At 60.2% G+C, this 44,160-nt stretch carries 44 protein-coding genes; 1 reads left to right on the top strand and 43 read right to left on the bottom strand.

Annotation, left to right across the window (positions count from 1 at the left end; translation table 11 throughout):
• Positions 1-207: 207 nt before the first annotated feature.
• Positions 208-876, bottom strand: coding sequence for a hypothetical protein (locus D8U61_RS27715; RefSeq protein ID WP_130928057.1), 669 nt, complete (start codon positions 874-876; stop codon positions 208-210).
• Between the two features lie 262 nt (positions 877-1,138).
• Between D8U61_RS27715 and D8U61_RS27880 the strand changes: the two genes are divergently transcribed.
• Complete coding sequence (locus D8U61_RS27880) at positions 1,139-2,245, top strand: hypothetical protein (protein ID WP_177433380.1); 1,107 nt, start codon at positions 1,139-1,141, stop codon at positions 2,243-2,245.
• Positions 2,246-2,283: 38 nt separating this feature from the next.
• Here D8U61_RS27880 and flhB read toward each other — a convergent pair whose 3' ends face one another.
• The 42 genes from flhB to rfbF all read right to left on the bottom strand — a co-directional run bounded on the left by flhB (position 2,284) and on the right by rfbF (position 43,720).
• Positions 2,284-3,423 carry a flagellar biosynthesis protein FlhB gene (gene flhB / locus D8U61_RS27705; RefSeq protein ID WP_024012110.1) on the bottom strand — a complete coding sequence of 380 codons (1,140 nt, stop codon included), beginning with the start codon at positions 3,421-3,423 and terminating at the stop codon, positions 2,284-2,286.
• A 3-nt stretch (positions 3,424-3,426) separates the two neighbouring features.
• Entirely contained in the window at positions 3,427-4,212 is a 786-nt protein-coding gene (gene fliR / locus D8U61_RS27700) for a flagellar biosynthetic protein FliR (RefSeq protein ID WP_016771066.1), read from the bottom strand.
• Between the two features lie 3 nt (positions 4,213-4,215).
• A complete protein-coding gene (gene fliQ, locus D8U61_RS27695) occupies positions 4,216-4,485 on the bottom strand; it encodes a flagellar biosynthesis protein FliQ (RefSeq protein ID WP_016771067.1) in 270 nt (89 codons plus the stop codon).
• The gene (gene fliP, locus D8U61_RS27690; RefSeq protein ID WP_016771068.1) at positions 4,482-5,240 is read right to left on the bottom strand and encodes a flagellar type III secretion system pore protein FliP; all 759 of its coding nucleotides are present in this window, start codon (positions 5,238-5,240) and stop codon (positions 4,482-4,484) included. The genes fliQ and fliP overlap by 4 nt, the downstream gene beginning before the upstream one ends.
• A complete protein-coding gene (fliO, locus tag D8U61_RS27685) occupies positions 5,240-5,692 on the bottom strand; it encodes a flagellar biosynthetic protein FliO (RefSeq protein WP_130928056.1) in 453 nt (150 codons plus the stop codon). The genes fliP and fliO overlap by 1 nt, the downstream gene beginning before the upstream one ends.
• On the bottom strand, positions 5,693-6,154 hold the full coding sequence (gene fliN / locus D8U61_RS27680) for a flagellar motor switch protein FliN (RefSeq protein WP_162999812.1): 462 nt from the start codon (positions 6,152-6,154) through the stop codon (positions 5,693-5,695).
• Positions 6,155-6,206: 52 nt separating this feature from the next.
• Positions 6,207-7,175, bottom strand: a complete 969-nt coding sequence (gene fliM / locus D8U61_RS27675; protein ID WP_003222890.1) for a flagellar motor switch protein FliM — start codon at positions 7,173-7,175, stop codon at positions 6,207-6,209.
• Positions 7,176-7,184: 9 nt separating this feature from the next.
• On the bottom strand, positions 7,185-7,688 hold the full coding sequence (gene fliL / locus D8U61_RS27670) for a flagellar basal body-associated protein FliL (RefSeq protein ID WP_016771071.1): 504 nt from the start codon (positions 7,686-7,688) through the stop codon (positions 7,185-7,187).
• Between the two features lie 336 nt (positions 7,689-8,024).
• Positions 8,025-9,392: a flagellar hook-length control protein FliK gene (locus tag D8U61_RS27665; RefSeq protein ID WP_130928055.1), complete on the bottom strand. Its 1,368-nt coding sequence runs from the start codon at positions 9,390-9,392 to the stop codon at positions 8,025-8,027.
• 105 nt (positions 9,393-9,497) lie between these two features.
• On the bottom strand, positions 9,498-9,845 hold the full coding sequence (locus tag D8U61_RS27660; RefSeq protein ID WP_130901802.1) for an Hpt domain-containing protein: 348 nt from the start codon (positions 9,843-9,845) through the stop codon (positions 9,498-9,500).
• A gap of 30 nt (positions 9,846-9,875) precedes the next feature.
• On the bottom strand, positions 9,876-11,579 hold the full coding sequence (locus D8U61_RS27655; RefSeq protein WP_130928054.1) for a fused response regulator/phosphatase: 1,704 nt from the start codon (positions 11,577-11,579) through the stop codon (positions 9,876-9,878).
• 5 nt (positions 11,580-11,584) lie between these two features.
• Positions 11,585-11,890 carry an STAS domain-containing protein gene (locus D8U61_RS27650; protein WP_016771075.1) on the bottom strand — a complete coding sequence of 102 codons (306 nt, stop codon included), beginning with the start codon at positions 11,888-11,890 and terminating at the stop codon, positions 11,585-11,587.
• A gap of 190 nt (positions 11,891-12,080) precedes the next feature.
• On the bottom strand, positions 12,081-12,530 hold the full coding sequence (gene fliJ, locus D8U61_RS27640) for a flagellar export protein FliJ (RefSeq protein WP_016771076.1): 450 nt from the start codon (positions 12,528-12,530) through the stop codon (positions 12,081-12,083).
• 6 nt (positions 12,531-12,536) lie between these two features.
• Positions 12,537-13,895: a flagellar protein export ATPase FliI gene (gene fliI, locus D8U61_RS27635; RefSeq protein ID WP_130928052.1), complete on the bottom strand. Its 1,359-nt coding sequence runs from the start codon at positions 13,893-13,895 to the stop codon at positions 12,537-12,539.
• Positions 13,885-14,691, bottom strand: coding sequence for a flagellar assembly protein FliH (fliH, locus tag D8U61_RS27630; protein WP_130928051.1), 807 nt, complete (start codon positions 14,689-14,691; stop codon positions 13,885-13,887). The genes fliI and fliH overlap by 11 nt, the downstream gene beginning before the upstream one ends.
• A gap of 4 nt (positions 14,692-14,695) precedes the next feature.
• Positions 14,696-15,715 carry a flagellar motor switch protein FliG gene (gene fliG / locus D8U61_RS27625; protein WP_016771079.1) on the bottom strand — a complete coding sequence of 340 codons (1,020 nt, stop codon included), beginning with the start codon at positions 15,713-15,715 and terminating at the stop codon, positions 14,696-14,698.
• Positions 15,708-17,495, bottom strand: a complete 1,788-nt coding sequence (gene fliF, locus D8U61_RS27620) for a flagellar basal-body MS-ring/collar protein FliF (RefSeq protein WP_016771080.1) — start codon at positions 17,493-17,495, stop codon at positions 15,708-15,710. The genes fliG and fliF overlap by 8 nt, the downstream gene beginning before the upstream one ends.
• A gap of 14 nt (positions 17,496-17,509) precedes the next feature.
• Positions 17,510-17,839 (bottom strand): flagellar hook-basal body complex protein FliE, encoded by a 330-nt coding sequence (fliE, locus tag D8U61_RS27615; protein ID WP_016771081.1) that lies wholly within the window; start codon positions 17,837-17,839, stop codon positions 17,510-17,512.
• 128 nt (positions 17,840-17,967) lie between these two features.
• Positions 17,968-19,350, bottom strand: a complete 1,383-nt coding sequence (locus tag D8U61_RS27610; RefSeq protein WP_130928050.1) for a sigma-54 dependent transcriptional regulator — start codon at positions 19,348-19,350, stop codon at positions 17,968-17,970.
• A 5-nt stretch (positions 19,351-19,355) separates the two neighbouring features.
• A complete protein-coding gene (locus D8U61_RS27605; RefSeq protein ID WP_130928049.1) occupies positions 19,356-20,567 on the bottom strand; it encodes an ATP-binding protein in 1,212 nt (403 codons plus the stop codon).
• Positions 20,568-20,677: 110 nt separating this feature from the next.
• On the bottom strand, positions 20,678-22,153 hold the full coding sequence (locus D8U61_RS27600) for a sigma-54 dependent transcriptional regulator (protein ID WP_016771084.1): 1,476 nt from the start codon (positions 22,151-22,153) through the stop codon (positions 20,678-20,680).
• A gap of 172 nt (positions 22,154-22,325) precedes the next feature.
• Positions 22,326-22,622, bottom strand: coding sequence for a hypothetical protein (locus D8U61_RS27595; protein WP_016771085.1), 297 nt, complete (start codon positions 22,620-22,622; stop codon positions 22,326-22,328).
• A gap of 11 nt (positions 22,623-22,633) precedes the next feature.
• Complete coding sequence (fliS, locus tag D8U61_RS27590) at positions 22,634-23,032, bottom strand: flagellar export chaperone FliS (RefSeq protein WP_041479013.1); 399 nt, start codon at positions 23,030-23,032, stop codon at positions 22,634-22,636.
• Between the two features lie 129 nt (positions 23,033-23,161).
• The gene (gene fliD, locus D8U61_RS27585) at positions 23,162-24,616 is read right to left on the bottom strand and encodes a flagellar filament capping protein FliD (protein WP_024012100.1); all 1,455 of its coding nucleotides are present in this window, start codon (positions 24,614-24,616) and stop codon (positions 23,162-23,164) included.
• 82 nt (positions 24,617-24,698) lie between these two features.
• A complete protein-coding gene (locus D8U61_RS27580) occupies positions 24,699-25,055 on the bottom strand; it encodes a flagellar protein FlaG (RefSeq protein WP_024012099.1) in 357 nt (118 codons plus the stop codon).
• 73 nt (positions 25,056-25,128) lie between these two features.
• Positions 25,129-25,989: a flagellin domain-containing protein gene (locus D8U61_RS27575; protein ID WP_016771090.1), complete on the bottom strand. Its 861-nt coding sequence runs from the start codon at positions 25,987-25,989 to the stop codon at positions 25,129-25,131.
• A gap of 242 nt (positions 25,990-26,231) precedes the next feature.
• A complete protein-coding gene (locus D8U61_RS27570) occupies positions 26,232-26,498 on the bottom strand; it encodes a hypothetical protein (protein ID WP_076566579.1) in 267 nt (88 codons plus the stop codon).
• A complete protein-coding gene (locus tag D8U61_RS27565) occupies positions 26,495-27,784 on the bottom strand; it encodes a 6-hydroxymethylpterin diphosphokinase MptE-like protein (RefSeq protein WP_130928048.1) in 1,290 nt (429 codons plus the stop codon). Before D8U61_RS27565 ends, D8U61_RS27570 begins: the two co-directional genes overlap by 4 nt.
• An 87-nt stretch (positions 27,785-27,871) precedes the next feature.
• Positions 27,872-28,798: a ketoacyl-ACP synthase III gene (locus tag D8U61_RS27560; protein ID WP_016771093.1), complete on the bottom strand. Its 927-nt coding sequence runs from the start codon at positions 28,796-28,798 to the stop codon at positions 27,872-27,874.
• A 227-nt stretch (positions 28,799-29,025) separates the two neighbouring features.
• Entirely contained in the window at positions 29,026-30,078 is a 1,053-nt protein-coding gene (gene pseI, locus D8U61_RS27555; RefSeq protein WP_130889178.1) for a pseudaminic acid synthase, read from the bottom strand.
• The gene (gene pseG / locus D8U61_RS27550) at positions 30,071-31,576 is read right to left on the bottom strand and encodes a UDP-2,4-diacetamido-2,4,6-trideoxy-beta-L-altropyranose hydrolase (RefSeq protein ID WP_130928047.1); all 1,506 of its coding nucleotides are present in this window, start codon (positions 31,574-31,576) and stop codon (positions 30,071-30,073) included. Before pseG ends, pseI begins: the two co-directional genes overlap by 8 nt.
• A complete protein-coding gene (gene pseF, locus D8U61_RS27545) occupies positions 31,573-32,268 on the bottom strand; it encodes a pseudaminic acid cytidylyltransferase (RefSeq protein WP_130928046.1) in 696 nt (231 codons plus the stop codon). The genes pseG and pseF overlap by 4 nt, the downstream gene beginning before the upstream one ends.
• Positions 32,269-32,274: 6 nt before the next feature.
• Positions 32,275-33,438, bottom strand: a complete 1,164-nt coding sequence (gene pseC / locus D8U61_RS27540; protein ID WP_130928045.1) for a UDP-4-amino-4,6-dideoxy-N-acetyl-beta-L-altrosamine transaminase — start codon at positions 33,436-33,438, stop codon at positions 32,275-32,277.
• Positions 33,435-34,436: a UDP-N-acetylglucosamine 4,6-dehydratase (inverting) gene (gene pseB, locus D8U61_RS27535; protein ID WP_130901811.1), complete on the bottom strand. Its 1,002-nt coding sequence runs from the start codon at positions 34,434-34,436 to the stop codon at positions 33,435-33,437. The genes pseC and pseB overlap by 4 nt, the downstream gene beginning before the upstream one ends.
• Before the next feature lie 28 nt (positions 34,437-34,464).
• Positions 34,465-37,377: a TIGR00180 family glycosyltransferase gene (locus D8U61_RS27530; RefSeq protein ID WP_130928044.1), complete on the bottom strand. Its 2,913-nt coding sequence runs from the start codon at positions 37,375-37,377 to the stop codon at positions 34,465-34,467.
• Between the two features lie 55 nt (positions 37,378-37,432).
• Positions 37,433-38,170 (bottom strand): cephalosporin hydroxylase family protein, encoded by a 738-nt coding sequence (locus D8U61_RS27525; protein ID WP_038860482.1) that lies wholly within the window; start codon positions 38,168-38,170, stop codon positions 37,433-37,435.
• Positions 38,171-38,187: 17 nt separating this feature from the next.
• On the bottom strand, positions 38,188-39,258 hold the full coding sequence (locus tag D8U61_RS27520) for a class I SAM-dependent methyltransferase (protein WP_130901813.1): 1,071 nt from the start codon (positions 39,256-39,258) through the stop codon (positions 38,188-38,190).
• A complete protein-coding gene (locus D8U61_RS27515) occupies positions 39,255-40,106 on the bottom strand; it encodes an NAD(P)-dependent oxidoreductase (RefSeq protein ID WP_130928043.1) in 852 nt (283 codons plus the stop codon). The genes D8U61_RS27520 and D8U61_RS27515 overlap by 4 nt, the downstream gene beginning before the upstream one ends.
• On the bottom strand, positions 40,103-41,329 hold the full coding sequence (locus tag D8U61_RS27510; protein WP_130928042.1) for a class I SAM-dependent methyltransferase: 1,227 nt from the start codon (positions 41,327-41,329) through the stop codon (positions 40,103-40,105). Before D8U61_RS27510 ends, D8U61_RS27515 begins: the two co-directional genes overlap by 4 nt.
• Positions 41,326-41,886, bottom strand: a complete 561-nt coding sequence (gene rfbC, locus D8U61_RS27505; RefSeq protein WP_016771103.1) for a dTDP-4-dehydrorhamnose 3,5-epimerase — start codon at positions 41,884-41,886, stop codon at positions 41,326-41,328. Before rfbC ends, D8U61_RS27510 begins: the two co-directional genes overlap by 4 nt.
• Positions 41,883-42,965 (bottom strand): CDP-glucose 4,6-dehydratase, encoded by a 1,083-nt coding sequence (gene rfbG / locus D8U61_RS27500; RefSeq protein WP_130901816.1) that lies wholly within the window; start codon positions 42,963-42,965, stop codon positions 41,883-41,885. Before rfbG ends, rfbC begins: the two co-directional genes overlap by 4 nt.
• On the bottom strand, positions 42,947-43,720 hold the full coding sequence (gene rfbF / locus D8U61_RS27495) for a glucose-1-phosphate cytidylyltransferase (protein WP_041478997.1): 774 nt from the start codon (positions 43,718-43,720) through the stop codon (positions 42,947-42,949). The genes rfbG and rfbF overlap by 19 nt, the downstream gene beginning before the upstream one ends.
• Positions 43,721-44,160 lie beyond the last annotated feature (440 nt).

Here is a 44,160-nt window from a genome sequence, read left to right as displayed (position 1 = left end):
GATCATGCTCGGGGAATTGGCGGTGAATCGGGTGCTGGATAATCTGGAGTTGCCGCAGTAGCAGAGATTTGTGACAAGCCTTGAATGAGGCGATCTGGATGTTGACGTCTTCGCTGGCAAGTCCGCGAAGGCGACCTCACAGCCAAAACAAGTCTTCAGGCTAAAAAACGCCGCACCGCGCAATCGGGACGGCGTTTTTAATGCCGGTTACTGCGCAGTTAATATCTGCTTGGGCGCAATATTGCCGAAGCCCAGTTGCTTGCCATTGACGTAGCGCGTACCCCGCAAAATCTGCTCACCTTCGACCTCAACGAAGTCCTCATCCATGTACATCAACACGACCTTGGTCACTGGCGCAATGATTCCCGGGACCGTCAGATCACTTTGCAGCAGATTGAGCGCCCAATGAAACTGGATGACCGGCAAATCTCCGATTTCGATCTGACCCGTGTCATCCAGGGATCTGAAGTCTCTGCGTGCAGTCACTCGGAGCTTTCGCCCGACCTGCTCAAACTCCGGTTTGCTATAACGCACCTGCCGATGAGGGCCGGTCGCCCATTGATCGTTGTAATAACTGGGCGAGGTAAAGAGTTCGAACAGCGCCTGATTATCGCGGATGTTTCCCGCTGCACTGAACAGGTAGTTGTAGGAATAGTGGTTAGCCAGGCCGTCCAATTCAGGCCTGATCGCGTTGATCGGGTTGTCGAGATAATCCGGAATATAAGCATTGGCCATCTGTTTGAAATGGGTGAAATCCAAGTCCATGTCGAAAGTGACGGTGTAACGGATGGCCCGCTCTTTCGGGTTATGTTCCAGTCGCCCTGACACATATTCCAGGCCCATGCCCTCGAGTTTTCGGTAAATGCGCTCTGCCATGATAGTACTCTCCTGGTTCGGTAAACTTGCGCCCCTATCTCGAGGTCATGGACAGGGGTCCGTCTACTGTAAGAGTTGACAGGTGGACGGCATTTCCAGACCAACGGTCTCTGGACGACGTAGCCAACCAAAAGATATCTGCAAAGCCACCGCTCATCGGAAATACTCGATCACCTGTCAGATCTGACAGTGGCAAGAATTCCTGCTTCCTGCATCAAATGGAGCCTCCCGAGGCAATCACTCGAACGCAGGAGACATCCCCATGAACTCAGTTTCAGCAGTCACCGATCCAGCGGCGCCAAAAGTACTCGAAGCACATGGCTCTGCGGGGGATCAACTTGACTTCGATCATGTCTATTTCGCCCAATACGTCACTGCTCAAGTTCCGCACTTCACCGGCATGGCCCGCGGCCATACGGTTCGCATCACTTGGGAAAACCCTCGGCACACCTACCACTCGCAGGTGATCACCGTGGGAACCCCTGGCACTATCGACATCCGCATTCCACGCATGGAGGTGATCGATAGCATTGGCCACACGGTGAAGGTCTTTTACACGGTGCGTACGGCCCCGGGCACGACCTTGATTCCTTCGCTCTATTTGCTGCTGCACATTCTCCCTCAGCCATTCGATCTCTTGGCACCGACCCTGTCGAGTGATCAGAAAACTGTTAGCGTCAACTACTCAGGCATGACGACTGGCTATACGGTACGTGTGCGCGCTACCGCCAACACGCTATGGGAAAGTGATACGCGACCTGTTCAGGCAGGTGTCACACCAGTCTTTACACTTCCTTCTGACTGGCGAACAAACAATCGCGGCGCCGATGCCCTGATCAATTACACCGTGTACAAATCGGGAAGTGGTGAGCGGTTGATGTTTTCGAAGGTGTTGAGAACGCGAATAGGCGAAGTCACACCTGCTATCAGTGAGAACTTCGATGACATACCCACTCAACTTATAACGGTTGGCCAGCGCATCGCACTTTCGAGCATGACCATTACGTTTCTTTCAGGTAACGGACAAATGGGAATTTCCAACTCGCTAACCTATCCGCCAATCCCCGGGAAGCGCAGCGGGCAACTACTGCATCTTTGCTATCAAGCGTTGACAGCCCCACAGCGTTGCAGAATTGATCTCAAATCAGCCTGTTCAAGAGTCAGGTTTTGGCAAACCTGGACAGACAAAGCAACCACCACCGCTTTTTTTTACAACACTGCGGGTCAACTACTGGGAGAAAGAACATTTACTCGATCGGTTGCTGACGCCCATCTCGTCGAATTCACCTCAAATGGAATAACCAGAATTGAAATACTGTGCAGTACACCCGATTGGATTGGGCTGGATTACTTTTCATTCACCCCCTGAGCTGGGCAATGAGGGGTTTTCATGCAGGCAGCCCCGCATCAAGAATCCCGACGCAAATCCGGCGGAATCGGCAAATCATCCTTCAACGGATCCGGCCGCTTGCCCTTGCCCGCCTGGTGTTGGCGGATCTGGTAGACGTAAGCCAATACCTGCGCCACTGCCAGATACAGCCCGCCAGGAATTTCCTGCTCGAGCTCAGTTGAGTAATAGATCGAGCGCGCCAGCGCCGGCGATTCAAGCAGCATGACGTTGTTGGCCACTGCGATTTCGCGGATTTTCAGGGCGATGAAGTCGCTGCCCTTGGCCAGCAGCACCGGCGCGCCGCCCTTCTCCGAGTCGTATTTGAGCGCGACGGCGTAGTGGGTCGGGTTGGTGATGACCACGTCGGCTTCGGGAATCGCTGCCATCATGCGCCGCTGGGACATTTCGCGCTGGGTCTGGCGAATGCGTTGCTTGACCTCGGGGCGGCCTTCCTGGTCCTTGTGTTCGTCGCGCACTTCCTGCTTGGTCATCTTGAGCTTCTTCATGCTCTCCCAGATCTGCACCGGCACGTCGACGGCGGCGATGATGATCAGACCGCAGGCCAGCCACAGCGTGCTCCAGCCCACCAGCAGGACGCTGTGAATGATCGCCATATCCAGTGGTTCGTGGGCTATGCGCAGCAAGTCGTCGACGTCGGCGGACAACACCAACAGCGCCACGCCCAGAGTAATCAGAAACTTCGCCAGGGCTTTGAGCAGTTCGACCACAGCCTTGAACGAGAACATCCGTTTGAGGCCGGCGGCCGGGTTCATCCGGCTGAATTTGGGCGCCAGCGACTTTGCGGCGAACAGCCAGCCACCGAGGGAGATCGGCCCGATGATGGCGGCGAGCAACAGGGTGATCATCACCGGCTGAATCGCCAGCAAGGCGATCAACCCTGACTCCAACAGAAAACGGCCCATGGCGCCCTGATCCATGACCACTTCGCGGGACAGGGTGAAGTTCAGGCGCATCACGTCCATCATTTCTTGCGCGAGCATGCCGCCGAAGATCAGCAGCGCAGAGGCACCGGCCATCATCACGGCCAGAGTGTTGAGCTCTTTGGAACGGGCGATTTCACCCTTCTCACGGGAGTCCTTTTTGCGTTTCTCCGTGGGGTCTTCCGTTTTGTCCTGACCGCTTTCGCTCTCTGCCATGACTCAGCGCGCCCGTGCGAGTTCGCGTAGCAACTGCAAGGCCTCGCTGGCCAGCGGTTGATACTGGTTGAGAATGTCCGCCAGGCCCACCCAGACGATGAACAGGCCGAGCACCAGGGTCAGCGGAAAACCGATCGAGAAGATGTTCAGTTGCGGCGCGGCGCGGGTCATCACGCCGAACGCGATGTTGACCACCAACAGTGCGGTGACGGCCGGCAACACCAGCAGCAATGCGGCGCCGAGTACCCAGCCGAGTTTGCCGGCCAGTTCCCAGTAATGCGCAACCATCAGACCGCCGCCGACCGGCAGCGTGGTGAAGCTTTCAGTGAGGACTTCGAACACCACCAGATGGCCGTTCATCGACAGGAAAAGCAACGTCACCAGCATGGTGAAGAACTGCCCGATCACCGCCACCGAAACACCGTTGGTAGGGTCGATCATCGAGGCGAAGCCCATGCCCATCTGGATCGCGACGATCTGTCCAGCCACGGCAAAGGCCTGGAAGAACAGTTGCAGGGAAAAGCCCAGTACGGCGCCAACCAGAATCTGCTCGCCGATAAGCAGCAGGCCGCTGAGATCCAGCGGGCTGACGGCGGGCATCGGCGGCAGCGCCGGGGTGATGACCACGGTGATCGCCACGGCGAAATACAGACGCACGCGGCGCGGGATCAGGGTGGTGCCAAACACCGGCATGACCATCAGCATCGAGGCGACGCGAAACAGCGGCAACATGAACGACGCCACCCAGGTGCTGATCTGGGTGTCGGTCAGCTGAAGCAGCGACTGCATGGCTTAGCCGATGACCATCGGAATGTTTTTGTACAGCTGGATGATGTATTCCATGAACGTCTGCACGATCCACGGACCGCCGATGATCAGGGTCACCAGCATCACCAGCAGACGCGGCAGGAAGCTCAGAGTCTGTTCGTTGATCTGCGTGGCGGCCTGGAACATCGACACCAGCAGGCCGACCAGCAGGCTCGGCACCACCAGAATGGCGACCATCATGGTGGTCAGCCACAGGGCTTCACGAAAGATATCGACCGCGACTTCCGGCGTCATGGCGAAACACCTCCAAAACTGCTGGCCAGTGTACCGATGATCAGCGCCCAGCCATCGACCAGCACGAACAGCATGATCTTGAACGGCAGCGAAATGATCAGCGGCGAGAGCATCATCATACCCATGGCCATCAGCACGCTCGCGACAACGAGGTCGATGATCAGGAACGGAATGAAGATCATGAAGCCGATCTGGAAGGCGGTTTTAAGCTCGGAGGTCACGAACGCCGGTACCAGAATGGTCAGCGGCGCCTGATCCGGGCTGGCGATGTCGGTGCGCTTGGACAGGCGCATGAACAGCTCCAGATCGCTGGTGCGGGTCTGCGCGAGCATGAAGTCCTTGATCGGCACCTGAGCCTTTTCCACCGCTTGCTGGGCGGTGAGGGTTTCCGCCAGATAGGGTTGCAGCGCGTCGTTGTTCACCCGGTCGAACACCGGCGCCATGATGAACAGCGTCAGGAACAGCGCCATGCCGGTGAGGATCTGGTTCGACGGCGTCTGTTGCAGGCCGAGGGCCTGACGCAGGATCGAGAAGACAATGATGATCCGCGTGAAGCTGGTCATCAGAATGACCGCCGCTGGAATAAAGCTCAGCGCAGTCATGATCAGCAGGATCTGCAGACTGACCGAATATTCCTGCGCGCCGTCGGCATTGGTGCCCAACGTGATCGCCGGGATCGACAACGGATCGGCGGCGAACGCCAGCGGCGCGGCCAGCAACAGGACCAGCGTCAAGACGATGCGGAGCGCACCCATTACTTCGTATCCTTCTGGTCCTTGCCAAGAATCTTCAGCAGATGCTGAGCAAATTCCGGCGTCGCTTTTTCACTGGCGGTGGGGACTTCGACCGGCTCTTTGAGCACGTGCAGCGCGGTGATGGTGCTGGGGCTGAGGCCGAGCAGAATCTGTTCGTTGCCGACCTGCACCAGCATCAAGCGATCACGCGGACCGAGCGCGCGGGAACCGATCAGCTCGATCACCTGGCCCTTGCCCGCCGGCCCCGCCTGTTGCACGCGGCGCAACAGCCAGGCGAGGAAGAAGATCAAGCCCAGCACCAGCAGCAAACCGAACACCAGTTGCGTCAACTGACCGGCCACGCCGCTGTTGACCATTGGCGCGGTGGCGGCAGGCGCGGCATTGGTTGCGCTCGGCTCGGCAGCCAGCACGCTCAAGGGCCATGCCAGCAGCACCCAGAGAAACCTTTTCACTCAGCGCAGCTTCTTGATGCGTTCGCTTGGGCTGATCACGTCGGTCAGGCGGATGCCGAACTTCTCGTTGACCACCACTACTTCGCCGTGGGCGATCAAGGTGCCATTGACCAGCACGTCGAGCGGCTCACCGGCCAGACGATCGAGCTCGATCACCGAACCCTGGTTGAGTTGCAGCAGGTTGCGGATGTTGATGTCGGTGCTGCCGACTTCCATCGAGATCGACACCGGAATGTCGAGGATCACGTCCAGGTTCGGACCGTCGAGGGTCACCGGATCATTGTTCTTCGGCACACTGCCGAACTCTTCCATCGGCAGACGGTTGGAGCTGGAAGTGCCGGCGTCGGCAGCCAGCAGCGCATCGATGTCAGCCTGGCCGGCATCACCGGTTTCTTCCAGGGCCGCAGCCCATTCATCGGCCAGTGCCTGGTCGTCTTGGGCGTTCATATCGTCGTTCATCATGTGTCCTCGGCGGGCAACAATTCGGTTAAATACGGGGGTGAAAAGCGCCGCCTCAGCGACGCTCGATCGGCTCGATCACCTGCAACGCGAGGTTGCCTTTGTGCGAGCCCATCTTGACCTTGAAGGCCGGCACGCCGTTGGCGCGCATGATCATGTCTTCCGGCATCTCGACCGGGATCACATCCCCCGGTTGCATGTGCAGGATGTCGCGCAGCTTCAACTGGCGGCGGGCTACGGTGGCACCGATCGGCACGTCGACATCGAGCACGTCTTGGCGCAGGGCGTTGACCCAGCGCTCGTCCTGATCGTCGAGGTCGGACTGGAAACCGGCGTCGAGCATCTCGCGCACCGGCTCGATCATCGAGTACGGCATGGTCACGTGCAGATCGCCGCCACCGCCATCGAGTTCGATGTGGAAGGTGGAGACCACAATCGCTTCGCTCGGGCCGACGATGTTGGCCATGGCCGGGTTCACTTCCGAGTTGATGTACTCGAAATTGACTTCCATGATCGCCTGCCAGGCTTCCTTCAGATCGACGAAAGCCTGCTCGAGCACCATGCGCACTACGCGCAGTTCGGTCGGGGTGAACTCACGCCCTTCGATCTTGGCGTGACGGCCGTCACCACCGAAAAAGTTGTCCACCAGCTTGAACACCAGTTTGGCGTCGAGGATGAACAGCGCGGTGCCGCGCAGCGGTTTGATCTTGACCAGGTTGAGGCTGGTCGGCACGTACAGCGAGTGCACGTATTCGCCGAACTTCATCACCTGCACGCCACCGACAGCCACGTCCGCCGAGCGGCGCAGCATGTTGAACATGCTGATGCGGGTGTAGCGGGCAAAGCGCTCGTTGATCATTTCCAGCGTCGGCATGCGTCCACGGACGATGCGATCCTGGCTGGTCAGGTCGTAGCTTTTGACACTGCCGGGTTCGGCAGCATTATCGGTCTGTACCAGACCATCATCGACGCCATGCAGCAGCGCATCGATTTCATCCTGGGACAGCAGATCCTGCACGGCCATGTCGTGTTCCTACTGCAGTACGAAATTAGTGAAAAGCAACTGTTCGATGACCACTTTGCCCAGTTCTTTCTGCGCCACTTCCTGGACGCTGGCGGTGGCCTTCTGGCGCAACATCTCTTGTCCGACCGGGGTCGCCAGTGTGGCGAAATCCTGACCGGAGAAGAGCATCACCAGGTTGTTGCGGATAACCGGCATGTGCACTTTGAGCGCGTCCAGATCGGCCTGATTACGCGCCAGCATGGTGATGCTAACCTGCATGTAGCGCTGACGGCCGTTCTGGTTGTAGTTGGCAACGAAGGCCGGCGCCATCGGCTCGAAAATCGCCGCCTGCTTGCCGACCGGCGCTGCTTCAGCGGCCTCGGCAGGCTTGCTCTGCGCGCCGTGCATGAAGAACCAGGTCGCCCCGACGGATGCACCAATGGCTACCAGCAACGCCAGCACGATCACGATGATCAGCTTGAGTTTGCCTTTGGTTGCGGGGTCTTTTACTGCTGCAGCTTCGCTCTTCGCCATGCCAATAATCCGTCACTAATCGGGGGTTTCACAGTCGCACGGCAAGGCAAGAGCAAGTGTTATGCCAGAAGTGTCGGAGGTCGAGAACGACGCTAAAGTCAAAAGCACCCTCACCCCAGCCCTCTCCCTACGGGAGAGGGCTGGGGTGAGGTGTAATGGGGCTGGACATCGACCTGCACAACCGAGGTGATTGCAAGTTCAGGACGGGAATCAACAGGTCGCCGAATGTCGAACGGATTCAGCGATGCTCGTTCAGGTCGGCGTAGTTCTTCAAGATTCCCCAATCGGTCCCCTCTCCCTCTGGGAGAGGGCTAGGGTGAGGGGCTCTTGATTTGCTCAGGCGTAATAGTCGACCGCGCTGCTGCCAATTACGCTAGCAGTCTGCGCCGCCACTTCAGCGACAGTAGCCGGTGCCAATTCCTCATCCGCCGAATCCAGGCGTCCGCCGGCAGCGCTGGTCCGGCCACTCTGCCCCTGCTGCGCCTGCTCCTGGCCTTGCTGCCCCTGCCAGCCACGGTTCTGGTCGGCGACGTTGACGTCGACCTGGCCCATGCCCTGCTGGTTGAACATGTCGCGCAGGCGGTGCATCTGGCTGTCGAGCGCTTCACGCACGCTCGGGTGCGCGCTCATGAAGGTGACCTGGGTCTGCTGATCCGGAACCATGTTCACGCGGATATCCAGGCGCCCCAGCTCCGCCGGCTGCAACTGAATGTCGGCGGCCTTCAGGTTGACGCTGGACAGGTACATGACGCGGTTGACCACTTCTTCGGTCCAGCCGCTCTGGTGCATGGCGATCGGCTGATTCACCGGCAGCGCATTCGCGGTTTTCGGCGTAGCGGCCTGGGTCAGTGCCGCCAGACGGTTGGCGAAGTCGTCGACGCGGGTGTCGCTGGTAGCCGATTTCAGATCCTTTAGACCATCGTCGATCAACCCGCTGAAAGCTTGTTCGCCGCCCTGACTGGTGCTGTCCTTGTCGGCCTGCACGTCGAGCATGCTGGCCATGCCGGCGGCAAAGTTCTGCGCGGCGGTCAATTCGCCGTCAGCCTGAGCTTGAGCAGGCGTGGCTTTCGGTTGCGCCTGGCTGGCGGCAGAAATATGCCCGCCCTGCTCCATCGCCATGCGCACGGCCGGCAGAGAATCGAGCGGGTCGGCTGTCGGATCGAATTCGCTGTCGGTGGCCGCCGGATCTTTGACCATGCCCGACACGACCGCCAGTGCAGGCGCTTCGGTTTCCGGCTGGGCTGGCGTGGTGACTGTTGGTGCTTGCACCACAGGCGCTGCCACCAACGGCTGAACGACTTGCGCCAAGGCCGGATCAAGCGCCGGGTCTACAGGCGCGGCATCGGCCACAGGGGTTTGTACCGTTTCAGTGGTGTCATCGGCAGTGGCAGTCGCGTCGTCGCTCGTCGCCGCTTTGTCGGCAGGCAACGCTTTGCCGCTATCGGCAACTGCTGGCTCGGGCGCGGCAGACTGATCTTTGCCGATATCCTTTTTGCCGCTGCTGTCTGCGACCTTATCGCGTGCCGGCTTGACTGAGTTGTCGGCGCTCACGGCAGGCTTGGCCGGCGCCTGATCGGCAAACACTCTGGCGAAGCTGGAGCCCTTGTCCCCGGCGTCTGCGGCCATTGCCGACGATTTGGCAGAGGCGGCTTGCGCCTTGGCCTGAGCGGCGGTCTGAAGAAGAATGTTGGGGGTCGCAGGCATGACACGGTCTCCGCTGCACTGGGATCGTAGGTACAGTTGAGCAAGATGACTGCAAGTGCCGGGCCAGTTTGGCCTGACACTTGCGAAAAGCGCCGGACGGCAGCTTCAGTGGATGTGGGCGTGGTGCTTTTCGCTTTCGTACACCGGGCGTACTTCGGCGAATTCGGAATGGATATCGGCCACCAGTTGAGCGAGCGCTTCCGGACTTTTGTCCTTGGCATTCGACTCAAGGTCCTGGCACAACTCGGCCAGTCGAACCGCGCCCATGTTGCTCGCGCTGCCCTTGAAGCTATGGGCTACATCGGATAGCGCTTTGGCGCTGGTGCTGTCCTGCAACTCGTGCAGGCGGCTTTGCGAATCTGCCAGAAAAGTCTCCAGCAATTCCGTATAGCCGTCCTCCATCACCTCGCGCAAAGTATCGAGGACTTCGCGATCTACATGTGTGTCTGTCACTTGCTCACTCCTTGATCAAGAATGGGCGGATTATGCCTCAATCTCCCAGAAAAACTCCACGCTGGCACTACGACCCTGGTCCGACCAACTGGCGTTGCGCCCCAGTTGCCGGACCAGACCGATGCCGCGTCCCGACAAGCGGACGTTATCCACGGGCTGTTCCATGACCCGCGCCACATCAAAGCCCTTGCCGCTGTCCTCGACGCGAATGACCAGTCGCCCGCCCTCGCCTTGCGGCTGGACCTGCAGATGCACGCGCACGAAACCGTCTTGCAGCGCCTCCAGCCGCGCCGCGCGCATTTCATAGTAGCGGGCGAAACCTGCCGCATCGCGTTTAAGGCTGGAGTCCAGCCCGAGCACGCCGTGCTCCAGGCCATTGGAATACAACTCGGCGAGCACGCTGTACAGCGCTCCGCTTTGCGCGCGCAGGCCATGTACCTCAAGCAGCAACTGCAAGAGGAACGGCAACGGATTGAAACGCCTGAGCGTGGCGCCGCGAAACTCGAAACTGGCCGACCAGTCCAGCGGGCACGACTGGCCGCTGTCGGAATACACCGGCGCCGCGCCGTGGGTCTGCGCCGACTCAAGCAGACTGACCTCGACCATGCTCACATCGTCGCGGGCCTGCCCGCGAAAATCGCGCAGTGCCTGTTCGATGTCCTCGAACAACCGATCCGGCTCGCGGTTCGCCGCAAACACCTGCTGCAAGCGTTCGACGCCGAACAACTGGTCATTGGCATCGCAGGTATCGATCACCCCGTCCGATAACAGAAATACCCGATCATCGACGGCCATCGGATACACATCCGTACGGTCATCGAAGGCTTGCGCGCTGAGAATCCCCAGGGGCAAATGCCGCGCCGGCAACGGCACGCGTTCGCCACTGGCCATGCGATGCAAGTAACCGTCGGGCATGCCGCCGTTCCACACCTCCACCGAACGGCTCTGGAAACTCAGACTGAGCAACGTAGCGCAGCAGAACATGTCCACCGGCAGGATGCGCTTGAGCTTGGCGTTCATCTCACGCAGGGTTTCGGCCAGGCCGTAGCCTTTGGCGGTCATCCCATAAAACACTTCGGCCAGCGGCATCGCCCCCACCGCTGCCGGCAAGCCATGCCCGGTGAAATCGCCGAGCATGACGTGCATGTCACCGGCCGGCGTGTACGCCGCCAGCAACAAGTCACCGTTGAACAGCGCGTAAGGCGATTGCAGGTATCGGATGTTCGGCGCGCTCAGGCAACCGGAATGCGCGACCTTGTCGAACACCGCTTTGGCCACGCGTTGTTCATTGAGCAGATAGTCGTGATGTCTGGCGATCAGATCGCGCTGCTGCAGGACCGTTGCCTGAAGGCGGCGCAAGCGATCCATCGCCTTGATTTTGGCGGCGAGTATCACTTGGTTGTACGGCTTCGCCAGAAAGTCGTCGCCGCCAGCCTCCAGACACCGAGCCAGCGCTTCACTCTCGGTCAGCGAGGTGAGGAAGATGATCGGCACTAATGCTTCACCCGCCAGTGCCTTGATCTGCCGCGCCGCTTCGAAGCCGTCCATCACCGGCATCAGCGCGTCCATCAACACCAGATCGGGCTGCTGCTCTTTGAACGTTTCGACCGCCTCGGCACCATTGGCCGCCGTCAGCACCTGATGGCCCTGACGGCGGACAATGGTCGACAGCAGCAGCCGGTCGGCGGCGCTGTCTTCGGCGATAAGAATGGTCAGCGGCTCTTGCGCCTGCATGGGCGTCAACTGATGTCGAAGAGTTTGTCGAAGTTGGAAATCGCGAGGATTTTCTTCACATCGGAGCTGCTGTTGACGACACGGATATCCGACTCGTCGCCGCCGGCGTGATCACGCAGCAGAAGCAGCATGCCCAGCGCTGAGCTGTCGAGATAAGTGGCCTCTTTGAGGTCGACCACGATGGATTCGGGTTTGTGTGGGAGCCGCTCGTACGACTCGCGAAATTCCTGATGGCGACCGAAATCGAACCGGCCTTTGACGGCGATGGTGAGCTTTTTCTGGTCTGGAGAGACTTCTGTAACGACTGACATTGACTGGCTTCCTTGTCATTGACGAACCTGTACAAGGTGTAGCACCTGGATAGGGTTGGGGCAAGGCGCAACGGTTGAACAAGTGTGGGAGCGAGCCTGCTCGCGAAGGCGTTCTGGCAGTTGACTACAGGGTTGACTGACACGGCGCTTTCGCGAGCAGGCTCGCTCCCACAGGGTTTGGCGGTGTGATTTAGAAGGCATCACGCCGTGGCAAACGCTGTGACAGTTCATCGAGCAGCTTCTGCTCGCGCTTGTCTTCCAGGCGTTGCGCTTCATCACGATAGCGCTGCACCAGTTTGCGCAAACCCTCGACGCGGGCAAACGCCTGCTGCCATTCCTCACGCGCCTTGTCGAGCTTGTTCTGGTGCCAGACCAGGCTCTGCCGTTGCTGGTCGACGGCAGTATCGAGTTGCGCCAGGAAACCCTGAAAACCCAGCAGCCATTGCCCGGTCACGCCGGTGCTGCCGCGCACGATCCACTGCTGCGAGTAATCCAGACGAAAGGCATTGAGGTCGGCCAGTTTGCTTTCGGCAACTTTGACCTGGCCCTGAAAGTAGGCGAGGCGCTGCACGGCGGCTTTCTCGGCCTTTTCGGCCATGTCCACCACCGGTGCCAGGCGCGCGGCGCGGCTGACGGCCATGGCCGGTTACCCGCCCGCCGCAGGGGCGAACAGGGTTTCCAGATAGGCCTGGCTTTCACCCAGATTGATTTTGTCGTTGAGGCCCTGGCGCTGATACCTGACCAATTGTGGTTGCAGGGAAATCGCCAGATCGGTCTCGCGATCGCCACCGGCCACGTAGGCACCGACGCTGATCAAATCACGGCTCTGCTGATAGCGCGACCACAACTGCTTGAAGTACTGCGCGCGCTGCATGTGATCCGGCGAAACCACCGCCGGCATCACCCGGCTGATCGAGGCTTCGATGTCGATCGCCGGATAGTGGCCTTCCTCGGCCAGGCGTCGTGACAGCACGATGTGGCCGTCTAGCACGCCACGCGCCGAGTCGGCAATCGGGTCCTGCTGGTCATCGCCTTCGGACAGTACGGTGTAGAACGCCGTGATCGAGCCACCGCCCTTCTCCGCGTTACCTGCGCGCTCCACCAGCTTCGGCAGTTTGGCGAACACCGAGGGCGGATAACCCTTGGTTGCCGGCGGCTCACCGATGGCCAGCGCGATTTCCCGCTGGGCCTGGGCGAAACGAGTCAGCGAGTCCATCAGCAGCAGAACGTTCTTGCCCTTGTCGCGGAAATACTCGGCGATGCGCGTGCAATACATTGCCGCGCGCATACGCATCAGGGGTGCGTCGTCCGCTGGCGAGGCGACCACTACCGAACGTTTGAGACCTTCTTCACCGAGAATGTGTTCGATGAATTCTTTAACTTCCCGACCACGCTCACCGATCAGGCCGACGACGATGATGTCGGCCTCGGTGAAGCGGGTCATCATGCCCAACAGCACCGATTTACCGACACCGGTACCGGCGAACAGACCCAGACGCTGGCCACGGCCGACCGTCAGCAAACCGTTGATGCAACGGATGCCGACGTCCAGCGGTACGCTGATCGGATCACGGTTGAGCGGGTTGATTGTCGGGCCGTCCATCGGCACCCAGTCTTCGGCTTTCATGCCGCCCTTGCCGTCCAGCGCGCGACCGGCGCCGTCGAGGACACGGCCGAGCATGCTCATGCCCATCGGTAAACGACCGGTATCGGCCAGGGGCACCACGCGGGCGCCCGGGGCAATCCCGGCGACGCTGCCGACCGGCATCAGAAAGACTTTGCTGCCGGAAAAACCCATGACTTCCGCTTCCACCTGGGACGGGTGATAACTGTCGTCATTGATCACCATGCAGCGGGTGCCCATGGCGGCGCGCAGGCCTTCGGCTTCGAGGGTCAGGCCAACCATGCGCAGCAGCCGACCGTCAAGGATCGGCGCGCCGGCAATCTCGGTGGCCTCGGCATAGGTGCTCAGGCGCTTGGCGAAGCTGGTGCGTTCAAGGCGCATCGCTGGCGTCCGCGTGCGGCTCGTCAGAGTCGACAGCCACTGGGGTGTCTTCGGGGATTTCCAGGCTCAAGTCAGGCGCTGCCGGATGCAGGGCTTGCTCGTGCAATTGGTCGAACAGCTTGGCCATGACCTGGGTCACCCGCGATTCGACGCTGGCGTCGATGCGACTGTGCTCGGTTTCAACCCGGCAACCGCCCGGCAACAGCGACTCGTCTTCGACGATGCGCCAGGTTTCTTCGTGGCGTTCGCGCAGGGCTTTGACCTGGGCGAAATCCTGCGGATTGACGTACAGGCGCACGTTTTCCACGCCCAGCGGCAATAGCTTGAGGGCATCGCGCATGACGTGTTCGATCTGCGTCGAATCGATGGCCAGTTCGCGCTTGATCACCTGCTTGGTGATGTGTTGCACGAGGTCAACCAGCGACTTTTCAATCTGGGTGTCTTGCTCGGCGATCGGTTCGAACAGGTTGGCCATCAACAGCTCGAGGCTGGCGATTTTCGCCGCCAGCGCCGTTTCGGCTTCCTGACGCACCTTCAGCGTGGTGCTGTGAAAACCTTCTTTTTCGCCGATGGCGAAGCCCTCGTTGTAAGCCTCCTGACGGATGCTTTCGAGTTCCTCCAGGGTCAGTGGCTGGACTTCTTCCAGCGGCACTTCTTCCATTTCCGGCGGTTCAGGTTCCGGCTCAGGCTCGGGTTCCGGTTTCGGCGGGTCGAAGCTGGGCAGCGCCCAGGATTCGAAACCACGAACATCGCGGGCGCGGATCAGATCCGTCACAGACTCGTCAGGCTTATCCATGGGCTTAGATCATTTCCTCGCCGCCCTTGCCACCCAGCACGATCTCGCCGGCTTCGGCCATACGACGGGCAATAGTGAGGATTTCCTTCTGTGCGGTTTCGACGTCGCTGACGCGCACCGGGCCTTTCGCCTCGAGGTCGTCGCGCAACAGTTCGGCAGCACGCTTGGACATGTTCTTGAAGATCTTTTCCTTGACGCCTTCGTCCGAACCCTTGAGGGCCAGTACCAGCACGTCCGAAGACACTTCGCGCAACAGTGCCTGGATGCCACGGTCGTCGACGTCGGCAAGGTTGTTGAAGACGAACATGAGGTCTTCGATCTGACCGGACAGGTCTTCGTCGACTTCGCGGATCGAGTCCATGAGCTGGCCTTCGATCGAGCTGTCGAGGAAGTTCATGATGTCGGCCGCACGCTTGATGCCACCCAGGGTGGTGCGCGAGGCGTTCGAGTTGCCGGAGAACTGTTTCTCGAGAATCTGGTTGAGTTCTTTCAAGGCGGCCGGTTGCACGGTGTTCAACGACGAGACGCGCAGGATGATGTCCAGACGCACTTTATGGTCGAAGTTGCCGAGCACTTCACCGGCCTGATCCGGGTCGAGGTACGCGACCACGATCGCCTGGATCTGCGGGTGTTCGTAACGGATGACGTCAGCGACTGCGCGCGGCTCCATCCATTTCAGGCTGTCGAGGCCGCTGGTGTTGCCACCGAGCAGGATGCGGTCGATCAGGCCGTTGGCCTTGTCTTCGCCCAGGGCCTGGGTGAGCATCTTGCGCACGTAGTCGTCGGAACCGACGCCGAGGCTGGTCTGATCGCCGACGATGTCGACGAACTCACTCATCACCTGCTCGACCTGTTCGCGATGGACGTTGCCCATCTGCGCCATGGCCACGCCGACGCGCTGAACCTCTTTGGGGCCCATGTGGCGCAGCACTTGCGCAGCATCGGTCGAACCCAGGGACAGCAGCAGAATCGCGGCTTTGTCGACCTTGGTCAGTTTGACGGTGGCGGCTCGGTTATCACTCATCTGCGTTAATCCACTCTTTCACGACCTGAGCCACGCGACCCGGGTCTTCAGCTACCAGACTCTTGATTGCATTCAGCTGCGCGTCATAACCCTCGCTCGGGCTCGGCAACAGAATGCTCTGCGGACCACCGAGGCTCACGCGGTCGTTGGCCAGTTCGCCGTCCAGGCCGCCCATGCCACCGAGTTCCACGTCGCTGCCCAGACCGGCCAGCTCCTTGCCTTTGCCACCGCCGGTGATGTTGTTGAGCACCGGACGCAGCACACCAAACACCAGTACGAGGATGAACAGCACACCCAGCACTTGTTTGACGATGTCCCAGAACCATGGCTGGGAGTAGAACGGAATATCGGCAATCACTTCGCCGCGCTCGGCGGAGAACGGCATGTTGATCACGCTGACGCTGTCGCCACGGCTGGCGTCGAAACCGACGGCGTCCTGCACCAGACGAGTGAAGCGCGCCAATTCGTCGGCGCTCCACGGCGCACGGCTGGTTTCGCCGTTGGCCGGGTTGACCTTGACCTGATCGTCGACCACCACCGACACCGACAGGCGATTGAGACGGCCCTGCTGCTGCTTGGTGTGGCTGATCGAACGGTCGAGCTCGAAGTTCTTGGTGGATTGTTGACGCTTGTCCGCCGGGTACGGTGCGAGCATCGGCTGGCCGGTGGCCGGGTCCATGATCTGCTGACCGTTGGCGTCAACCAGTGGCTGACCCGGCTGGATCATCCCGGCCGGTGCGGCGGTGCCACCGGTGGTCTGCGGCGCCGAGGCAGGCGCCGGTGGCTGGTTGCTCAGGGCACCCGGCACACCTTGCGGACCATTGCTGGCGGTACGTTGTTCGTTGACCGACTGCTCGCTGCGCAACGCCGGTTGGTCCGGGTTGAATTGCTCGGCAGTCGATTCGACGGCACTGAAATCGACGTCGGCCGAAACTTCAGCCTTGTAGCGATCGTTGCCCAGTACCGGTTGCAGAATGTTGTGCACGCGCTGGGTGAGCATGCTTTCCATGCGGCGGCTGTAATCGAACTGCTTGCCGGCCATGGTCATTTCCGAGTTCTCCGCCTGATCGGAGAGCAGGTTGCCCTTCTGATCGACGACGGTGATCTGCGATTTGCTCAACTCGGGCACCGAAGTCGCCACCAGGTTGATGATCGCCACCACCTGACCCGGCTCCAGCGAACGCCCGCTGTACAGCTCGACCAGTACCGAAGCGCTTGGCTTGCGCTCGTCACGGACAAACACCGAACTCTTCGGAATCGCCAGGTGCACGCGGGCACCCTTGACGTTGTTCAGGCTGGAGATGGTCCGCGCCAGTTCGCCTTCGAGGCCGCGACGATAACGGGTCGCTTCCATGAACTGGCTGGTGCCCAGACCCTGTTCCTTGTCGAGGATTTCGAAACCGATGTTGCCGTCGCTGGGAGTGACACCAGCGGCAGCGAGTTTCATCCGCGCACGGGACAGGTCGTCGGCCTTGACCAGCAAGGCGCCGGAATTGGGTTCTACGTTATAGGGAATGTCAGCGGCGGCCAGGGTTTCCATGACCTGCTTGGCGTCCATGCCGGCAAGGCTGCCGTACAGTGGACGGTAATCCGGCTGCTGCGACCACAGCACCACGGCAAAGCCAATCGCCACGCTCGCAGCCAGACCGACCAACAGGCCGACCTGACGCAGCACGGTCATCTGGGAAAGGTTTTCCAGAAAGGACAGGCCGAACAGCGGCGGTTTGCCGTCGATCGGGGTGGCCTTGGCCGGAACGTTATCAGCGACTGCTTCTGCCATGACTTATTTCGCCCTTAAACCGGCATCTGCATGATGTCTTGGTAAGCCTGGACCAGCTTGTTGCGCACCTGGGTCAGAGCCTGGAACGACACGCTGGCTTTTTGCGACGCAATCATGACGTCGGTCAGGTCGACACCGCTCTTGCCGATCTCGAACGCGTTGGCCAGTTGAGTCGACGCCTGCTGGGTATCGCTGACTTTATTGATCGCCTGACCGAGCATGTCGGAAAAGCTGCTGCCCGCGATTTCAGGGACAGCGGCAGTCGATTTACGCGCAGACATGGCATCCACTTTCATGGCCTGCATGTCCATCATCAACCGATTAAATTCAATACCTTGGCTCATGGTCTACTCTCTTGGGCGGCCCGCAATTTTTTGACACTCACTCGGCGGGTACACAGGTATTAGCAACAAGGGTGCCAGCTAGTGGGCACCCTTCTGAGAAAAGCATCTGGAATGTTTTGCAGCATCGATCAGGTGGCGAACAGATAGCCTTCGACGTCCATCCCGGCGTCGCGCATTTGCGCCAGTTTGTAGCGCAGAGTCCGCGGGCTGATGCCGAGCTTTTCGGCAGCTTCCTTGCGCCGGCCACGCTCGGCGCGCAGGGTGTCGATGATCATCTGAAACTCCCGGCGGCGCAGGTCATCGCCCAGGGCGCCGGAGGAGTCCGCCTCGATTTCCACCTCGCGGATCACCGATGCCGCGATCGGCAACGGCGCAAATGTCACCGCACCGCTCAGGCAAAAATCCTGCGGCTGAATCAAACCGCCCTGCTGCAGAATCAGCGCGCGCTGAATGGCGTTGTCCAGTTCACGCACATTGCCCGGCCACGGGTACGCGGTCAGACATGCTTGAGCTTCGGGGGACAGCTTCGCTGCTGCGTGCTTCATTTTATTGACGTGTTTGGCCAGCAACTTTTCCGCCAGCGGCAGGATATCGGCAGTGCGTTCGCGAAGTGGACGCCAGGCCAGAGGGAAAACCGACAAGCGGTAGAACAGGTCTTCGCGGAAACGCCCCGCGGCCACTTCGCCGGCCAGATCGCGGTTGGTCGTGGCGACCACGCGAATATCCAGACTGATCGGCTTGCGCGCGCCCACTCGCTCCACTTCACGCTCTTGCAGAACGCGCAGCAGCTTCGCTTGCAGGCCCAAGGGCATTTCGGAAATTTCGTCGAGCAGAATGGTGCCGCCGTCCGCCTGCTCGAACTTGCCGGCCTGCGAAGCGATGGCGCCGGTGAACGAACCCTTCTCATGACCGAACAATGTCGCTTCGAGCATGTTGTCGGGGATCGCCGCGCAGTTAATTGCGATAAACGGCTGGCTGGCCCGCCGCGATTGCTGGTGGATATAGCGTGCCAGCACCTCTTTACCGGTGCCGGACTCGCCGGAGATCAACACAGTCGAGTCACTGCGCGCGACCCGTGCCGCCAGCTCAAGCAACTGCGCACTGGCCGGTTCAACGGCGACCGGACCGTCCGCTTCGCCCGCGTCAATGCTGCCCAAGGCATGGCGCGCCACCAGATCGAGCAGCGCTTTGGGCTCGAACGGCTTGACCAGATAATCCGCCGCCCCTTGGCGCATCGCATCGACCGCACGCTCGACAGCGCCGTGGGCGGTCATCAGCAGCACCGGCAATTGCGGCTGGCGCGCGCGCAGCAACGCGAGCAATTGGTGACCGTCCATGCCCGGCATGTTGACGTCACTGACCACCAGGCTGAAGGCTTGCTGCGCGACCGCCGTCAGCGCTTCTTCGGCGCTGCCGACGGCGTGATAGTCGTGGCCGGCGAGAAGCAGCGTATCGGCCAGCGCTTCGCGCAACGAACGGTCATCCTCGACCAGCAACACCTTGATGCCCATGACGTTTATTCAACTCCCTGTGCAGCGGAAAACAGTGGCAGGCTGACCTGCGCGCAGGTGCCGCGCCCGACTCGCGAACGCAAGGTCAATTCTCCCTGATGCGCACGGGCCACCGCTTTGACCACTGTCAGGCCGAGGCCGGTGCCGGTGACTTTGGTAGTAAAAAAAGGCTCGCCGAGGCGCGCCAAAACTGTCGGCTCAATGCCGCTGCCGCTGTCGCTGACACACAGACGCAGGGTGTTGCCTCTGGTGTAGCAATGCACTTTCAGGCGCGCTTCGCCGGCGCTGGCCTGAATGGCGTTTTCAATCAGATTCAGTACTGCCCCGACCAGTGTGTCGCGGTTGCACAGCAGCTCACCGGCATGGCTGTCGCACTGCCAGCGAATTGGCAGATCCTGCACATGGGTCAGCGCCGCTGCCTGCAGCGATTGCATTAAGGCATTGGGCGTAATGCGGTCGGTCAGCGGCAATTCACCGCGAGCGAACACCAGCATGTCGCGCACTTGATGTTCGAGTTCGTGCAGACGCTCTTTCAGGCGCCCGGCAAAGCGTTGCTGGGTTTCCACCGGCAATTGCTGTTCGGTCAAATGACTGGCGTAGAGCAAAGCGGCGGACAGCGGTGTGCGAATCTGGTGGGCCAGAGACGCAACCATGCGCCCCAGCGACGACAAACGCTCATGCCGTGCCAGTTGATCCTGAAGATGCCGGGTTTCCGTCAAGTCGTTGAGCAGCACCAACTGCCCCGGCTCGGCATCCAGCGAGCGGGTGGAAATCGACAGGCGTCGACCGTTTTTCAAGGAGATTTCGTGACCGTCGTCTTCGCGGGGAGCGAAGCAACGTGCGATCACATGGCGCCAGAGTTCGCCTTCGAGTGGCGAGCCGAGCAGATCGATGGCGGCCGGGTTGGCTTCGCGCACCAGACCGTGACCGTCAATGACGATGACGCCGCCGGGCAACAGGTCGAGGAGGTTTTGCAGGCGATTGGCCAGGCGTTCTTTTTCCGCCAGCTCCTGCATGCGCTGGGCGCTGACCACGGCCAGCTCACCCTTGAGTTCGGTGACCCGCGCTTCGAGCAGGCTGTAGGAGTCGGTCAGCTGGCTCGACATCTGGTTGAACAGCTGGAAGGCCTGCTCAAGCCCCTGACGACTTGCCTGCTCTACGGACGAGGGCTGCCCCACGATATTGGAGGCAGAAGAGATCTGGGCGGCTTGGGGCATTGGGCTCTCTCGCTTGGCTGACCGTCAGTGAAACGGAACGTTGCGAGGGCTATAGCAATACCCGTGCCTAAAAAAAACCGCTTATAAATGAAGCGCTTGAAAAACAGGCGTCAATCATCCGCCTGTTCGTCTCCTCCAGCCCGGCTCATGCCGTATTTGCGCATCTTCTCGACCAGGGTGGTGCGACGGATGCGCAGACGTTCAGCGGCGCGGGCAACAATGCCATTGGCATCGTCCAGCGCTTGCTGAATCAGGCCCTGCTCCAGACCACCGAGGTAGTCCTTGAGGTCGAGACCTTCCGGCGGCAGCAGTGCACTGGCGCTGAAATCCGGCGTATGGCCGTTGATCGCCACGCGCTCTTCCAGATCGCTGCGCAGGCTGTCGACCATCTGCTCGTCTTCGTCGTCGACGTAGCGGAATTTCTTCGGCAACTCGACCACGCCGATCACGCCGTACGGGTGCATGATCGCCATGCGCTCGACCAGGTTGGCCAGCTCGCGGACGTTGCCCGGCCAGCCGTGACGGCACAGCGACATGATCGCCGCCGAGTTGAAACGGATCGAACCGCGCTTCTCGTGCTCCATGCGCGAGATCAGTTCGTTCATCAGCAGCGGGATGTCTTCGACGCGCTCACGCAGTGGCGCCATCTCGATCGGGAACACGTTCAGGCGATAGTAGAGGTCTTCGCGGAACGAGCCGATCTCGATCATGCTTTCGAGATTCTTGTGCGTTGCGGCAATGATGCGCACGTCGACGCTCTGGGTCTTGTTGCTGCCCACGCGTTCGAAGGTGCGCTCTTGCAATACGCGCAGCAGCTTGACCTGCATCGGCAGCGGCATGTCGCCGATTTCGTCGAGGAACAGCGTACCGCCGTTGGCCAGCTCAAAGCGCCCGGCACGGCTGGTGATCGCGCCAGTGAAAGCGCCCTTCTCGTGGCCGAACAGTTCGCTTTCGAGCAGCTCTGCAGGGATCGCCCCGCAGTTGACCGGCACGAACGGCGCGTCGCGGCGCTTGGAGTGGTAATGCAGGTTGCGCGCGACCACTTCCTTGCCGGTGCCGGACTCGCCGAGGATCAGCACGCTGGCGTCGGTATCGGCCACTTGCTGCATCATCTGCCGCACGTGCTGAATCGCACGGCTGGTGCCGACAAGACTGCGGAAAAGATTAGGTTCGCGATGACGGCCGCGTTCGCGGGCCTGGTCGTACATTTCGCGATAGACCTGGGCGCGGTGCAGCGAATCGAGCAATTTGCTGTAGCTGGGCGGCATTTCCAGGGTCGACAGCACGCGGCGACGCTGGTCTTCAGGCAGGTCAACGGAAGAATTATCGCCCATTAACAAAACCGGAAGGAACTCATCCCAGGTTGCGAGTGTCTTTAGCAAGCCCAAAAGCGCGCCAGGAGCATTAACCGTCCCGATCAGTACGCAAATGACCTCACGACTAGACGACAAAGAGCCGACAGCCTGCTGCCAGTCATGGCTGCCGCAGGGTAAATTTTCTTCGCCAAGAAAATTCAGAATCACCGCCAGGTCGCGGCGGCGGACGCTATCGTCATCGATCAGCAGAATTTTGGTTTCACGCCACATGCAATAGCAACTTCCCTAGTCAACTCAATGCCCGAAAAATAAGGCAAGCGAGACGCTTGCAGGACACCATGTGCCTGTAGACGCCCTAAACCTGATAATAGCCACTAGTTAAGTCAAAAAACCGTGCACAGTCAAATTTATGGCGCACATCTCTGGTTTAACTGACGGTTAATCAACCAAACAGATGGTAAACCTTTGCAGCCTTTTGCGCTTGGGTGATCTGCGACATCTCGTTGGCTATCGCCTGCCGCTCGCCCATTGCTACCTCGAGAAGCTCTTTGTAGACGAATAGCAGCTCCTCAAGGTTGTCGCGCAGTGCCACTTCGTCCAGCGAAGCTTCCGCCATGACGTCTTCCATGCAGGAACGGCAAGCCAGATCCAACTCACCAATGGCTTCCCAGTTTCGTTCGGCCAATGCTCCGACCAACGCTTCACGGGTATCGGCAATTCGCTGCAATACAAGACTCATGGTGCTCTCCTTCAGAACTGCGGAGCCGGCACGGGCGCGATGGCGTCCCAGCCTTCTTTTACCGTTGTCAGCAGACCGGCCACTTCATCAAGGACACGCGGATCACTGCTGATGTTGGCCTCGGCGAGGCGCTTCATCATGTAGATGTACAGGCCATCCAGATCGGCCAGAGCCTCGGCGTTGTTCTCAAGATCGAGACCTTCACGCAGGCCACTGACAATGCCGATGGCCTTGCTGATCGCCGTGCACTTGCCGGGAATGTCCTTGCGCTCGATGGCGCCCTTGGCCTGAGCAATACGGGCCAGGCCACCTTCCATCAACATTTGCACCAGGCGGTGCGGGCTCGCTTCGGACGTCTGCGCATGGGCGCCGACTTTCTGGTACTGCCGAAGGGCTAACATCGGGTTCATGTTCTACCTCATTGCCACGTTGACTCGTATAACCAGTGTATCGCCAACCGGTCCGAAAACTTTAGATCAAAAGACAAAAACCCGGCGCACGCCGATAAAGCGTAGCCGGGTTTTTGTCGTTACTGACTGTTACTTCGCCGACTGCTGAGCGTTCAGCGAGCTGAAGAACGACGTGATGTTGCTCGCCGTTGCCTTCATCTGGCCGACCAGCAAGTCCATGGCGTTGTACTTGGCGGTCAACGTCTTGGTCAGGTTGGCGACACGCAAATCCAGCGCCAGCTGCTGGTTGGTTAGATTGCGTGTGTTGTTGTTCAGAATGGTCAGACGCTGATCGAGCAAACCGCTGGTAACCTTGCTACCCGCTGGAGCTTTGAGGTACGGATCAACCGCCGCCTTCATGCGCGCCAACAGACCGTTGGTATCGTCGGTCCCGGTGAACAGTTGCTGAACCTGGCCAGTCATGCCCGGCTGATCCATGGTTTTGTTGAACGCAGCGGTATCAAACGTCAGGTTACCGGTGTTGCGATCGGTCATCACACCCAACTGCGACAACACCGCCAGCGGTCCGCCAGCGCCCACTGCCGTCAACTGCTCACGGATATCGGCAATCAACGAACGTGGCAGCGAGTCACCGGTGAAGGCTGCCTGCACAGTCAGTTTGCCGTCTGCGTCCGGCGTCGCCTTGGACAGCGTGTCAACGGTATTCTTCAGCGCATTGTAAGCGTCGACAAACGTCTGAATCGAAGTCTGCAGCCCCTTGGTATTGGCATCGACGCTGATGACGGTCGGCGTGCCATTGAGCGGCGTTGCCGTGGTCAGATTCAAGGTCAGGCCACTGATCGCGCCGCTTACCGTGTTGCTCTTGCTGGTTACCGTCAGACCGTCGATGGTCAGCTCGGCATTTTGCGCAACGCCGTTGACCGCGCCCGAAGCACCGGCGGCCGGGCTGGTACCCATCAGCTGGGTACCATCGATTTCCAGACCGGCAATACCGCTAACGGTCAGATCGGAACCTGCGCCGGTCTTGCTTGAGCTGATAACGAGGCGCGAGGAACCGGAGCTGTCGGTGACGATGTTGGCGGAAATGCCGTTGGCGCCCTGAGCCTTGTTAATGGCGTCACGGGTGGTCTGCAAGGTGGCATTGGCGGGGATGTCGACGTTGTAATCAGTGCCATTCTGACTGATTTTCAGGGTACCACTCGGAATGGCACTGGCGGCGCCGCCGGCAAAGGAAGCACTGGCGATTTTCGAGCCCGTGGCCAGCTTGTTCACCACCACATTGTATTTGCCCGCAACCGCGGTGCTATCGGAGGTGGCACTGAGAATATCGGTATTGCCCGACGTCGCCGCAAAGCCGGCAAACGCAGGGTTGGTCTTGCTGCTCAGGTTGGTCATCGCCGTCTGGAATGCGGTCAGCGCACTCTTCAACGAACCGACACCGGAGATCTTCAGGCTATTGGTCTTGGTAGCAGTATCGATCTGCGTCTGCTTGGCAGACTTGTCGGCGTTGACCAGCGCGGTCACGATCGCGCCGATGTCCAGGCCGGAACCCAGTCCGGAACCCGGTAGAATTGGACTTGCCATGTGCATCTCCCTTCAGATTGTTGCCATTCTTTTGACCGTTACACGCGTCCTGAGAATGGGCAAACACTATTCATGCCAGCTATCAGACTTTGGCGTCGAACAACACGTGGCTTGCATTGGCCAGGCTGTCTGCGAGCTTAAGGGCTTCGGCGGAAGGAATCTGTCGAACGACTTCACCCGTCTCGCTCGCGATCACCTTGACGATGACCTTGCCGGAATGCTCGTCGATCGAGAACTCCAGATTACGCTTGATCGACTGGACGAACTTTTCTATCTCTTGCACCGCCAGTTTCAACTTGGCGCCGTCCGCATCCTGATCCTTGGCAGCGACCGGTGCTTCAGTCTTTTGGACTTTAGGCAGCTCTGACGGTTTGTCAGCAACCGGTGGCACTGGCTTGGGAGCCGGATAAGACACGTTAAGCTTTACGCTCATGTCCATGCCCATCACCTCTTAACGTAAAAAAGCGAGAGAGCACGACAAGCGCACTCCCCCGCTTAAACTCATTCCGAAATTACTGAAGCAGCTTCAGTACAGCGGAAGGCAGTTGGTTGGCTTGAGCCAGTACGGAGGTCGAAGCTTGCTGCAGAGTCTGCTGCTTGGTCAGGTTAGCAGTTTCTGCGGCGAAGTCGGTGTCCTGTACACGACCCTGAGCAGCGGTGGTGTTTTCAGTGATGTTCTGCAGGTTGGAGATGGTGCTGGTCAGACGGTTTTGCGAAGCACCCAGGCTGGCACGGGTTGCACCGATTGCAGCGATAGCGGCGTCGATTGCAGTGATCGCGTTGTCGATGTTCTGCGAAGCAGAACCAGCACCAGTACCCGAAGTACCGGTCAGAACTACAGTACCGCTACCTACCGACAGGCTGACGGCGTCGAACTTGGAGCTCAGTACCAGGTCGATGTGGTTAGCCGAACCGGTGTTTGCGCCAACTTGCAGGGTCACAGTACCAGCCGAACCGTCCAGCAGGTTTTTGCCGTTCAGGTTGGTAGCAGCCGAGATACGGGTGATTTCGTCAGACATCTGAGCGAATTCAGCGTTGGTAGCGGTCTGGTCAGCAGTGCCGTTGGTACCGTTACGAGCTTTAACAGCCAGTTCACGCATACGCTGCAGGATGTCGGTCGAAGCTTGCAGAGCGCCTTCAGCGGTCTGGGCAACGGAGATACCGTCGTTGGCGTTCTGGATGGCCTGGGTGTTACCGCGGATCTGCGAGGACATACGGTTGGAGATCTGCAGGCCAGCGGCGTCGTCTTTGGCGCTGTTGATTTTCAGGCCGGAAGACAGGCGCTGCATCGAAGTGGACAGAGCGTCGGAAGCGCGGTTCAGGTTTTTCTGAACGTTCAACGATGTGGTGTTGGTGTTTACTGTTAAAGCCATGACGAATTCCTCGTTGGTTGGGTACTGCGGCTTCCGGCCCTGGCAACCGCCGGGTATGGCCTAGAGAACCTTCGTAATAGTTATCGTCGGGTTTGCAGGTTGCTTGAGGGCTTTTTGAAAAAATTTTGCCATCACCACGCCACCCCCGAGAAAACAAAGACTTAGCAGCACATCCAGCGCGAAAAAATGACGTCATAAAACCGCCTGTAACGCAAAGCCGCGGGCCAGCGCTGCGCAGCGGTTCAGCGCCTGGCACTTTCCAGCAATTCGACCAGTTCGTATTCCATATAGTCAGCCAGGCCCAACCAGTCCTGGCGCTCCTGACAGTCGAGCATTTGCGTGAGCACCTGTGCCCACGCCTGCTGGATATCCACTGAGGCAGACGCCAGACATTGCTGGGCCTGCTCGAATACATCGACCATCGTCAGTGCCGCCTCAACGTCCCGCCCAAGGCGAAACAACGCGGCACACTGACGACACTGATCCTGACACTGACTCAGCGCACTCATTGCACGAACTCCGTATTGAAAGCGGTCCCGGCAATCAATGCACCGGCGCGGCTGCTGTTGAGAAATTCGACCTTTGGATGCGCAGCGATATAACGCTCAAGCACACACAGATAGCCGCGAAAATTCAGCTGAGTGCTGACGCGCTGACCGTGGCCATCGCGCACCCAGTGCCGCGCTTGGTTCACCGGTGGTCCGAGATCGCCGTCATTCCAACCGGCGTGAGTCTTGTTCATCGGGAAAGCGAAGTCGGCGCCAAACAGAGTGATGCGCCTCGCGCCCATTTTTACCGCGAGATCCACCGCCGGATGAATCACGCTGCCGCCGACGTGCAGCTCGCCGCGTGGATACTGTTCTTTCAGCTCGGCATAGATCGGGCTGGCCGAATAGCCGCCATAGCGCTTGCCCTTCCATGCCTTCAATACCTGCGGGTCGCTCATCGGCAGGTACACCAGGGTAATGCCGTCAGACGTCTCGAAGGGCAGATGCCGAAAGCCGATGCGCTGATCGATGCTCACCACCAGATCAGGCACGATGCCGTGCTCACGTAGCGGTCGATAAGCGGTATCAACACAGATGAACAACGGCCGCTCGGCACGCTGACGGATCGCCGCCAGACGTTCGAAATGCTGCTCCAGTGTCGGTCCGGTGGCGATCACGTAGACTTCGCGCCCGGCGCAGCTGCCGAACAACTGCGCGACATCGTCATCGCCAAGCAACACCGGCAGACATTCCTGCAAGCGTTGCCGGATTTCTGGCGACTGCGGATCGAAATCACGATTGTTGAACGTCAGGTGCACTTCATTGATCAGCCGGTCGCGGATCTTCGCGTTGAAGTCATCGGCCAGCAGCATCTCGGCCGGCAAGGCAAAGAATGGCGTGAAGAAGTCAGGATGATCACCGGCGTAAAACAGTTCGACCCGAGGATCCTGCAGCCACTGGCGCTGATCGAGCAGTTGCAGTACCAGCGCGAACAGCGCGCCGTTGAGGATGTGCACGTACAGTTTTTCCAGGTCTGCGCGATCGAGCAGCACGCCGGGCAAATCGCCCAGGCCGGTGCCATAGACATGCAGATGCGGTTTTGCCGGCAGGCTTGCCGCCTGAACCTGCGCCTCATGCAGACGATCATGGCGACTGGTCAACTGAATGCCGTCAACGCTCAGCGTCGAGCCCAGCCCTTGCACGAGTTCGACCTGTACGGACGCGCTGTCTTCGGCCATCAATCGCTCGAACAGCGCCGGCCAGCGCCGTTGCAACACCTCGGCATTGGCTTGGAAAAACTCGCTCATGGCGCCTCGCGCTCCTTCTCGGGCAAAAAAATAGCGTTGAAGGTTAACCTTGAACGCTATTTTTGTATCAGTGCTTTTTGCTCGGGCTTACGGACGATAAATGATCGCCGAGCCCCATGACAGGCCCACACCAAAACCGCTCAGCGCAACGCGCTGCCAGTCGGAATCAAGCACGTGTTTTTCCAGCAGCAGCGGAATGCTCGACGACACGGTGTTGCCGGTTTCGACCATGTCCTTGATGAACTTCTCCGGCTCGCCTTCGAAGCGTCGCGCCACGGCGTCGACTATCGCCGCGCTGCCCTGGTGAATGCAGAATGCGTCGATGTCATCGGCCTTGAGATTGGAATCGTCGAGCAACTCGTGCAGGTGCGCCGGGACTTTCAGCAATGCGAAGTTGAACACCTGACGACCGTTCATGAAGAACACGCCGTTGCTGACTTTCAAATGCGGTGCGCCGGAACCGTCGGTGCCGAACTTGGCCTTGCCCAGCGCCCAGGTCGGGTTTTCGCCCATCCACGTAGCGGTGGCGGCATCGCCAAACAGCATGGTGGTGTTGCGGTCTTCCGGGTCAACGATTTTCGAATACGGGTCAGCGGTGATCAGCAGGCCGTTCTTCAGGCCGGCGGCTTCCATGAAGCCCTTGATCGCGTAGATGCCGTAGACGTAACCGGAGCAGCCCAAAGAGATATCGAACGCTGCGACATTGGTCGGCAGGCCGAGTTTGTCCTGGACGATTGCTGCTGTGTGCGGCAGGCCTTCTTCGTCACCGTTTTGCGTGACGACAATCAACGCGTCGATCGATTCACGCTTCAGTTCAGGATTGCTGGCGAACAGCGCATTGGCCGCTTCCACGCACAGGTCGGAAGTTTCCTGCTCAGCGTCTTTGCGCGGCAGGAACGCCGAACCGATCTTGCCAAGGATGAACTCTTCATCCTTTTCGAATTTTGCACCTTGTGCGTAATTGTCCACGCCGGCTACAGGAACGTAGCTCGCAATGCTTTTTATGCCAATCATTACGGCTTCCCAATAAAAAACAGCCCAAAACCACCGCTCGCAAGGATTCGAGGGGCGCCGACAAACAGAAAACGGCCGCCACGACGGGCAGCCACGGGAAGCGCAAAGGGCTATCACTGGAACCGCAAAACGGGCCAGGCGCCATCTCCCCGGTCAATACAATACAGTGAAGATGCGCGTTATGACTCGCAGGTCACGCTATTTTGCCGAATCGATGGCAGATTGGCCTATTCGACCAGCGACCAGTCCAGCGGCGTACCGCGCTTGATCGCGGTGCGCGCACGGCGTCCGAGGACGGCTTCGGTGTGCTTGGGCGGCAGACCGAGGCCGGGGCGAATGGCGCGCAGATTGTCCCCGGTAAAGGCTTCACCGGCAGCCATGTCAGCGGTGACATACAGCGAGCGGCGATAGACCAGCGACTTGCACTCGGCCTCGGTCGGACCGTACTGAACACGCCCCATCGCCTGCCAGGCACGCTCGGTTTCGACGACCAGACTGGCCAGCTCCGCAGGCTCCAGGGAGAAACTCGCGTCCACGCCACCGGCCGAACGATCAAGGGTGAAGTGTTTCTCCACCACCGTCGCTCCCAGCGCCACTGCGGCCACCGACACGCCAACGCCCATCGAATGATCTGACAGCCCCACCTCGCAACCAAACAGCTCGCGCAGATGCGGGATCGTGCGCACATTGCTGTTGAGTGGCGTGGCCGGATAGGTGCTGGTGCACTTGAGCAACACCAGATTCTTGCACCCGGCCTCGCGTGCGGCACGCACGGTTTCATCCAGCTCAGCAATACTCGCCATGCCGGTGGAGATGATCAGTGGTTTGCCGGTCGCTGCCACTCGACGGATCAACGGCAGATCGGTGTTTTCAAAACTGGCGATCTTGTACGCCGGCACCTCGAGGCCTTCGAGAAAATCCACCGCGCTGTCATCGAACGGTGTCGAGAACGCGAGCATCCCCAACTCCTTGGCCCGAGCAAAAATCGGCGCGTGCCACTCCCACGGTGTGTGGGCTTTTTCGTAGAGATCGTAGAGCGACGTGCCGGCCCACAGACTGCCCGGATCCTTGATGAAGAATTCACCTTCAGCCAAATCCAGGGTCATGGTTTCGGCGGTGTAGGTTTGCAGCTTCAAGGCATGCGCCCCGGCCTTGGCCGCCGCCTCGACGATTTGCAGAGCGACGTCGAGAGACTGGTTATGGTTGCCGCTCATCTCAGCAATGATGAACGGCGGCGCATCGGCACCGATGGTGTGCTGGCCAATCTTGAAACTAGACATGCGGGTGATCCTTCAAAACACGGCTGAACGCGCAGGTCTCTTGAGTGAACCCGGCGTCGCGGAAGACTTTCAATGAAGACTGATTGGCCGGCATGACCCGCGCAGTGATGCGTGTCAATTGTGGCCAGTGCGCAGCGACAAACGCTTCGCCACGGCTGAGCACCGCCCTGCCCCAACCGAGGCCGAAACGCCCTTCCAGCAGATAGATCGACACTTCGGCTTCGAACCCGCGCAAGTCGTAACGCAGCACCCCGACCGGGCCGTCGTCCGCCTCGGCGATCAACAGCAACCGTTGCGGATTGCGCAGGGTCGCTGTCAGCCAGTTCAGATGCTGAGTCCAATCGATCACACCGGTTTCCAGCGACCAGCGCCGTACCGCTTCAGCATTGCGCCCATCGAACAGCAACTGCGCATCGTCCAGCGTCGCCGGGCGCAGTTTCAGCACCGCGCCGGCCAGCGCCGCCGCGACGCGTGCGGCACCGCGCCCGTCGACCAGTTGCCGCGAGCGCTCGGCGAGGCTGCGGCGTAGAAAATGATTGTTCACGACGAAGCCGACCGCATCACGCAACTGCTCGACGCTGACCTGCTCGCGAGCCCCCATGAACACATGCGCACCGGCAGCGGCCATGACTTCGCCGTTGGCCTGCTGATTGTTCGCCACGGCGATGCAGATGGTCGGCAAACCCAGCGCCGCGCGCTCCCAACTGGTGCCACCGCCAGCGCCGATAAACAGGTCGGCCTCAGTCATGCGCTGATGGAAATCACTGACGAAACTGTGCAGGCGCCAGTTCGGTCGCGTCTCGGCCAACGCTTGCATCTGCGTCCACGCCGGGTTGTCGGCGCCAGCGACGAAATCCACCTGCAACTCAGTGAAATCAGCCAGCGCCAGCATCGCATGGTGAGTCTGCCTCGCCGCGTCGAAACCGCCGAAATTCACCAGCACCCGGCGGGCCTTCGGTTTGATCTCGATGGCATCGCAGTTGAATTCTTCGCGCAGCATGGCGTAGCGCGGGCCGAGCAAGGTGCGACAGCCTGGCGGCAGCAGCGGCGCGTAGTTTTCGCTAAGACCGGACAGGTTCTGATTGAGCAGCAGATCGACGCTGTAGCGCCGCGTGGCCAGATCATCCACGGCGGCGATTCGATGCGCCCAGCGCCGGGCGGCGGTTTGCCAGTGATGATCGAGGCCGTAATGGTCGGTGATGATCCAGTCGAACGGTGCCTGCCCGTCCAGCAGCAGGCCCAGTGCATCAATATCGAACTGCCACGGCAACATCGATTCGATAGCCTGCAGCGGGTCTTCATCACGATAGCGCTCGGGCAGCGCGAAGGTCTCGAAGCCCTCGGCATTCAAGGCATCCAGTCGATGCCCGGGCAAACGCCGGCAGGCAAACGCGACGTGACTGCCCTGCTGTTTCAGCACCCGCGCCAGCGTCAGGCAACGGGCGACGTGGCCGCTGCCAATGGTTGGCGAGGCGTCGGCGCGGATCAGCACTCTCATTGCAGTTCTCCGCCGGCCTTGAGCGCGGCGTACAGGTATTCGGCGCGTTTCCAGTCCTCGGGGGTGTCGATGTCCTGGACCAGATGACGCGGCAGGATCACCGGCAGACTCGCTGGCGAGAACAGCGTCTCGCCGCGCAACCACGCTTCGCTGCGGCCCCAGTAAAACTGCCCGGCATCCTGAAATGCTTCGGGCAGATCCTGCGAACGGGTCGTGCGAAATTCGGGGTACAAAGACGTCAGCGCGCCCTCCTCGTCGAGGGTCAGTGCGCGCTGCACCGGGAAGCCGAAGCCGCACACCGAAAAGGCAAACGACTTGTGCGGATGCTGCTTGAGCAAATCCAGACCCTGACGCAGATAACGCGCCTGTAACAACGGCGCTGTCGCATACACGCAGCAGGCGTAATCGAACACCGGCAATTGCTGCAAGGCATGCACGATCACCGCAGCGGTGCCGGTGAAATCATCGGCCAGATCGGCCGGTCGCATGAACGGCACCTCGGCGCCATTTGCCCGCGCGACGTCGGCAATTTCCTCATCGTCAGTGCTGACCACCACGGCGCCGAACAGCCCTGACTCCAGCGCCGTGCGAATCGAGCGAACGATCATCGGCACGCCGTCGAACGGCTTGAGATTCTTGCGCGGGATGCGCTTGCTGCCACCACGGGCGGGGATGATCGCGACGCAGCTCACGGTGCCTTACTCCTCAAGCAGCAGCCGACGCAGTTGCTCGACCACCTGATCCTGTTGTGCTTCGCTGAGCAAAGGGAACAGCGGCAAGCTGATCGCCTCGGCGTAGTAGCGCTCGGCCTCGGGGAAATCGCCCTCGGCAAAACCCAGCTTGCGATAGTAAGGCTGCAGATGCAGCGGAATATAGTGCAGATTCACGCCGATGCCGGCGGCGCGCAAACCTTCGAACACCTGGCGATGACTGAGGTTGCAGCGCTCGACCTGCACGCGCACCACATACAGGTGCCACGCCGATTCGGCCTCCGGCTGCGCGCTCGGCAAGGTCAACGGCAGGTAGGCAAGCAACTGATCGTAACGTGCGGCCAATTCGCGGCGACGCGCGACAAACTCATCCAGTTTGCCCAGTTGCGACAGGCCCAGCGCCGCTTGCAGATCGGTGATCCGGTAATTGAAACCCAGCTCGATCTGCTGGTAATACCACGCCCCGTGGCTCGGCTCGGTCATGTGCTCGGGATCGCGGGTCATGCCGTGGCTGCGCAGGCGTCGCAGACGTTCGGCCAGCACCGGGCGATTGGTCAGGACCATGCCGCCTTCGGCGCTGGTGATGATTTTCACCGGGTGAAAACTGAACACCGTCATTGCCGCAAATTCGCCGCAACCGACCGGGCGCCCGGCGTAGCTCGCGCCCACCGCGTGCGAGGCGTCTTCGATCACTGTGAAGTTGTAACGCACCGCCAGCTCGGCAATCTTGCGCAGGTCACAGCTCTGCCCGGAGAACGCGACGGCGACGAGGACTTTCGGCAGCATGCCGTCGCGTTCGGCCTGTTCCAGCTTCGCTTCAAGGGCAAAGGCGTCGAGGTTCCAGGTCAATGGATCGATGTCGACGAAATCAACATCAGCGCCGCAATAACGCCCGCAATTGGCCGAAGCCAGAAACGTATTCGGCGAGGTCCACAAGCGATCGCCCGGCCCCAGGTCAGCGGCCAGACAAGCAATGTGCAGCGCTGCCGTGGCATTGCACACCGCCACGGAAAAATCGGCCTGGCAACGCGCGGCCATGGCCTGTTCGAAGCGTTCGATGGTCGGCCCCTGGGTCAGCCAGTCCGATTGCAGCACCTCGACCACCGCATCGATGTCCGCCTGATCGAGGCTCTGCCGACCGTAAGGAATCATACCGACAGCTTCGCGTGCAGATCGGCGATCTGCCCTACCGAAAGGAAATGCGGGTTGGTGTCCGAGCGATACTCGAAATCCTCGCCCACGACACGGCCACGTTCACCGAGTTTATCGACCGCGAAATCGACGTCGACGCTGGTAAAACGAATCGACGGCTGAATCGTGTAATGGTCTTCAAACTCAAGGGTCATGCGCGCATCGTCCAGCGGCACCATCAGCTCATGCAGCTTCTCGCCGGGACGAATGCCGACGTTCTTGTGTGGCAGATGCTCGGCCATGCCGCGCGCCAGATCGACGATGCGGATCGACGGGATCTTCGGCACGAACACTTCGCCGCCGTGCATGCGAGCGAAGCTATCGAGGACGAACTGCACGCCGTGGTCGAGAGTGATCCAGAACCGCGTCATGCGCTCGTCGGTGATCGGCAATTCTTGCGCGCCGTCAGCAATCAGCTTGCTGAAAAACGGCACTACAGAGCCGCGCGAACCGGCGACGTTGCCGTAGCGCACCACGGCGAAACGGGTCTGCTGCTCGCCGGCAATATTGTTGGCTGCGACGAACAATTTGTCCGAAAGCAACTTGGTCGCGCCGTACAGATTGATCGGGCTGGCCGCCTTGTCGGTGGACAGCGCGACGACTTTCTTTACGCCGTTATCGATCGCCGCAGCGATGATGTTTTCCGCGCCGTTGACGTTGGTGCGAATGCATTCGGTCGGGTTGTACTCCGCCGCCGGCACCTGCTTCAACGCGGCGGCATGCACGACGTAATCGATGCCGCGCATCGCCTGCCGCAAGCGCTCGGCGTCACGCACGTCACCGATGAAATAACGCATGCACGGCGCGTTGAACGTCTGCTGCATCTCGTACTGTTTCAGCTCGTCGCGGGAGAACACCACTACGCGCTTGGGCTGGTATTGCTCCAGCAAGCGACGGATGAAATTGCGTCCGAACGAGCCGGTGCCGCCGGAGATGAAGATCGATTTACCGTTGAACATTTTGTCAATTCCGTCCCTGTCGCCAGGCTTAAGCGAGCAACTGTGCCCAGTCCAGTGAAGCATTGTCATCGAGCACGAAGCCTTTGCCCTTCAGGCTCAGGTTCGCGTTGTAGGCCTGATCCTGAACGAATGCCGCCGGCCATTTTTCGCGCAGGGCCAGCAGCGCTTGCGGGGCGTCAGGCATACCGCCCTGATGGATGACTTGCACCGCCGGAGTCCATACCGTCAGATAACCGGCCTGCCCGGCGCTCAGGCACAGATCGACATCGCTGAAGCCTTCGGCAAATGTGCTTTCGTCCAGACCGCCGAGCGCCTCGTACAGCTCTTTGCGGACCATCAGGCACACGCTTGATACCGCCGAGTAGTTTTGTTCCACCGCCAAGCGATGCAGGTAACCGTCGGCATCGTGCTCTTCACCAACGAAGGGCGAATCGACCCCGCCGTTCAGGCCCAGGATCAATCCCGCCTGGCTGATCTTGCGATCACGGTCGATCAGTTTCGGCCCGACCACGCCAACCTCTGGACGCAGAGCATGGTTGAGCAAAGAGTCGAGCCAGTTCGGATTGACCACTTCCGCATCGGCGGCGAGCAGCACCAAGTACTCGCCCCGCGCCTGACGACTGCCCGCGTTGAACAATCCTGCTTCGCTCAACGTCCGGTCAGTGCGCAGCACCTGCACTCTGGAGTGCTTGTAAGTGCCGAGCCAGTCATTGATCTCAGCCGTCTGATCCGCAGCGGTGGCGATCAGCACTTCATAGTGATGGTAACGGGTACGCAGCAGCACACCTTCGAGGCAACGTTGCAGCACCGCCAGATCGCTGCCCGCCGGAATAACGATCGATACCAGAGGCCGATCACTGTGGTGATAGTCGATCTGGTAAACCCCTGGAACCGCTGACGTCACTTTGGCCTTGTAGCCGCGATTGCCCAGATGGCGCAGCAGCGCCAGGCGCTCGTCAGCATTCTCGACCAGCTCTGGTGCCTGGCTGACCAATAGCGGCTCGTCGAGGTGAGCCAGGCTGTTGAGCCCATGTTCTTCGATAAGACGCAGCAGCACATCGAGCTCCAGTGCCTGATTGAAATCAGCGCGATAGCCGCCGATTTCAACCAGCGCATCGCGCCGTACCAGCCAGTGCCGCGCCATCAGCGTTGGCAGGCTCAGCAGTAGATCAAGGTTGAAGCCCGGCCGGAACACGTCGGTCAGGGCACCGTTTTCCTGACGCTGGATTTCGTCGGTGGATACCGCGCGGCAATCGCCGGCGTTCATCAACTCCAGGCTGGCGCGCAACAATCCGCTGGCAGTGAACTCATCACCGGCTTCAGCCAACAGCAGCCAGTCACACGGTGATTGACGAGCGCTTTGATTGAGCTTGTCGATCAGATTACCCGCGGTCACTCGGACAAAATGCAGGGTGTTCTGTGCCGTGGTCGCGGCGGGCGCTTCGCCGGTGGTGAACACGACAATGCGGAAGGCCTTGCACTGCCCTTCCAGCAAGCTGTCGAGAGACACCTGAAGCTTGTCGATGTCGTCGTCCAGATCCAGCAGAAAAATGCCGAACTGCGGCCCACCGCCATTCACCGCCAGATGTTGGCCGATTGCCTCGAGGTGAGCGCCGGGCGCACGTGCGGCCAGCCAGTTGAGCAGGCGACCGGACTGCATCTTGTCCATGACCGCATGATGGTCATCGACGGTCAACGCTTCGAGGCGCTCGATCCAGGCCTGCATCGCTTGCGCCTCTTCGGCTTGGCCCATCGAAGTCAGCTGAGCCGCCAGCCGCTTGATCACGGTGCGATTGAACGCATTGAGATCGTGAGCCTGCCACAAACGATCGAGAACGCTTTCCGGGGTGTCGTTGTTGCGTGCTTGCAGCAAGTGCGCCTGACGGGTCCAGACGCCCTCCAGGCCTTCAAGTTGGATGCGCCCCGCCGGCATGGCGTGCAGCATGAATTCGAACTGCGCCAGGCGGTCGAAAAACGCCTCGTTGTAGAACGGCATCTCCACGTACTGCAAAGGCCCGAAACGGCGATCCGGGTACTTGAGCTCCTGATTCCAGGTGGACTGGATGATCAGTTCCGCGGTCAGCGCTCGATTCGATTGCAGGCTGTCGACCATTGCCTCGAAGCTTTGCAGGGCAAGCGCTTTGCCCTGCTCGGCGTCCAGCCCTTTGATCTGGGTTGGCAGCGCGGCAAGGAACTCGGCAAAGGCTTCACGCTCGGCGACCGATTTGGCATCGACGTAGGTCAGCGAGTGATACACCTCGGTGCTGTGCTCGGAGGCACCGTAGTTGATCTCCCGAACCACATAAGGGATCGGCAGAATCCGTGCTTTGGCACTGGCCAGCAGGAAATAGACATGGCCGATTTCCTGCCACTGGAAGCTGGTGCCGGGTGGCAATGCCGAGTGCCAGGTCTTCATCAGATCAGTACGGGTCACCGCATAGAACGGCGGGATGTACTGGCTCATGTAATCGATGACCCGCTCCTGAGCCTGTTCGGAGCAGTAGTCTTCCTGGACTTTTTTGTCGCGGCGGTAGTAGCTGACGCCACCGGCCAGCGTCAGGTACATCAGGCAATAGCCGTGGCACATGCCGTAATCCGGATTGTCCTGCAGGAAACTCACGGATTCGGCCAATGAATCATGCAGGATGAAGTCGTCATCGGCCGCCAGCACCATGTACGGCGTGGTCAGTTGCTCGACACCATAGGCCAGTTTGGCCTGCATCCCCCAGTACGCGAATTGCGGCACATGATGGTAATCGACGGCGGAAAAATCGCCTTCCGGACGTTCCGGCGAGGAGTCGAGCACCATGATCTTGCAGGGCAAGTCGCTGTAATACTTCACAGCCCGACGCAGGAACGCCGGTCGGTTGTGGGTAATCAGCACCACCGTCAACAGCTCATCAAGCGGTAGCGTCAGTTCAGAACTGTACTTGCCTTGCATAACTTCTCTCCACAACCGGCGACTCGCCGAAACAACTCTGGGTAAATGTTGCGAATTAACGAACGCGACGCAGGTAGCCGTCCGGCGCCACGGTGATCAGCAGTTTGTTCTGCAATTGCTGGTCGATTTCGAAGTCCTGGTTCTCTTCCAGGTACTTCCACACGGCGGTTTTCGGGTTGTCGCCCGGGCCCCATGGACGATCCGGGAAGAAATCGGCCGGCATGTCTTCAACCACGGTGTCCATGACCACGCAATAGCTGTCGACCGACACCAGCGGCGCGTAGAGGCGCAGCTCTTCGAGCACGTGATCGTGGGTGTGGTTGGAGTCGAGGACCAGAATGACTTTCTTGCCTTTGGCGGCGGCCTGCACCTGAGCGGCAATGGCCGGGTCAATGCTCGAACCTTCGATCATTTTGATGCGCTTGGCCATCGGATGGCTTTCGATGGCTTCACGGTTGTGCGGGCGAATATCGAGGTCGATACCCAGCACTTCGCCGTGACCTTGCAGCTCGAGCAGCGAGGCGTAGTAGATGATCGAACCGCCGTGGGCAATGCCGCACTCGATAACCAGGTCCGGCTTGACCTGCCAGATGATCTCCTGCATGGCCATCATGTCTTGCGGCAGCTGGATGATCGGGCGGCCCATCCACGAGAAGTGGTAGCTGTATTTGTGCTTGGCCGATTCGTTGAAGAAATCGCGGGCCAGGCCGGTCAGTTTGGGGTCGTCACCTTGCTGGGCGATCTGCTCGCGGCACTCGGCTTCGAAGGCTTGGTTGATGCTGTTGTCGGTCATGTTGGTCATCTCAAGGGTCACTGAAACGAAGCGCTGTCGACGGCGTGATAGACGTAGCGTCCACCGGTCATCCGCTTGATCTCTTCGAGGTAATTGGAATTCATCACAAACAGGTGCGCGCCTTCCGGCAGCGCATCCATAGCCTCTTGCGGCGAGGACACGCGCGCGCCGCTCAGCGGCAGATAACGCCCCTGCTTGGCCGGGTTGATATCGACTACGCGATCGACCGCAACGCCGGCGCGTTGCAGGTACAGCGAATAGATCACGCCTTTGGACGAGGCACCCCAGATCGCCGAACCCTGCGCAGGCGCCGAGCGGATGATCTGCACAGCGCGGTCGAGACTGGCGCTGAAATCTTCAGGCAGAGTCAGGCGCGGCACCGGTTGTTCGGGTATCAGGCGCAACGTCGACAGATCAGCGACGATGTACAGATATTGGCCGCCGAACAGATGCCCGGCCTCGTGCACCGTGCCGAACATCCGGCGCAGGTCATCGAGACGGAAATAATTGACGTGTTCGTAGAACAGGTCGAACCAGGCCTTGTGCTCAAGGATCCAGTCCAGGCATGGCACTTCGATGTAGATCTGCCCGCCCTGATTGGCTTCGGCGATCACGGCCAGAAAGCTCACCGGGTCTTCGATGTGCTCCAGCACATGACGCAGCACAATGGCGTCTGCCGCCAGGCCGAGGCCGCGCGTGAACGGCGCCTTGATCACCTCGGGATTGTCGCCTTCATAAGCCGGGTCGATACCGGTGATCGAATAGCCGAGGCCTTTGAGCAACTCGAGAAAGTAGCCCTTGCCGCAGCCGACTTCGATCAGTTCCTGGCCCTTGAAGTGCTTGGCGATGATGCCTTCGACGTCACTTAAATGCTTCTGGAACTGACCGGAGTGCGCCTGCTCGTTCTGATAGTCGGCGTCATAACTGAGCTTGTCGGCATCGAACGCGGCGTTGAAAACCAGACCGCTGCGCTCGTCCTGAACCAGCAGCATGTCGGCGCTGGCCGAGGCCCGCGCCGATTCGGCATCGGCGAAAGTGCGGTTCTGCAATACCGGCAGGCCGGTGGCCCGGTACAACTCGTGCCTCATGGCGACTCTCCCAATAACTGTTGCAAGCGCTCGGTGACGGCCCAGAACGCCAGCGGTTCGTGGGTCGGATACGGGTAATGGCCGAGGTTCAGAGCCAGTGTTGCGCCACGCTCATGCAAGCGCTGTTCGACCAGCGCACGCGCCGACACCGGATGGCCGCTGGCGCAGTTGATCACGCCGTCGAAATCGCGCTGATGGAGGATCGCGGCGAGATGACTTGCGGCGGTTTCAATCGCGAGGAAATCGCGCAACTGCTCACCGGCCGACATGTTGAACGACGCCTCGCCAGCATCGATTGCCCGGTCCAGCGCAGCCAACAGGCTGTTGGGGTTCTGCCCTTCGCCGTGCAAATAGAACAAGCGCGCCCATTGCAGGGTGAACGGTTGCTCCTGCTGCAAACTCTGCAGAAACAGGTGCAGCGTATGTTTGGCCAGACCGTAGGGATTGCTCGGCCGTGGCTCGGTTGACTCGCTGAGCGGACCGCTCTGCATGCCGTATTCGAAGCAAGTGCCGGCCACCAGCACCTGCGACACGCCCGCCTCTACCGCGCTTTTGATAAAGCGGTAATCGGCCATCAGGTTGTGCTCGAAATGAAACAGCGCCCGATAGTTCGGCAACCCCGGCCAGGCCAGATGCGCCAGCGCGTCGATGCCTTCGGTCAGCGCGACGACATTCAGTTCGGCAGCGTGAATGTCTGCCGCGACGAATTCGACGTGGTTGATCCATGGCATGCCCTGCGCCGGTTCTGCGTTGCGCGCCACCGCACGGACTTCGCAGCCGCGCGCAAGCAATGCAGCAACCAGATGCCGACCGACAAAGCCTGTGGCGCCAGTGACCAGAACTTTCACAGCACTTTCAACTCAGGCACGGCGATGACGAAGCGCCCGTCCCACTGACGCACCTGCGCCAGTTGCTGACTGACTTCGTGCAGCAGGTTCCACGGCAGCACCAGCACGTAGTCCGGTTTCTCAATGTCGATCTGCGCTGGCGCAACAATCGGGATGCGACTGCCCGGCAAGAACTTGCCCTGTTTGTGCGGGTTGGCATCCGCGACCCAAGCGAGCAAGTCCGGCTTGACCCCGGCGTAATTGAGCAAGGTATTGCCCTTGGCTGCCGCGCCGTATCCGACCACACGTTTACCGTCGGCCTTGGCCTGCAACAGGAAGCGCAGCAGGTCATGTTTGATGCGTTCGGCAGCAGGCGCGAGGGTCGCGTAGTACTCGGCGGTTTTCACCCCGGCATCGAGTTCGGCCTGCAGTTGTTGCTGAACTGCCGGGAGAACAGTGCGGCGCTGGCCGTCCTTGCGCTGAACGAATACGCGCAGCGAGCCGCCGTGAGTGCTCAACTGTCTGACGTCGAACACTTCCAGGCCGTTGCGCTCGCACAGGGTCTGCACGGCGGTCAGCGACAGGTAGGAATAATGTTCGTGATACAGCGTGTCGAACTGCGCGCCGGCCATCAGCGTCAGCAGTTGCGGAAACTCGAAGGTGGCGACGCCGGTCGGCTTGAGCAACGTCGCGAAGCCGGCGAGGAAATCATTGATGTCCGGCACATGCGCGAGCACGTTGTTGGCCGCCATCAGGTCGGCGCTCCAGCCTTCGCTGCGCAATTGCGTGGCGGTGTCGCGGCCGAAGAACAGCTCACGAATCTCCAGGCCTTTTTCCCGTGCAGCCTGTGCGGTGCTGCGGGTCGGCTCGACGCCCAGGCACGGGATGCCGCGCGCGGCGACGTATTGCAGCAGGTACCCGTCATTGGCGGCGACCTCGACCACACGGCTGTCGGCACTCAGCCCGAAGCGCTCGCTCATCTCGGCGACATAGCGCTCGGCGTGATTCAGCCAAGTACTGGAGAACGAACTGAAGTAGGCGTACTCGGCATCAAACAGGCTGTCGGCACTGGTGTAATCCTCGGTCTGCACCAGCCAGCATTGCTCGCACACGGCGACTTTCAGCGGGACCCATTGCTCGGCCTGCTCCAGGCGATCGGCATGCACGTAGGCGTTGGACGGCGGCGAAGTGCCGAGGTCGATCAACGGCAGACTCAGCGGTGCAGCGCACCCACGGCAATTCATAGACGCACTCCAGCAAAGTGTTGATCAAGCGCGGGATGGCTGGAATCGCGCGCTGACAAATTATTGACAGGCAACGGCCAGGCAATCGCCAGCCGAGGATCGTTCACCGACAAGCCGCCCTCGTGCTCCGGTGCGTAATCGGCGCTGTGCAGATAGAGCAATTCGGCGTCGTCGGTGAGCGTCTGAAAGCCATGAGCGAAACCGCCCGGAATCAACAGGCTGCGGCCATCGCCCGCCTTCAAGTGCTCGGCGTGCCAGTGCAAAAACGTCTCCGAGTCCGGGCGCAGATCCACCGCCACATCCCAGACCTCACCGCGCAGGCACGTGATCAGTTTGGCTTCCGGGGCGTTGGCATTCTGATAATGCAGGCCACGCACACTGCCCTTCTCGCGGGTGCAGGAATGGTTGATCTGGCGGATATGAAATTCATTGCCGAACGCACTCAGGCTGCCCTCGCAGAACAACCGGGCGAAGTGCCCGCGCTGGTCTTCGAAACGTTTATGCTGAACGCTGAACAGGCCGGCCAATGGCAACGCTTGCAGGGAAAACTCGCTCACAGCGCGCCTCGGTACAGATTCAATTGGCCCAGAGTTACGGCGCGCATATCATCGCCGTTCTGCCACGCCAAGTGCCAATCGAGGGTCTGCGCCAGGCACGCCTGCAACGACCAGCGCGGCTGCCAGCCGAGCACCTGCCGCGCACGACTGCTGTCCAGACGCAGCAGACCGGCTTCGTGCAATTCACTCGGCTCGATGCGCAAACCACGGGCCTGCGGCCAACGGTTGGCGAGCAGTTCAACCACTTCACCGACGCTGCACATGTCAGCCTCACCGGGACCGAAGTTCCACGCACCGGCGTATTCCGGGCCGTACTCGTAGAGAGCAGCAGCCAGTTGCAGATATCCGGCCAGCGGTTCCAGCGCGTGCTGCCACGGACGCACGGCTTGCGGGTAACGCAGGGTCACTGGCTCGTCGGCGGTCCATGCTTTCAATACGTCGGGAATCAGTCGCTCCGGCGCAAAATCACCACCGCCCAGTACATTGCCAGCGCGTGCGGTAGCCAAGGCCAGACCGTGTTCGGCATGTTTGTCCGCCGGGAAGAACGACGCCGCGTACGACTGCGCGAGCAATTCGCAGCAGGCCTTGCTGCTGCTGTAAGGATCGTGTCCACCAAGGGCTTCGTCTTCGCGGTATGGCCACAGCCATTCCTTGTTGGCGTAGACCTTGTCAGTGGTCACCAGCACGCAGGCCCGCACGCCGCCGACCTGACGAATCGCTTCGAGCAGATTCAGCGTACCCATGACGTTGCTGGAATAGGTGCCAAGCGGATCGCGATAGCCCTCGCGCACCAGAGGCTGGGCCGCCAGATGCAGGACGATTTCCGGCTCGGTCTCGGCGATGATTTCCAGCAAGGCACCGAGGTCACGCAGATCGCCGCGTTGATCATTGATGCCTTCGCGCACGCGCGCCAGTTCGAACAGGCTCGGCTCGGTCGACGGATCCAGAGAAAAACCGCTGACCTGCGCACCAAGGCTTTGCAGCCACAGGGTCAGCCAACTGCCTTTGAATCCAGTGTGTCCGGTGACGAGAACGCGTTTGCCACGCCAGAAATCCGCACTCAGGCCCATTGCTTCCATGGGGCCTCCCCGCTCTGCCACAGCGCTTCGAGATGGTTCTTGTCACGCAGGGTGTCCATCGGATGCCAGAAGCCTTCATGCTCGAAGGCCTTCAGTTGTTCGTCCTGAGCCAGACGGGCCAACGGCTCGGCTTCCCAAGTGGTGCTGTCATCGCTGATGTAGGGCAGCACTTTTGGCGACAGCACGAAGAAACCGCCATTGATCCAGCCACCGTCACCACGGGGTTTTTCAGTGAAACCCAGCACCTGGTCACCTTGGCGTTCAAGCGCGCCGTACCGACCTGGCGGCTGCACCGCAGTGACGGTCGCCAGGCGGCCGTGAGCCTTGTGATAGTCGACCAGCTCAGCAATATTGATGTCGGAAACGCCATCGCCATAGGTGAAGCAGAACGCCTCTTCATCCTTGAGATAACGCGCGGCACGCAACAGGCGGCCACCGGTCATGGTTTCCTCGCCGGTGTCGATGAGGGTCACACTCCACGGCTCGCTGTAATTCTGATGGACGTCCATGCGGTTGTTGCGCATGTCGAAAGTGACGTCGGATGTATGCAGGAAGTAGTTGGCGAAGAAGTCCTTGATCGCGTAGCCCTTGTAGCCCAGGCAAATGACGAAGTCGTGGATCCCGTGGGCGGAATACTGCTTCATGATGTGCCAGAGAATTGGCTTGCCGCCGATCTCGATCATCGGCTTGGGCTTGAGGTGCGACTCTTCACTGATGCGCGTGCCGAGGCCACCCGCCAAAATTACTGCCTTCATCGTCTCCCCTCTCGTACGTCACCGGGCTGCGCACTGCTTTTTGAGCGTTGCAGGCCTTCTGGCTAAACCTTCTGCCGCTACGGGCGCAGGAGGAAACACCGCGAGCGCTCGTTTTATGGCGATTTGCGGGGCACTTGCAGGAAACGCGCCAGCTCAGACTCGGGTTTTCGGAAATGGCTGATAGAGGCGTCGGTGGAAGTGGTAACAGAATGACGGACGGGCTGAGGGCGTGGAGGGGCAAGAGATCAAGAGCCAAAGCAAAAGATCGTCCGATCACGGCCCAAGCCTTCGCCAGTTCCTACAGTTGGATCGCGTGCATCCAGCAAGAAATGGGTCGGCTGTCAGACCGCCTTCGCGAGCAGGCTCGCTCCCACAGAACAGCAAGAGCAAGAGCAAGAGCAAGAGCAAGAGCAAGAGCAAGAGCAAGAGCAAGAGCAAGA

It is taken from the genome of Pseudomonas sp. Sample_14 (assembly GCF_004307515.1).
Lineage (GTDB): Bacteria > Pseudomonadota > Gammaproteobacteria > Pseudomonadales > Pseudomonadaceae > Aquipseudomonas > Aquipseudomonas atacamensis.
This window is presented reverse-complemented; position numbering and strand designations above follow the sequence as displayed.

What these genes read in the sequence shown, in the direction of transcription:
- pseC (WP_130928045.1), bottom strand. Translation starts at nt 33,438, where the DNA reads ATGATTCCTTACGGTCGGCAGAGCCTCGATCAGGCGGACATCGATGCG.
- D8U61_RS27665 (WP_130928055.1), bottom strand. Translation starts at nt 9,392, where the DNA reads ATGCCTGCGACCCCCAACATTCTTCTTCAGACCGCCGCTCAGGCCAAG.
- fliG (WP_016771079.1), bottom strand. Translation starts at nt 15,715, where the DNA reads ATGAGTGATAACCGAGCCGCCACCGTCAAACTGACCAAGGTCGACAAA.
- D8U61_RS27560 (WP_016771093.1), bottom strand. Translation starts at nt 28,798, where the DNA reads ATGATTGGCATAAAAAGCATTGCGAGCTACGTTCCTGTAGCCGGCGTG.
- fliL (WP_016771071.1), bottom strand. Translation starts at nt 7,688, where the DNA reads ATGGCGAAGAGCGAAGCTGCAGCAGTAAAAGACCCCGCAACCAAAGGC.
- D8U61_RS27580 (WP_024012099.1), bottom strand. Translation starts at nt 25,055, where the DNA reads ATGGACATGAGCGTAAAGCTTAACGTGTCTTATCCGGCTCCCAAGCCA.
- pseI (WP_130889178.1), bottom strand. Translation starts at nt 30,078, where the DNA reads ATGTCTAGTTTCAAGATTGGCCAGCACACCATCGGTGCCGATGCGCCG.
- D8U61_RS27610 (WP_130928050.1), bottom strand. Translation starts at nt 19,350, where the DNA reads ATGGGCATCAAGGTGTTGCTGGTCGAGGATGACCGTTCGTTGCGCGAA.
- fliR (WP_016771066.1), bottom strand. Translation starts at nt 4,212, where the DNA reads ATGCAGTCGCTGCTTCAGCTGACCGACACCCAGATCAGCACCTGGGTG.
- D8U61_RS27715 (WP_130928057.1), bottom strand. Translation starts at nt 876, where the DNA reads ATGGCAGAGCGCATTTACCGAAAACTCGAGGGCATGGGCCTGGAATAT.
- pseG (WP_130928047.1), bottom strand. Translation starts at nt 31,576, where the DNA reads ATGAGAGTGCTGATCCGCGCCGACGCCTCGCCAACCATTGGCAGCGGC.
- rfbG (WP_130901816.1), bottom strand. Translation starts at nt 42,965, where the DNA reads ATGGAAGCAATGGGCCTGAGTGCGGATTTCTGGCGTGGCAAACGCGTT.
- fliN (WP_162999812.1), bottom strand. Translation starts at nt 6,154, where the DNA reads ATGATGAACGACGATATGAACGCCCAAGACGACCAGGCACTGGCCGAT.
- fliJ (WP_016771076.1), bottom strand. Translation starts at nt 12,530, where the DNA reads ATGGCCGTCAGCCGCGCCGCGCGCCTGGCACCGGTGGTGGACATGGCC.
- fliI (WP_130928052.1), bottom strand. Translation starts at nt 13,895, where the DNA reads ATGCGCCTTGAACGCACCAGCTTCGCCAAGCGCCTGAGCACCTATGCC.
- D8U61_RS27650 (WP_016771075.1), bottom strand. Translation starts at nt 11,890, where the DNA reads ATGTCAGTCGTTACAGAAGTCTCTCCAGACCAGAAAAAGCTCACCATC.
- fliE (WP_016771081.1), bottom strand. Translation starts at nt 17,839, where the DNA reads ATGAGCCAAGGTATTGAATTTAATCGGTTGATGATGGACATGCAGGCC.
- rfbF (WP_041478997.1), bottom strand. Translation starts at nt 43,720, where the DNA reads ATGAAGGCAGTAATTTTGGCGGGTGGCCTCGGCACGCGCATCAGTGAA.
- fliS (WP_041479013.1), bottom strand. Translation starts at nt 23,032, where the DNA reads ATGAACCCGATGTTAGCCCTTCGGCAGTACCAGAAAGTCGGCGCCCAT.
- D8U61_RS27530 (WP_130928044.1), bottom strand. Translation starts at nt 37,377, where the DNA reads ATGCAAGGCAAGTACAGTTCTGAACTGACGCTACCGCTTGATGAGCTG.
- D8U61_RS27570 (WP_076566579.1), bottom strand. Translation starts at nt 26,498, where the DNA reads ATGAGTGCGCTGAGTCAGTGTCAGGATCAGTGTCGTCAGTGTGCCGCG.
- flhB (WP_024012110.1), bottom strand. Translation starts at nt 3,423, where the DNA reads ATGGCAGAGAGCGAAAGCGGTCAGGACAAAACGGAAGACCCCACGGAG.
- fliM (WP_003222890.1), bottom strand. Translation starts at nt 7,175, where the DNA reads ATGGCCGTGCAGGATCTGCTGTCCCAGGATGAAATCGATGCGCTGCTG.
- D8U61_RS27565 (WP_130928048.1), bottom strand. Translation starts at nt 27,784, where the DNA reads ATGAGCGAGTTTTTCCAAGCCAATGCCGAGGTGTTGCAACGGCGCTGG.
- D8U61_RS27520 (WP_130901813.1), bottom strand. Translation starts at nt 39,258, where the DNA reads ATGAGGCACGAGTTGTACCGGGCCACCGGCCTGCCGGTATTGCAGAAC.
- D8U61_RS27525 (WP_038860482.1), bottom strand. Translation starts at nt 38,170, where the DNA reads ATGACCGACAACAGCATCAACCAAGCCTTCGAAGCCGAGTGCCGCGAG.
- fliH (WP_130928051.1), bottom strand. Translation starts at nt 14,691, where the DNA reads ATGGATAAGCCTGACGAGTCTGTGACGGATCTGATCCGCGCCCGCGAT.
- D8U61_RS27605 (WP_130928049.1), bottom strand. Translation starts at nt 20,567, where the DNA reads ATGCCCCAAGCCGCCCAGATCTCTTCTGCCTCCAATATCGTGGGGCAG.
- D8U61_RS27600 (WP_016771084.1), bottom strand. Translation starts at nt 22,153, where the DNA reads ATGTGGCGTGAAACCAAAATTCTGCTGATCGATGACGATAGCGTCCGC.
- D8U61_RS27575 (WP_016771090.1), bottom strand. Translation starts at nt 25,989, where the DNA reads ATGGCTTTAACAGTAAACACCAACACCACATCGTTGAACGTTCAGAAA.
- D8U61_RS27510 (WP_130928042.1), bottom strand. Translation starts at nt 41,329, where the DNA reads ATGAATTGCCGTGGGTGCGCTGCACCGCTGAGTCTGCCGTTGATCGAC.
- fliQ (WP_016771067.1), bottom strand. Translation starts at nt 4,485, where the DNA reads ATGACGCCGGAAGTCGCGGTCGATATCTTTCGTGAAGCCCTGTGGCTG.
- D8U61_RS27655 (WP_130928054.1), bottom strand. Translation starts at nt 11,579, where the DNA reads ATGCAGGCGCAAGAGCCGCTGACCATTCTTATCGCCGAAGACAGCGCC.
- D8U61_RS27595 (WP_016771085.1), bottom strand. Translation starts at nt 22,622, where the DNA reads ATGAGTCTTGTATTGCAGCGAATTGCCGATACCCGTGAAGCGTTGGTC.
- fliD (WP_024012100.1), bottom strand. Translation starts at nt 24,616, where the DNA reads ATGGCAAGTCCAATTCTACCGGGTTCCGGACTGGGTTCCGGCCTGGAC.
- pseB (WP_130901811.1), bottom strand. Translation starts at nt 34,436, where the DNA reads ATGTTCAACGGTAAATCGATCTTCATCTCCGGCGGCACCGGCTCGTTC.
- fliF (WP_016771080.1), bottom strand. Translation starts at nt 17,495, where the DNA reads ATGGCAGAAGCAGTCGCTGATAACGTTCCGGCCAAGGCCACCCCGATC.
- D8U61_RS27880 (WP_177433380.1), top strand. Translation starts at nt 1,139, where the DNA reads ATGAACTCAGTTTCAGCAGTCACCGATCCAGCGGCGCCAAAAGTACTC.
- fliP (WP_016771068.1), bottom strand. Translation starts at nt 5,240, where the DNA reads ATGGGTGCGCTCCGCATCGTCTTGACGCTGGTCCTGTTGCTGGCCGCG.